General features: G+C 69.0%; 38 protein-coding genes and 8 pseudogenes (1 of these 46 cut by a window edge). 30 read left to right on the forward strand and 16 right to left on the reverse strand.

Annotation, left to right across the window (positions count from 1 at the left end; genetic code table 11):
- A protein-coding gene (locus tag AB0C02_RS18660; protein ID WP_357549520.1) for a BMP family ABC transporter substrate-binding protein crosses the window boundary here: on the reverse strand, window positions 1-817 show its 5' portion. Its footprint begins 221 nt before the window's first position; 817 of the gene's 1,038 nt are visible here — the first part of the coding sequence; the start codon lies at window positions 815-817; its stop codon lies off the left edge, out of view.
- A 53-nt stretch (window positions 818-870) separates the two neighbouring features.
- Complete coding sequence (locus AB0C02_RS18665; protein ID WP_357549521.1) at window positions 871-1,851, reverse strand: LacI family DNA-binding transcriptional regulator; 981 nt, start codon at window positions 1,849-1,851, stop codon at window positions 871-873.
- A 379-nt stretch (window positions 1,852-2,230) separates the two neighbouring features.
- Here AB0C02_RS18665 and AB0C02_RS18670 point away from each other — a divergent pair, with 379 nt between their 5' ends.
- On the forward strand, window positions 2,231-3,484 hold the full coding sequence (locus AB0C02_RS18670) for an alpha-L-fucosidase (protein ID WP_357549522.1): 1,254 nt from the start codon (window positions 2,231-2,233) through the stop codon (window positions 3,482-3,484).
- Window positions 3,485-3,508: 24 nt separating this feature from the next.
- Here the strand turns inward: AB0C02_RS18670 and AB0C02_RS18675 are convergent, their stop codons facing one another.
- Complete coding sequence (locus tag AB0C02_RS18675) at window positions 3,509-4,687, reverse strand: YncE family protein (protein ID WP_357549523.1); 1,179 nt, start codon at window positions 4,685-4,687, stop codon at window positions 3,509-3,511.
- A gap of 290 nt (window positions 4,688-4,977) precedes the next feature.
- On the opposite strand from AB0C02_RS18675, the pseudogene AB0C02_RS18680 reads away from it, so the two are divergent.
- The 5 genes and pseudogenes from AB0C02_RS18680 (at window position 4,978) to AB0C02_RS18700 (ending at window position 7,637) form a co-directional block, all read left to right on the forward strand.
- Window positions 4,978-5,136 (forward strand): annotated as a pseudogene (locus AB0C02_RS18680) (DUF397 domain-containing protein).
- Window positions 5,137-5,489: 353 nt separating this feature from the next.
- A complete protein-coding gene (locus AB0C02_RS18685) occupies window positions 5,490-5,855 on the forward strand; it encodes a hypothetical protein (protein WP_357549526.1) in 366 nt (121 codons plus the stop codon).
- 364 nt (window positions 5,856-6,219) lie between these two features.
- Window positions 6,220-6,759 (forward strand): hypothetical protein, encoded by a 540-nt coding sequence (locus tag AB0C02_RS18690; protein ID WP_357549528.1) that lies wholly within the window; start codon window positions 6,220-6,222, stop codon window positions 6,757-6,759.
- A 237-nt stretch (window positions 6,760-6,996) separates the two neighbouring features.
- A pseudogene (locus AB0C02_RS18695) lies at window positions 6,997-7,149 on the forward strand (DUF397 domain-containing protein); the annotation flags it as partial.
- A 149-nt stretch (window positions 7,150-7,298) separates the two neighbouring features.
- Window positions 7,299-7,637: a hypothetical protein gene (locus AB0C02_RS18700; RefSeq protein WP_357549529.1), complete on the forward strand. Its 339-nt coding sequence runs from the start codon at window positions 7,299-7,301 to the stop codon at window positions 7,635-7,637.
- Window positions 7,638-7,734: 97 nt separating this feature from the next.
- Here the strand turns inward: AB0C02_RS18700 and AB0C02_RS18705 are convergent, their stop codons facing one another.
- Complete coding sequence (locus tag AB0C02_RS18705) at window positions 7,735-8,133, reverse strand: DUF4190 domain-containing protein (protein WP_357549530.1); 399 nt, start codon at window positions 8,131-8,133, stop codon at window positions 7,735-7,737.
- Between the two features lie 558 nt (window positions 8,134-8,691).
- On the opposite strand from AB0C02_RS18705, the gene AB0C02_RS18710 reads away from it, so the two are divergent.
- Entirely contained in the window at window positions 8,692-11,514 is a 2,823-nt protein-coding gene (locus AB0C02_RS18710) for a M14 family zinc carboxypeptidase (RefSeq protein ID WP_357549532.1), read from the forward strand.
- Between the two features lie 61 nt (window positions 11,515-11,575).
- Here AB0C02_RS18710 and AB0C02_RS18715 read toward each other — a convergent pair whose 3' ends face one another.
- On the reverse strand, window positions 11,576-12,760 hold the full coding sequence (locus tag AB0C02_RS18715; RefSeq protein ID WP_357549533.1) for a D-alanyl-D-alanine carboxypeptidase: 1,185 nt from the start codon (window positions 12,758-12,760) through the stop codon (window positions 11,576-11,578).
- Window positions 12,761-12,864: 104 nt separating this feature from the next.
- On the opposite strand from AB0C02_RS18715, the gene AB0C02_RS18720 reads away from it, so the two are divergent.
- Complete coding sequence (locus AB0C02_RS18720; protein WP_357549537.1) at window positions 12,865-13,287, forward strand: acyl-CoA thioesterase; 423 nt, start codon at window positions 12,865-12,867, stop codon at window positions 13,285-13,287.
- A 7-nt stretch (window positions 13,288-13,294) separates the two neighbouring features.
- Complete coding sequence (locus AB0C02_RS18725; RefSeq protein ID WP_357549538.1) at window positions 13,295-15,499, forward strand: ATP-dependent RecD-like DNA helicase; 2,205 nt, start codon at window positions 13,295-13,297, stop codon at window positions 15,497-15,499.
- 6 nt (window positions 15,500-15,505) lie between these two features.
- Here the strand turns inward: AB0C02_RS18725 and AB0C02_RS18730 are convergent, their stop codons facing one another.
- The gene (locus AB0C02_RS18730) at window positions 15,506-16,375 is read right to left on the reverse strand and encodes a S1 family peptidase (protein WP_357549540.1); all 870 of its coding nucleotides are present in this window, start codon (window positions 16,373-16,375) and stop codon (window positions 15,506-15,508) included.
- Window positions 16,376-16,568: 193 nt separating this feature from the next.
- Between AB0C02_RS18730 and AB0C02_RS18735 the strand changes: the two genes are divergently transcribed.
- The 13 genes and pseudogenes from AB0C02_RS18735 to AB0C02_RS18795 all read left to right on the forward strand — a co-directional run.
- Entirely contained in the window at window positions 16,569-18,032 is a 1,464-nt protein-coding gene (locus tag AB0C02_RS18735; RefSeq protein WP_357549541.1) for a hypothetical protein, read from the forward strand.
- Window positions 18,029-18,604: a hydrogenase maturation protease gene (locus tag AB0C02_RS18740; RefSeq protein ID WP_357549542.1), complete on the forward strand. Its 576-nt coding sequence runs from the start codon at window positions 18,029-18,031 to the stop codon at window positions 18,602-18,604. The genes AB0C02_RS18735 and AB0C02_RS18740 overlap by 4 nt, the downstream gene beginning before the upstream one ends.
- Window positions 18,597-18,953, forward strand: a complete 357-nt coding sequence (locus AB0C02_RS18745; RefSeq protein WP_357549543.1) for a hydrogenase/urease maturation nickel metallochaperone HypA — start codon at window positions 18,597-18,599, stop codon at window positions 18,951-18,953. Before AB0C02_RS18740 ends, AB0C02_RS18745 begins: the two co-directional genes overlap by 8 nt.
- Window positions 18,953-19,492, forward strand: coding sequence for a hemerythrin domain-containing protein (locus tag AB0C02_RS18750; protein ID WP_357549544.1), 540 nt, complete (start codon window positions 18,953-18,955; stop codon window positions 19,490-19,492). The genes AB0C02_RS18745 and AB0C02_RS18750 overlap by 1 nt, the downstream gene beginning before the upstream one ends.
- Window positions 19,489-20,610: a hydrogenase expression protein HypE gene (locus tag AB0C02_RS18755; protein WP_357549546.1), complete on the forward strand. Its 1,122-nt coding sequence runs from the start codon at window positions 19,489-19,491 to the stop codon at window positions 20,608-20,610. The genes AB0C02_RS18750 and AB0C02_RS18755 overlap by 4 nt, the downstream gene beginning before the upstream one ends.
- Window positions 20,607-22,406 carry a nickel-dependent hydrogenase large subunit gene (locus AB0C02_RS18760; RefSeq protein WP_357549547.1) on the forward strand — a complete coding sequence of 600 codons (1,800 nt, stop codon included), beginning with the start codon at window positions 20,607-20,609 and terminating at the stop codon, window positions 22,404-22,406. Before AB0C02_RS18755 ends, AB0C02_RS18760 begins: the two co-directional genes overlap by 4 nt.
- Entirely contained in the window at window positions 22,399-23,013 is a 615-nt protein-coding gene (locus tag AB0C02_RS18765) for a hypothetical protein (RefSeq protein ID WP_357549549.1), read from the forward strand. The genes AB0C02_RS18760 and AB0C02_RS18765 overlap by 8 nt, the downstream gene beginning before the upstream one ends.
- Window positions 23,010-23,621, forward strand: coding sequence for a DUF5947 family protein (locus tag AB0C02_RS18770; RefSeq protein WP_357549551.1), 612 nt, complete (start codon window positions 23,010-23,012; stop codon window positions 23,619-23,621). Before AB0C02_RS18765 ends, AB0C02_RS18770 begins: the two co-directional genes overlap by 4 nt.
- A 14-nt stretch (window positions 23,622-23,635) precedes the next feature.
- Complete coding sequence (locus AB0C02_RS18775; protein ID WP_357549553.1) at window positions 23,636-23,839, forward strand: hypothetical protein; 204 nt, start codon at window positions 23,636-23,638, stop codon at window positions 23,837-23,839.
- Between the two features lie 159 nt (window positions 23,840-23,998).
- Window positions 23,999-24,271 (forward strand): HypC/HybG/HupF family hydrogenase formation chaperone, encoded by a 273-nt coding sequence (locus AB0C02_RS18780; protein WP_357549555.1) that lies wholly within the window; start codon window positions 23,999-24,001, stop codon window positions 24,269-24,271.
- Window positions 24,272-24,283: 12 nt separating this feature from the next.
- On the forward strand, window positions 24,284-25,411 hold the full coding sequence (gene hypD / locus AB0C02_RS18785) for a hydrogenase formation protein HypD (protein ID WP_357549556.1): 1,128 nt from the start codon (window positions 24,284-24,286) through the stop codon (window positions 25,409-25,411).
- Window positions 25,408-26,559: a hydrogenase expression/formation protein HypE gene (gene hypE / locus AB0C02_RS18790; protein ID WP_357549557.1), complete on the forward strand. Its 1,152-nt coding sequence runs from the start codon at window positions 25,408-25,410 to the stop codon at window positions 26,557-26,559. The genes hypD and hypE overlap by 4 nt, the downstream gene beginning before the upstream one ends.
- A gap of 128 nt (window positions 26,560-26,687) precedes the next feature.
- Window positions 26,688-26,969 (forward strand): annotated as a pseudogene (locus AB0C02_RS18795) (IS630 family transposase); the annotation flags it as partial.
- A gap of 254 nt (window positions 26,970-27,223) precedes the next feature.
- Here AB0C02_RS18795 and AB0C02_RS18800 read toward each other — a convergent pair.
- Window positions 27,224-27,337 (reverse strand): annotated as a pseudogene (locus AB0C02_RS18800) (IS5/IS1182 family transposase); the annotation flags it as partial.
- Window positions 27,338-27,345: 8 nt separating this feature from the next.
- Window positions 27,346-27,513, reverse strand: a complete 168-nt coding sequence (locus AB0C02_RS18805; RefSeq protein WP_357549558.1) for a hypothetical protein — start codon at window positions 27,511-27,513, stop codon at window positions 27,346-27,348.
- Between the two features lie 876 nt (window positions 27,514-28,389).
- Between AB0C02_RS18805 and AB0C02_RS18810 the strand changes: the two genes are divergently transcribed.
- Window positions 28,390-28,914: a hypothetical protein gene (locus AB0C02_RS18810; RefSeq protein ID WP_357549559.1), complete on the forward strand. Its 525-nt coding sequence runs from the start codon at window positions 28,390-28,392 to the stop codon at window positions 28,912-28,914.
- Between the two features lie 58 nt (window positions 28,915-28,972).
- Here the strand turns inward: AB0C02_RS18810 and AB0C02_RS18815 are convergent, their stop codons facing one another.
- Window positions 28,973-29,524 (reverse strand): Hsp70 family protein, encoded by a 552-nt coding sequence (locus tag AB0C02_RS18815; protein WP_357549561.1) that lies wholly within the window; start codon window positions 29,522-29,524, stop codon window positions 28,973-28,975.
- A gap of 1,083 nt (window positions 29,525-30,607) precedes the next feature.
- On the opposite strand from AB0C02_RS18815, the gene AB0C02_RS18820 reads away from it, so the two are divergent.
- Window positions 30,608-30,817, forward strand: a complete 210-nt coding sequence (locus AB0C02_RS18820) for a helix-turn-helix domain-containing protein (RefSeq protein WP_357549562.1) — start codon at window positions 30,608-30,610, stop codon at window positions 30,815-30,817.
- Window positions 30,818-30,820: 3 nt separating this feature from the next.
- Window positions 30,821-32,030, forward strand: a pseudogene (locus AB0C02_RS18825) (tyrosine-type recombinase/integrase).
- Window positions 32,031-32,567: 537 nt separating this feature from the next.
- Here AB0C02_RS18825 and AB0C02_RS18830 read toward each other — a convergent pair.
- Window positions 32,568-33,317 (reverse strand): hypothetical protein, encoded by a 750-nt coding sequence (locus tag AB0C02_RS18830; protein WP_357549564.1) that lies wholly within the window; start codon window positions 33,315-33,317, stop codon window positions 32,568-32,570.
- A gap of 702 nt (window positions 33,318-34,019) precedes the next feature.
- On the opposite strand from AB0C02_RS18830, the gene AB0C02_RS18835 reads away from it, so the two are divergent.
- The gene (locus AB0C02_RS18835; RefSeq protein WP_357549565.1) at window positions 34,020-34,148 is read left to right on the forward strand and encodes a hypothetical protein; all 129 of its coding nucleotides are present in this window, start codon (window positions 34,020-34,022) and stop codon (window positions 34,146-34,148) included.
- Between the two features lie 75 nt (window positions 34,149-34,223).
- On the forward strand, window positions 34,224-34,643 hold the full coding sequence (locus AB0C02_RS18840) for a DUF4190 domain-containing protein (protein WP_357549567.1): 420 nt from the start codon (window positions 34,224-34,226) through the stop codon (window positions 34,641-34,643).
- Window positions 34,644-35,691: 1,048 nt separating this feature from the next.
- Here the strand turns inward: AB0C02_RS18840 and AB0C02_RS18845 are convergent.
- Together AB0C02_RS18845 and AB0C02_RS18850 are read right to left on the reverse strand one after the other, a co-directional pair.
- Complete coding sequence (locus AB0C02_RS18845; protein ID WP_357549568.1) at window positions 35,692-35,829, reverse strand: YceI family protein; 138 nt, start codon at window positions 35,827-35,829, stop codon at window positions 35,692-35,694.
- 82 nt (window positions 35,830-35,911) lie between these two features.
- Window positions 35,912-35,962: pseudogene (locus AB0C02_RS18850) on the reverse strand (hypothetical protein); the annotation flags it as partial.
- Between the two features lie 377 nt (window positions 35,963-36,339).
- Between AB0C02_RS18850 and AB0C02_RS18855 the strand changes: the two are divergent.
- The gene (locus AB0C02_RS18855) at window positions 36,340-39,576 is read left to right on the forward strand and encodes a S8 family serine peptidase (RefSeq protein WP_357549570.1); all 3,237 of its coding nucleotides are present in this window, start codon (window positions 36,340-36,342) and stop codon (window positions 39,574-39,576) included.
- Window positions 39,577-39,731: 155 nt separating this feature from the next.
- Here AB0C02_RS18855 and AB0C02_RS18860 read toward each other — a convergent pair.
- Window positions 39,732-41,131: pseudogene (locus AB0C02_RS18860) on the reverse strand (IS3 family transposase).
- A gap of 346 nt (window positions 41,132-41,477) precedes the next feature.
- Here AB0C02_RS18860 and AB0C02_RS18865 point away from each other — a divergent pair.
- Window positions 41,478-42,770, forward strand: a complete 1,293-nt coding sequence (locus AB0C02_RS18865) for an IS110 family transposase (protein ID WP_357549571.1) — start codon at window positions 41,478-41,480, stop codon at window positions 42,768-42,770.
- A 34-nt stretch (window positions 42,771-42,804) separates the two neighbouring features.
- On the opposite strand, the pseudogene AB0C02_RS18870 reads toward AB0C02_RS18865, so the two are convergent.
- The 3 genes and pseudogenes from AB0C02_RS18870 to AB0C02_RS18880 all read right to left on the reverse strand — a co-directional run.
- Window positions 42,805-43,197: pseudogene (locus AB0C02_RS18870) on the reverse strand (galactokinase); the annotation flags it as partial.
- Between the two features lie 780 nt (window positions 43,198-43,977).
- Entirely contained in the window at window positions 43,978-45,231 is a 1,254-nt protein-coding gene (locus AB0C02_RS18875) for an IS701 family transposase (RefSeq protein ID WP_357549572.1), read from the reverse strand.
- Window positions 45,232-45,579: 348 nt separating this feature from the next.
- Complete coding sequence (locus tag AB0C02_RS18880) at window positions 45,580-46,557, reverse strand: hypothetical protein (RefSeq protein WP_357549573.1); 978 nt, start codon at window positions 46,555-46,557, stop codon at window positions 45,580-45,582.
- A 459-nt stretch (window positions 46,558-47,016) separates the two neighbouring features.
- Here AB0C02_RS18880 and AB0C02_RS18885 point away from each other — a divergent pair.
- On the forward strand, window positions 47,017-47,207 hold a 191-nt coding region (locus AB0C02_RS18885; protein ID WP_357549574.1), incomplete at its 3' end, for a hypothetical protein.

The raw sequence follows: 47,207 nt of genomic DNA on the forward strand, positions 1-47,207 counted from the left end.
AGGCGAGCACGTTCTTGGGGTGCAGGCCGTTCTGGTCGGAGTCCACGCCGATCGCGTAGTGGTTGGTGTCGGCGGCGGCCTTCAGGATGCCGAGACCGGCGGGGCCGGACACGTTGTAGACGACGTCCGCGCCGGAGTTGAACAGCGTGGTGGTCAGGTCGTACGCCTTCTGCGCGTCGTTGAAGTTGCCGACGAACGAGATGTTGACGGCGATGCCGGGGTCCACCGAGGCCACGCCCTGCTTGAAGCCGACGATGAACTCCTGGATGCCGGGCAGGTCCTGGCCCGCGACGATGCCCACCTTCTTGTTGCCCTTGGACAGCGGGAACGTCTTCGGGTCCAGCGAGGCGTTGGCGGCCAGGACGCCGGCCAGGTAGGAGCCCTCGTTCTGGGCGTACCGGACGGACAGGACGTTCGGCGCCTGGAGCTCGTCGTCGAAGAAGACGTACTTCTGGTCGGGGTGCTGGGGGGCGACCGCGGCGAGGTTGTCGTGCATGCCGGGGCCGGTGAAGATCAGGTCGTACTGGCCGGAGTTGGAGACGGCCTCGAGGTTCTGCCGCCACAGCTGCGGGTCGCTCGGCGACGCCTGCAGCAGCTTCGTGCCGGCACCCTCAGCCTTGGCCCGGTCGAAGCCGGCCTTGGCGGAGTCGTTGAAGCCCTTGTCGCCGAGGTTGTCGGACATCACGTAGACGACGTTGGTGCCGTCGCCCTTGCTGGCGGCCGTGTCGCCGGACGAGCAGGCCGAGATCGTGAGGGCGGTCGCGGCCACGGCCGCCAGAGCCACCAGCGAGCGCCGGCGGACATGGAGGTTCTTCATCTTGACGCCTTTCCTTCAGGAGCGGTGGTGCGGGGTGGTGCGAACGGTGTGGATCACGCGGATTCCCGGACGACGAGTTCGGCCTGGAGGGTCAGGACGACGTCCGAGCTGTCGCCGAGTCCGGCGGCGGCGAGCGCCAGGCGGGCCGCCTGGCCGCCCAGTTCGGCGGAGGGCTGCCGGAGGGTGGTCAGGCTCGGGTTCACGTGCTGCGCGACGTCGAGGTCGTCGAAGCCCAGCACGGCCACGTCGTCGGGCACCCTCAGCCCGGCGTCGCGCGCCGCGGCCAGCAGGCCGACGGCACAGAGGTCGTTGGCGGCGAGCACGGCGGTCGGCGGCTCGGCCCCGGCGAAGAGCCGCGCGGCGGCGTGCCGGCCGCCGGCGATGGTGAAGTCACCCTCCACCACCTGGGCGGGCAGCCCGACCTCGTCCATGACCGTCTGGTAACCGGCGACCCGCTCGCGGGCGGAGGACGCCGACATCGGGCCGCTGACGCACGCGACGCGGCGGTGCCCTCGGGTGAGCAGGTGCCGGGTGCCGGCCGCCGCGGCCTGCGCGTGGTCCACCCGGACGCAGCGCAGGTCGGTCTCCGGCAGGGACCGGTCGATGAGCACCACGGCGGTGTGCCGCGCGATCGACAGCACCTGCTCCGCCACGGTGTCGGTGCTCGGGGTGAACAGGATGCACGGCGTGTCGAGATCGCTCATGGCCTGGAGGTACGCGACCTCGGTCTCGACGTCGCCGCCGGTGCTGCAGACCACGATGTGCAGGCCCGAGGCGCGGGCGATCTCCTCCGCCCCGCGGGCGACCCGGGCGAAGAACGGGTTGCTGATGTCCGGCACCACGAGCGGCACGAGGGGGGACGCGCCGCCGCTCAGTGCCTGGGCGATCCGGCTCGGCCGGTAGTCGAGGCTGGCGGCTGCCTCCAGCACCCGAGTGCGGGTCTCGCCCCGGAACGCCTTCGGATCGCGAAGGATGCGCGACACCGTGGAGCGGTGCACACCCGCCGCTCTCGCGACGTCGCCGATGGTAACCATCTTTCCCTGCACCTCCTTGTGCACCAGGATACGCAACCGGTTGCGCAACCGGTTGCGTCGAACCATACGTCCTACGACTTCGTGACTGTCAAGACACGAAATGAAAACGGCTCGGGAAACTGCGGCCGAAAGGTGAGGTCTGCGCAGCATGCCAGGATTGATCCAGTTCGTCCTGCTTGAGCCGATGGAGAGGCGACACGGCGTCGCCTCGGACATCCCGGACAACGATGACGCTTATCGGCGATATGCCTCTCGGGCATTAAAATGACTCAGAGTCATATCACTCTCTGGTGATGTGCCTCAGCGTGCTGGGTTCCATGACCTGGCGTCGGTCGCCGGGTATTGACAACCTTGAACGACAGTCTTGAAGATCGAACCCATGACGCTGCAGCCCTGGTTCCCGGACGCCAAGCTCGGCATCTTCGTGCACTGGGGCATCTACGCGGTCAACGGGATCACCGAGTCGTGGTCGATGTTCAACGGCGAGATCTCACCGGAGGACTACCTGCGGCAGCTCGACGGCTTCACCGCGGCGCGGTTCGACCCGGACGCGTGGGCAGAGCTGTTCCACCGGGCGGGTGCCCGCTACGCCGTACTCACCACCAAGCACCACGACGGCGTGGCACTGTGGGACACCGACGCCGGCGACCTGTCCGTCGTGCGACGCGCGCCCGCCGGGCGCGACCTGGTCGACGGGTACGTCGCGGCGATGCGCCGCCGGGGCCTGAAGGCCGGGCTCTACTTCTCCCATGCGGACTGGTCCCATCCGGACTACGCCACCGTCCGGGGCCCGATCGCCGACGAGAACAACCCAATGGCGTACGCCCCGGTGGGCGGCGAGGACCCGGCACGCTGGGAGCGATTCCTGGCGTTTCACCGAGCGCAGATCGACGAACTGCTCGACCGGTTCGCACCCGACCTGCTGTGGTTCGACGGGCAGTGGGAACGCGACGAGAGCCAGTGGCGATTCGCCGCGCTCGGCGAGCAGATCCGGGCCCGCTCGCCGCACACCGTCATCAACGGACGGCTGACCGGCTTCGGCGACTACGCCACCCCCGAGCAGGGTCTCCCGATCACCGCGCCCGACGGCCCCTGGGAGCTGTGCCTCACGGTCAACGACTCGTGGGGCTACCGGCCGCAGGACCACAACCACAAGTCGGTGCGGCAGCTCGTCCGGACCTTCGCCGAGGTGATCGGCGCGGGCGGCAACCTGCTGCTCGACGTCGGGCCGAAGCCGGACGGCACCATCACGCCCGAGCAGGCCGACCGGCTGCTCGGCCTGGGCGCCTGGATCGGCCGTAACCGGGACGCCGTCTACGGCACCCGGGCCGGGTTGCCGCCCGGGCACCACTATGGCCCGTCGACGCTCTCGGCCGACCGCAGGGTGGTGTACCTGGTCTGCTTCGACGCGCCGCGCGAGTTCGTGGCGGTGCGGGGTCTGCGCAACCCCGTACGCCGGGTGTCCGTGCTGGGCGCCGGCGCGGAGCTGGCGCATCGGGTGGTCGGCGGCTTCGCCGAGGTGCCCGGTGTGCTCTACATAGACGCGCCCGCAGATCTCGACGAGCACGCCACCGTGCTCGCCGTGGAGCTGGACGGTGAGCTCGACCTCTACCGGGGCGCCGGGCACAACTGAGGCCCAGGCCACGGCCCTCGATCGTCAACGGATGTTGGCGGTGTGGCCGAGGGAGTAGCGGCCCGGCTGGGGCCAGACGGTCAGGCCGTGTGGGCCGTTGCCGACCGGGATCCGGGCGAGCAGCTTGCCGTCGCTGGTGCGCAGGGCGTAGACCTCATTGTGATAGCGGCCGGAGAGCCACAGCGTGGTGCCGTCGGCGGAGAGGCCACCCATGTCAGGGCTACCGCCGCCGGGGATCTTCCAGGTGGTGGCGGGTTTCAGGGTGGCCAGGTCGAGCACGCTGATGCTGCCGGCGTCCCGGTTGGTGACGTAGGCGAGCTTGCCGTCGCGGCTGAAGTAGATGCCGTGCGCGCCCTTGCCGGTGGGGACGAACCCCGTCTGCCGGGTCGCCTGCGCGTCGAAGACGTATACGCCGTGGGCATGCATGTCGGCGACCAGGAAGTGCTGCCCGTCCGGGGTGAGGCGGGTGTCCTGCGGCATCCCGTCGGCCGTCTCGGTCAGGGCGAACTCGCGCAGCTTGCGGAGGCTGGCCGTGTCGAGCACGAGCATCCGGTTGGCGAACTCGCAGCTGAACATCATGATCTTGCCGTCGGCGGAGTAGTCCATGTGGTTCACGCCCTTGCAGTCGGGAAACCGCTCCGAGCGCAGCCGCTGCCAGTTGGCCAGGTCGTAGAAGTCCAGCCGCTGGTAGGCCTCGGCGACCACGATGGCCTGTCGGCCGTCCGGCGTGAAGTAGAGGTTGTAGACATCCTCCAACTTCCGGAACGCGCCCGGCTTGCCGGTACGCGGATCAATCGGGACCAGCCCACCGTCGGGGACCTGGTCGGAGGCGACGTACAGCGTCCGCAGGTCGTACGACGGCACGACGTGCTGCGGCTCGGGGCCGCCCGGGAACGTGTCGACGACCCGGTAGGTGTTCGGATCGATCACCGACACATTGTTGCTGTTGGTGTTCGGCACGTAGACCAGCGCCTTGTCGCCCCGGACCGGCTCGGCCAGCATGTTCGGCCCCGCGCCCGCGTACGCGTTGCCGGAGCTCGGGTAGGCGGGCATGCCGGCGACCAGCGGCCCGAACGGCGTCGCCGCCGCCTTCTTCGACGGGGTCGCCCGGGGCCGCTGCCGGTCGGTGTCGGCGGCGGTGCAGGCCGTGCCGAGAAGCAGCAGCGTCACCGCCAGAAGCCCGCTCCGCCGCCAGGTCACCACGCTCGGCATCCTAATTGCCGCGATATTGCCGATAGTCCGGTTCCCCGCGAGGCCGGGCGAGGATCCACCCGGCCGGGGGACTCCCCGCGTGCACGGACCCGACCTCGCCCACGGAGATGTCCTCAAACCAATTTGTTTCAGGTGACACGCCAATCGCCGCGCGCCCGGCTGAGCCCTGAACAGCGACCACCGGTTCCGCCACACATCCACATTCGCGGAATCGATCTTGCCTGCCGGCTGTCGACACAACGCGGGCAACTGATCAACAAGAACATCGGGAGAGGTTCACCATGGCTCAGCTGACCGGCGCGTAGTGGCGCAAGAGCACCCGCAGCAGCGACAACAACGGCAACTGCGTCGAGGTCGCCGACAACCTGCCCGGCCTCATCGCCGTACGCGACAGCAAGGACCCGGCCGGGCCCACCCTCACCTTCTCCCCCGCCGCCTAGGCCAGCTTCGTCCGGGCCACCAAGTCCGCACACTGACTCGTACACCCAGACGGGAACGCACCCGGCGAACCATGCCGGACGCGCTCCCGCCACACGACCATGTCGAGAGACCGCGCTCGCCCGAGGGCTGGGCCCCTCGGCATCACCCCGCCTCTCGGGCGACACCTTGTCGAAACGGGCACCCGCCAGCGTCCACATGGCGGCGGATAAGGCGCCGCGCAAGCGCGGCGCACCGGGCGGGCTGCGGTGCGCTGCTGGCGGCCTCCGGCCGGCATCACGCCCCGCAGCCCGCCGCACCAGACGACGGCTGTTCAAACGCCCGAAGCCGGCAGCTGCGTGCTGCCGCTACCGTGATGCCCGTGACGACCTACGAGGCGGGCGCAATGGCCGTGGACATCCTGCTCGCCAGCGCCGCTATCGCCCTAGTCGGGTGCGCTGCCTGGTTGGTCATCCACAACCGGCGCGCGTCAACGGTTCGGCTGTTCGGACGGACCCTGCATCACCCCCGGCTGTGGGCCGCAGGGGCAGCTTGCGCGGGCTTCTACGTTCTCCTGGGGCTAGGAGACCTCACGGAGGTCACACCCAACACGTGGCGCACTCCGAGCCGGCGGATCGGAGCCGTGCTGTTTCTGGCCGCGTGGGCCCTAATGGCCACCCACTGGGTCCTTGAGTATCGCGCCAAGCGTCGGAATGGTCGTGAGCAGCAAGTTGGGCCGTGACGAGCGCCAGCGGGACCAACCGCCGTCGATGTCAGGGCACTCGGCTGCCGCACCGCTCCGCGGCTTGCCACCGGGTACACGAACGCCCAGGCGCGCGGAGAACCTGCGGCACGGCAAGCCGCCCCTGGCCGGAGAGGCCGAGGGCGGTAAGCCGCACGCCGCCGGACAGCCGCGCACACCGCGCCGCCGGGCCAGCCACGCGCCAGTAACCCGTGTCCCAGACGGTCAGGAGCGGTCATGAGCGACACGACCACACCCGCGCTGACCAGGCGATCCGGCAGATCGTGCCAGCCGAGAACGATCTTCCAAACAGATGGTGCGTGCCCAGCGCTGTCGCAACCCGGCTATGGCATGGTCCTCACTCGTGAAACGTGATTTCTCGGGCCGAGACGGCGACCTCGTTCCGATCAAGGGTTGGCCAACCGCTCTGAAGTTCGACGGGCAGGTCACCTACCTGTGGTGGGGCCAGGACATCAACAACGAGGATCGTGCTGCGGCTCGGGCGGGACGCTTGTACACCTTCGCCTCCGAAGCTGACTGCTGGGCAAGCGCAGATGCGAAAGGTTGGGCTGCCGACGGTGATCCAGCCGACCACGAGCTTGTAGTCGCGACCGACCTGGAGCTGGCTCAAGAGTGGCTACGAGGTCAGCGACTGACGCTCAACCCGGAATCCGGGCTGAACCTCTGGAACTGGGCCACCGACGCCGCCTACAGCACCGGCCGGCCATGGAGCGACCGCGGCGGCCTGCGTGACGGCTGCTATGACAATCTCGTCGCCGCTAACGTCCCATGGGCCTTCGGGACAGAGTCGCACCACCCCCGGTGGACACCCCGTCAGCTGCGGGCACTGCGGGAAGTCCTGAGCCAGGCGGTTCACCTGCTGCGTGCCGCGACGCGCGGCTGATCTTTCATCGCCTACCACACGGATTCGGCTCCGTGGTGGCGGCTGACCACGCCAGGATGCCCGGTCCCCACCACCGCCACGGCGACGCCCCTGGTACCGCCATCTGCAAGTTCAGACGACCGAGCAGAGCGCTGATCACGCTCGACCACGTGCCCAACAGGAACAGCAAGCACAGGAAAGGTCCTAGGCCATCGGGCACAACAAGATTGTTCGGCCCCTCCAGTCACGCGCAAGGCAAGCGGCGACAACGGCGGCGCGTGCATCGAGGTCTCTGACAACCTGTCCGGCCTCGTCGCCGTATGCGACAGCAAGGACCGGGCCGGGCCCACCCTCCCCTTCTCCCCCACCGCCTGGACCACCTTCGTCCGGGCCGCCAAGCCCGCACACTGACTTGTACGCCAGACGGGAGCGCCCCGGTCCGACCTGCTGGACGCGCTCCCGCCACCCAACCGCGTCAAGAGGCCGCGCTCGCCGAGATCACCTTCGTAGCCGACGACGCATGGATGGCAACCAACTTGCGGTGCCGGGATGATCGGCGGGTGGTTGAGAAGGAGTTCAGCACGCGCGGGGGCGTCGCCTACGTTGACCCTGTTGTGCGGTCGTGGGGACAGGGTTTCAAAAGCTACAGGAGCGCCACGTGGCCCTTCGCTCGGCTCCGCGTGGGAACGAGTCACGTCAGGGTCTCGTCTCTGTTCGGAGAGTTTCGCGTCACCCGCACGAACGTCGTATCAATCTCCCGGTTCGGCCGTATCCCCCTTCTGGCAGACGGCGTCCTGTTTGTAGGAGATGACCACGACGAGGCCGTGATCTTCTGGACGGCCCGCGCCGGCAAAGTGTTGGACGAGCTGCAACGCCGAGGCTGGCCAGTAGCAGGCTGATTGTCAGCTCATCGACGTGCGATGGTTCTTTCGGAACGAAGGAGTCAAGCTCTGCCTGCGAAACGGTGGCCGCCGGAGCTTGACATCCCTGGGCCACCTACCAGCAGGGGTCGGGCGGGCCGCAGCCGGCTGGCGAAAAGCCCACGACCGTCAGATACACGAAGGAGAAGGCCATCGCCGCAAATACGGCTGCGCCAGCCACGCACCCGGCAACCGCCTGACCGCGACCACGTTGCCCAGTCCTCTTGATCTCCTTCAGTCCCACTGCGCCTACGGCAACAGCGCAGACGCCGAGCAGCAGCACAGGGATTAGAAGTCTGATGTCCAGGTCTATCAGCTCGGCATAGCCCGCGCTGATGTACAGCAGCGGAACCAGGCCCATGCAGCAGGCCATGGTCGCCAGAGGGTTGTACCTTCGCTGGCTCTCGGAGAGCTGACCGGTCATGGCACGTCCCACCTTCTCGTCGCCGCTCGGATGCTCCGGCTGCGGCGTCACGAGACCCGCCGCCCAGGATCATGAGTGGAGACACCAGGATGGATCATGCGGGCGGGCAAGGGAAGGCGGCTGAGACTACGGCCTGAGCCGGGTACGTCGCGGAGCCGCCAGCGCAGGGGCATCGACGCCAGCCCGGCGCGGCTGCCAACCATGCGGGCTGCCGGCCCGCCGGTACAGCAGCGAGACGCCGAGAGGCGCTTCGGCAGGTCGGGCAGGGTTTGCGCAGGTGGATGGTCGGCCACCGCCGAGCCCGGGGCGTGATGGCGAGCTGGCCGGCGCGGCAGCGGTCGGCATGTTCGTGCAGCGCACCACGGGGCACGACGGTACTGACCCGAGCTGGGGCGGACGTACGCTCGCTGCCCTTGGCGACCTGCCCGCCCTGCTGCCCGAGCCGGCCAGCCTAAGTTCTGCTTCAACGTCTGACGGTCGGGCTGGGCTCGGGGCAAATACCCGTTGACGTGCGGATATGTCCAATGCGAATGAATCTTGACCATGGGAAAGCGTTGATCATAGGCTGCGATCTCTGCGTCGATTTACCTAACGGAAGCAGGTACCGACATGCCCCTGTCGAAGCATCCACCCGGAACAATCCTCACGCGACGGCTGGCCGGCGCCGCCGCGGTCCTTCTGCTGTCCGGGACGGCGCCCCTCGCGGTCGGCGCCCCCGCCGGCGCCGCCACCCCGGCTCCCACCTGCAGCAACGACCCGTCCGCCCGACTGTCCACGGTGCCCAGCCCGGAGTCGGTGCTCGGCTTCCCGCTCGGCCTTGGCCAGCAGCGGGTTGTCACCAACGACGAGGTCCGGACGTACCTGGGCGCGGTCGACCGCGCCTCCGACCGGGTGATCACCGGTGTCATGGCGACCAGCGGGCTCGGCCAGCCGCTGCCGTATGCCGTCGTCTCCAGCGAGCGGCACGTCAAGCAGGGCACGCTGCGGCAGATCGCCGACGACATCCGTGACCTGCGGGACCCGCGGCAGACCAAGCCGAACAAGGCCGCCCGGACGGCGGCCGACCAGCCGGCCATCGTCTGGGTGACGGCCAACGTGCACGGTGGCGAGAAGAGCGGCACCGACGCGGCCCTCAAGACCCTGTACGAGTTGGCCGCCGGCCTGTCGTGCGCGGTGCAGCAGCGCAACGACAACCTGGTCACGGTCATCGTGCCGACCCAGAACCCGGACGGGCGCGACGCCAGCCGCCGGCAGAACGAGTACGGCTTCGACATGAACCGGGACTGGTTCGCCCGTACTCAGCAGGAGACCGACGGCAAGATCGAGCTCATGCGGCAGTACCCGCCGCAGGTCTTCATCGACGCGCACGAGATGGGTGGCCGGCAGTACTTCTTCCCGCCGAACGCCGACCCGATCCACCATGAGATCGCCAGTGAGGTCGTCGACTGGATCAACCAGATCGGCGAGGCCAACAAGGCGGGATTCGGCTACAACGGTGCCTGTGGTGGCGCCGTCACGACCGAGTGCTACTTCAACTACTCGACGTACGACCTGTTCTTCATGGGTTACGGCGACACGGTGCCGGCCGCCGGCTTCGGTGCCGCCGGCATGACCTTCGAGAAGGGCAGTTCCTCGTCGGTAGCTGACCGGGTGCAGCAGCAGTTCCACACACAGTGGTCGACGCTGGGCTGGGCCGCCGCGCACAAGCACGAGGTGTTGACCGGCTACTACAAGATCTGGACGGACGCGCTCGCCCAGGGGCGCGCCGGCACCCTGGAGCCGAACGAGGTGGTCCAGCCGACCAACTCCGTGCAGTTCCCGGTCCCGGACGTCAAGATCCGGTCCTACTTCCTGCTGCCCGATCGGCAGCTCGCCGACGTACGCCAGCTGGTCGAGCGGCTGCGCCGGATGGACGTCGAGGTGTACGAGGTGACCAAGCCGACCAAGGTGCCCACGGCCCGGGTCTTCGGCGGCCGTACCGCCACCAACGTCACCGTGCCCGAGGGCGCGTACTGGATCCCGATGGACCAGCCGCAGAAGCACTGGATCCAGGCGATCCTCGGCGAGGACCCGTACGTCCCGTTCCCCTACTTCTACGACGTGTCGTCCTGGAGCAACCCGATGCTCATGGGCGTGGAGACGATCTACACCGGCGACGACGTCCGGCCCCACTCCAAGCTGGTTCGGGAGATCGACGGCGGCAAGACCTCGGCGGCCGGAGCGAAGGGCTCGTACGCGTACCCGCTGGACTCCGCGGCGGCGTCCGAACTCACCTTCCGGCTGCTCGGCCAGGGCGTGCCGCTGGTCCGTGACCTCGACACCGGCGTGGTCGGGTTCCCCGCGAAGAGCCTGACCAAGGAGACCGAGCAGCTTGCCCGGTCGCTCGGGGTGACGTTGAACCCGCGCGGTGCGGCGGCCAGCGGCACGCCGGTGGACCTGCCGGATGTCGGGCTGTTCGAGGGCACCGGCATCAGCACCACCTCCGGTTCCCACGGCGAGGCCCGGTACGTGCTCGGCAAGCGGTGGGGGCTGGACCTCAGGCCGGTGACCACCGCCGACATCAACAACAACACGGCGGCGTTCACCGGGCGTACGGTGCTGCTGGTGCCGGACGGCAGCAACGCGACCGGCGGCCTCACCGCGGCGGGCCAGGCCAACCTGCGCAACTGGATCGGCCAGGGCCACACCTACATCGGCCTGCGCAACGAGGGCACCCGGATGGCCCGCGCCGCCGGGCTCACCTCCACCGCCGAGAAGCAGAAGCCGACCGGCTACCAGGTGATCGGCTCGCACCTGCGGGTCGACGTCGACCAGGACAGCCCGGTCGCGCTGGGCCGCCCGGCGGAGGACTTCGAGTTCAACAACGGCGACCCGATCCTCAGCCCGAGCACCACCGGCACCAACGTGCTCAGCTACCCGTCCGGTGGCACCTTCTGGGCCAACGGCTACACGGTCAAGGGCGACGCACTCAAGGGGACGGCGGCGCTGGTGGACGAGCCGACCGGCGCCGGCCGGGCCGTGCTGTTCGCGTTCAACCCGCTGTTCCGGGCGTACAACGAGAACGGGCTGCACCTGGTGGCCAACGCGCTGCTCTACCCGACCGCTAGCGCCCCGGCGGCGCGTACCTTCGCGCCGCTGCGTGCGGACGGTGTCGATCCGGCCCGCGCCGCCGCGGCCGCCGCCCCGGCTCCGGAGAACCTGGGCGGTGAGTGGCGGCCGATCACCATCGAGGTGGCGGCCGGCGACCTGGCCCGCACCGAGCAGGTGGTGGACGACTTCACCGACGCCGCGCGGGCGTCCGTGGCCGACTCCTCCGCCTACCTGGTGATCCCGAACCCGGAGGGTCTGCAGGTCGACGAGCACCCGTTCCTGGCTGACCTGGTCCGCGCCCTGCAGGACGCGGGGATTCCGCTGCGGTCCGTGGTCGCCTGATCGCCGGCCCCGGGTCCGGCCTGTCCCATGGGCCGGACCCGGGGCCCGTCGACCACCCGCGCTACCGCCCTCCGGCCCGCCGTCGCGCGCCGACGCGTCGCCAGAGGAGCGCCGCCAACACGACCGCGACGGCGGCGGCGCCGAGGCCGATCGGCACCGACAGGCGCCCTCCGGCCCGAGCGGGTCGCTCGCCCGACACCGCGGCGACCTGGTGGTCGTCCTTCTTCTCATCCGAGGTGACGAGACGACCGACGGACGTGCCGGGCGCGAGGCTGAAGCCCCAGTTGAGCAGGGCCGATGCCTCGCCGAGGCTGCCCAACGGCGCGGTCTCCGCGCCGAGCAGGGTCACTGCGAGCCGTCGCCCGTCGCGTTCGGCGACTCCGACGTACGTCTGCCGGGCCAGGTCCGTGAAGCCGGTCTTGCCGCCGAGCGTCCCCGGATAGGTGTCCAGCAGCGTGACGTCGTGGGTAAGTGCGAGCGGCGGTGTTCCCGGCTCGCCGGGTATCTGCGCCACCCGGGTCGAGATGTAGCGGCGGAAGTCCTCGCGGGCGAAGGCCGCCCGCGCGATCAGCGCGAGGTCGTACGCGCTGGTGTACTGGCCGAGGCCATCCAGGCCGGAGGGTGTCACCGCGTGGGTCTGGTTGGCGCGCAGCCGGTGCGCCTCGTCGTTCATCGCCTGCACGCCGCCCGGCCGGCCGGCGCTGCCGCCGCCGACCCGGGCCAGCACGTTGGCCGCGTCGTTGCCCGACTTCAGTAGCAACCCCAGCCACAGGCTCTCGATCGTGTAGTGGCCGCCCTCGACCAGCCCCATGAGCGAGCTAGCCGGGTCGAGATCACGCAGATCATCCCGGCTCACCTCGACGACCTGGGCCGGATCGAGGCGGGGCATCAGGGCCGCCGCCAGCAGCAGTTTCTGTACGCTGGCCGGCGTCCGATGCTCGTGCGGGCCGCATCCGCCCAGCACTACCCCACTGTCGAGGTCGGCCACCAGCCAGGCGGTGGCGGTCACCGCCGGTGCCATCGGCACGCCGGCGGGAATGGCCAGCCCGGCGGTTGCCAGCGCCTCGCCGCCGACCGCCGCCTCGGCGGTGTCGACCGGTGGCGGGGACGGCGCGGCGGGCGGGGGCGCCGGCGGCTGCACAGCGGGACAGGAGACGAACGGCGCGGCTGCTGCCGGTGCCGGTGGCACGACCACCGCGGCGGGAACGGTGAGCACCGCACCGAGCATCACACGTAAGATGGTCACGTTTACGTACGGTAATCGCCGACCGGGCGGACGCGGTCCAATTGGGGAAAGCGCCGACCGCCGCGGTAGCAGACGGCCGACGTGCGCCGCCTATGCTCGGGCGCATGGGAGATCCTTTCCGGGTACGCATCACCGTCCGCGGCTACGAGCTCGACACGCAGGGCCACCTCAACCAGGCCGTCTATCTGCAGTACGCCGAGCACGCCCGCTGGGAGTGCCTGCGGGCCGCCGGCATCTCCCAGGACCGGCTCATCGCCAGCGGCGTGGGGCCGGTCGCGCTGGAGGCCACCGTCCGCTACCTGCGTGAGCTGCGCGGCGGCGACGAGGTGGACGTCTCCTGCGAGTTCCGCTGGGGCGAGGGCAAGACCTTCCACATCGACCAGGACTACACCCGGCCGGACGGCAACCAGGTCGCCACGCTGACCGGGGTGGCCGGGTTGCTCGACCTGTCCGCCCGGCGGATGGTGCCGAATCCGCGGGAGCGGTTCCGGGAGCTGGCCACCGACCCGCGGCCGCTCAACCTCTGACCGGCCGGTGATTGCCTCTGCTCGTCCGCCGCTGGCCGTACTCGACGCGGTGTTGGAGCGGCTGACCTACGTCAACGAGGAGACCGGCTACACGGTCGCCCGCGTCGCCACCGAGCGCGGTAGCGACCTGTTGACGGTGGTCGGCGCGCTGCTGGGCGCGCAGCCCGGGGAGAGCCTGCGCCTGCACGGGCGGTGGTCGTCGCACCCGAAGTACGGGCGGCAGTTCGAGGTCGACTCCTACACCACCGTGCTGCCGGCCACGATCCAGGGCATCCAGCGTTACCTCGGCTCGGGCCTGGTCAAGGGCATCGGCCCGGTGTTCGCCGAGCGGATCGTGGCCCACTTCGGGCTGGACACGCTGCGGGTGATCGAGGAGGAGCCGGCCCGGCTGGTCGAGGTGCCCGGCCTGGGGCCGAAACGCACCGCGAAGATCAGCGCCGCGTGGGAGGAGCAGAAGGCCATCAAGGAGGTGATGGTCTTCCTGCAGGGCGTCGGCGTGTCGACCTCCCTCGCGGTACGGATCTACAAGCAGTACGGCGACGCGTCGATCGAGGTCGTGACGAAGGAGCCGTACCGGCTGGCCGCGGACGTCTGGGGCATCGGCTTCAAGACCGCCGACACCATCGCCCAGGCCGTCGGCATCCCCCACGACAGCCCCCAGCGGGTCATGGCCGGCCTGCGCTACACCCTCTCCGAGGCCACCGACGACGGCCACTGCTACCTTCCCGCAGCCGAACTGGTCACCGACGCCACGAAGATCCTCGACGTACCGGGCGACCTCGTCACCCGCTGCCTCGACGACCTGGTCGCCGACGAGGGGGTCGTCCGCGAGACGCTGCCCGGCGGGGAGGGCGGGCCGGTGCCGGCGGTATATCTGGTGCCGTTCCACCGCGCCGAGCAGTCCCTCGCCGGGTCGCTGTTGCGCCTGCTGCACGACCGGGCCGATCGGCTGCCCCACTTCGCCGACGTCGACTGGGGCCGGGCCCTGGCCTGGCTGCGGGCGCGCACCGGCGCGGACCTGGCCCCGGAGCAGGAACAGGCGGTCCGCCTCGCCCTGACCTCGAAGGTGGCGGTGCTGACCGGCGGGCCGGGCTGCGGCAAGAGTTTCACCGTCCGCTCGATCGTCGAACTCGCCATCGCGAAGAAGGCCAAGGTCACCCTCGTCGCGCCGACCGGCCGCGCCGCGAAACGGCTCTCCGAGCTGGCCGGGCAGCCGGCCGCCACGGTGCACCGGCTGTTGCAGCTACGCCCCGGTGGGGAAGCGTCCTACGACCGCGACAATCCCCTCGACGTCGACCTGCTCGTCGTCGACGAGGCCTCCATGCTCGACCTGATCCTGGCGAACAAGCTCGTCAAGGCCGTCCCGCCCGGGGCGCACCTGCTGCTGGTCGGCGACGTCGACCAGCTTCCCTCCGTCGGCGCGGGTGAGGTCCTGCGCGACCTGCTCGCCGCGCCGGCTATCCCGCGGGTGCGGCTGACGCAGATCTTCCGGCAGGCCGCCGAGTCGGGAGTGATCACCAACGCCCACCGCATCAACGCCGGTCGCCCACCCGTGCTGCACGGCCTGCCCGACTTCTTCCTGTTCTCCTGCGACGACACCGAGGCCGCCGCCGCGCTGACCGTCGACGTCGCCTGCGCCCGCGTACCGGCGAAGTTCAAGCTCGACCCACGCCGGGATGTGCAGGTGCTCGCCCCGATGCACCGCGGCCCGGCCGGCGCCGCCGCGCTCAACACCCTGCTGCAGCAGCGCCTCACCCCGCACCGGGAGGGCCAGCCCGAGCGGCGGATGGGTGGGCGGGTGTTCCGCGTCGGCGACAAGGTCACCCAGATCCGCAACAACTACGACAAGGGACGGGCCGGCGTCTTCAACGGCACGCTCGGCATCGTCACCGCCCTCTCCCCCGAGGAGCAGACCCTTACCGTGCGCACCGACGAGGACGAGAGCATCGACTACGACTTCGACGAACTCGATGAGCTGTCCCACGCGTACGCCATGACCATCCACCGCTCCCAGGGCTCCGAATACCCGGCGGTCGTCATCCCCCTGACGACCAGCGCGTGGATGATGCTGCAGCGCAACCTGCTCTACACCGCCGTCACCCGCGCCCGGCAGCTCGTGGTCCTCGTCGGCTCCCGTCGGGCGCTTTCCGCAGCCGTACGCACCGTCGGCGCCGGGCGCCGCCACACCGCCCTCGACCACCGCCTCACCTGAGGCAAGCTATGGGATGGTCAGGCCGTACTTGGCGAGGATCTGCGTGATCGGCTGGTAGTAGGTGCTGCCGCCAACGGTGCAGTTGCCGGTGCCGCCCGAGAGGATGCCGAGGACGGTGCCGGTCGAGGCCACGTAGAGCGGACCGCCGCTGTCGCCGGGCTCCGCGCAGATATTGGTGCGGACCAGCCCGTACACCGGCCCCTCGATGTAGTTGACGGTCTGGTTCAGCGCGGTGACCGTGCCGCACCGCACGCCCGTGGCGGCGCCGCTACGGCAGACCGCCTGGCCGACGGAGGCGTTGCCGGCGCCGGTGACGGTGAGCAGGCCCGGGTCGCCTGCGGCGGAGACGGTGAGCCGACCGGGATAGGTGTAGATCGCGCTGGGATGGGCGATCGTGCCGGTGTAGCGCCACACGCCGTAGTCGTTGCCGGGGTAGCTGCCGGCGACCGAGGTGCCGAGCACGGTGGTGTGCGCGCTGTCGGCGAACCAGACGGCGCTGTTGCAGTGCCCGGCGGTGACGAAGTAGGAGGTGCTGCCGCTGCGGACGTTGGCCCCGAGCGAGCAGCGGCCGCCGCTGCCGTAGATGGCCTCGCCCCCGGCAATCAGGGTACGCAGCCGGCCGGGTTCACGCCGCAGCTCGGCACCGGCCCGCGCCGCGGTGTCCCGCAGCGCCGCCAGTTCGGCGCCGCCGACCGTGTCGTCGACGGTGATGGTCATCCGGCCGCTGGCGGGGTCGAAACCCCACGCGGTGCCGGGCGTACGCACCTCGGCGAGCGCCACGGACGCCCGCTCCGAGTCGGGTTGCGCGTGGGCGGCGGCTGGGGTGCCGGTGAGCACTGCGGCCAGGACGAGAGCGACGAGCGGGAGCCGACGCATTTCGAACCTCCCATAAATCCATGGCGACCAATATCTCCTCAGCATCCACCGTTGTCACCCGCCACTCAAGCCCCGGCGGGGCCCTCACCCGGTCCGGTGAGTGCTGTCGTCGTCTAGGAACGGCGCGCACTTACCGCCGTCCGCCGCGCCGGGCTAAACCGGGGTGACGGCTCGCCGCGAGGGAGGTGACGGCATGGATCCGCGCTGTTCGAGCGCCGGTTTCGGCAGCGCCGAGGCGGTCGCGGAGGCGATCCTCTACGAGGGCTACCTGCTCTATCCCTACCGCCGGTCGTCGGGCAAGAACCGGGTGCGCTGGCAGTTCGGTGTCCTCGTGCCTTCCGCCTGGGCGGCGGCGCAAGGCCTGGTCGACAGCGGCGTGGCCGGTTCGGCCGAGTCGCCGTGGCAGCAGACCGAGTGCCTGGTGGAGGCCCCGGACAGCGCGGTCGTCCGGATTCGGCTGCGCTTCCTGCAGCTGCAACGCAAGACGGTCGAGGAGCGGACGGCCGGCGGCTACCGGCCGGTCGACCGGATCGACGTCGGCGACCGCACGGAGCTCAGCTTCGACGAGGCCGTACCCCGGGAGTTCGACGTCGAGGCGCGGGTGAGCGACCTGCTGCGCGGGCGTCGCCTCGACCTCCAGATCCCCGGCGGCGAGGACGTCGAACCGGTGGTCGGCGCCCGGGGTGAGCGGGTGGGCCGGGTGGTGCGCCGGCGGTGGCCGCTGTCCGCGTCGGTCAGCGTCTCCGCCGAGGAGTGCCGGACGCCCTTCCGGTTGCGGCGCCTCACGGTACGCGTGGAGAACACCGATCGGACCACCCCCGCGGACAGCCGGCGGGCGGAGGCGCTGCGCTGCTGTCTGCTCGCGACGCACACCCTGATCGGCGTCGACCAGGGGCGGTTCCTGTCGCTGCTCGAGCCGCCGGAGTGGGCGGCGGACGCGGCCCGGGAGTGCCGAAACGTGCACACGTTTCCGGTGCTCGGCGGCGAGCCGGGCACGTCCGGCGTGCTCCTGTCGTCGCCCGTCATCCTCTACGACCATCCGCAGATCGCCCCGGAGAGCCCGGGCGACCTGCACGACGCGGCCGAGATCGACGAAATCCTGTCGCTGCGCACGCTCACCCTCTCCGACGCCGAGAAGCGCGAGGTCCGGGCCACCGATCCCCGCGCCGCGGCGATCCTCGACCGCGTCGAGGCGATGCCGCCCGAGGTCCTCGAACGGCTGCACGGGGCCATCCGGTCCCTGGAGCCGGTACGCCCGCCCGCCGAGGCCGCCGAGCAGACGCCCTGGTGGGAGCCCGGGGCCGAACCGGCGGTCGCACCGGAGGCGGAAACCGTCCTCGTCGCGGGCACCCTGCTGTCGCGCGGCAGCCGGGTCCGGTTACGGCCGCGCCGGCGGGGCACCGACGCGCACGACATGTTCCTGGCCGGCCGCACCGCCCGGGTGGAGCAGGTGCTGCTGGACGTGGACGGCACGCGGTTCCTGGCCGTGACGGTGGACGACGACCCGGGCGCGGACCTGCACCAGTGGTACGGCCGGCTGCGTCATTTCCGCCCGGAGGAGGTCGAGCCGCTCCCCGGCCCGGTTGATGCGCCGCCCGGTGCGGTCGGGGTGCTGTCCAGTGTCGAGGCGCAGCCCGGAGAGGTCGAGGCGCGATGAGTGGCGACGGCGGCCGGGTGCTGATCGCCGGCATCGGCAACATTTTCCTCGGCGATGACGCCTTCGGCGTGGAGGTCGTCCGGCGCCTGCGGGACGCCGCCCTCCCGGCCGGGGTGGAGGTGTCCGATTACGGCATCCGGGGCATGCATCTGGCCTACGATCTGCTGGACGGCCGCCACGACGTGCTGGTCATGGTCGACGCGTTGCCGATGGACGAGCCGCCGGGGACGTTGGCCGTCCTGCAAGTGGATCTCGACGACCCCGGCTGGACCCTGCGGCCGGCCGACGTACTGGCGGCGCCGGCCGCCGACGGGCACGGCATGGATCCCGAGTCGGTGCTGCGTCTGCTATGCAGCCTGGGCGGCAGCGTCGGACGCGTACTCGTGGTGGGCTGCCAACCCGCCGTCCTCGACGAGCGGATGGAGCTGTCGGCGCTGGTCTCCGGCGCGGTCGACGAGGCGGTCCGGACGGTGCTCCGGATCGCGCGGGAGGAATCCGCGCGGCTCGCCACGGCGGGACAACGGCAGGAGATTCGTTCGGCAGCCGAGAAAGGGGTGACCGCCGATGCATGAGACAGGCTTGTCGGAGGCGATCGTGGCGGCGGCGGTACGCAGGGCCGCCGGGCGCCGGCTCACCGGCCTGCGGGTACGGATCGGCGGCCACCCGGTCGACCCGGACGTCGTCACGCAGGGCATCCAGGTGGCCGCGGCCGGCACGGTGGCCGCGGACGCCGCCGTGGAGCTGGTGCTGGAACCGATGACGGTGCGCTGCCACGACTGCGACCGCAGTGGGCCGATCACCGACCACCTCGCGATGGTGGCCTGCCCGCAGTGCGGGGGTGTGAACGTCGACGTCACCGGCGACGACGACGTCGTGCTGGAGTCCGTCACGGTGGCCGGCATCGAGGTAGGAGCGGTCTGATGGACGCCACCGAGCTGCTGCGGCACGACCACCGCGTGGTGGAACAGCTGTTCCGGGACTATCGGGCGGCGGAATCGGATGCGCAGCGCCGCGGGGTTGTGGAGATCCTCGTCCGCGAGTTGTCGAAGCACGCCGCGCTCGAGGAGGTTCTCTTCTACCCCTTCGCCGCGCAGGTGCTCGCCGACGGGCACGTCGACCAGCACCTCGCCGGACATCGGCCGATCAAGGAGCTGCTCCTCGAACTGGACCACTGCCAGGCCGGCGATCCCGCGCAGGATCAGCTGATGGAGCGGCTGGCGTCCGCCGTCGAGCGGCATGTGCGCGACGACGAGGACGACCTGATGCCGCTGCTGTGCTCCCAGGCCGACGAGCAGGCGCTCCGCGAGCTGGGGCAGGAGATCGACCAGGGCAAGCAGAAAGCCCCGACGCGCCCGCACCCGCACGCGCCGGACAAACCGCCGGTGCTGACCCTCGCGGCGCCGGTGGTGGCCATCTACGACCGGCTGCGGGATCGGATGCAACGGAGGCCACAAACATGACGCAGGGCACGCACGGCACCGCGGTGATCCCGCAGGAGAACGGGTTCGACGAGATCACCATTTTGTGGATCTCCGAGGGCATGAGTTGTGATGGCGACTCCGTGTCGATGACGGCCTCCGACCAGCCGGCGATCGAGGACATCGTGCTCGGGCTCATTCCCGGCCTGCCGAAGGTCAACCTGCACAACAAGGTGCTGTCGCCGGCCGCCGGTGGCGAGGAGTTCCTGGCGCCGTACCGGAAGGCGGCCCGTGGTGAGATGCGCGAGCCGTTCATCCTGGTCATCGAGGGGTCGATCCCGAACGAGAACATCAACGGCGACGGGTACTGGACATCGTTCGGCAACGACGAGCAAACCGGTGAACCGCTGACCGTGAACTGGTGGATCGACCAGCTGGCGTCGAAGGCGTGGGCGGTCGTCGCGGCCGGCACGTGTGCGACGTACGGCGGTATCCACGCCATGGCGGGCAACCCGACGGGGTGCATGGGCCTGGCCGACTATCTCGGCTGGGACTTCCGGTCGCAGGGCGGTCTGCCGATCGTCAACGTGCCCGGCTGCCCGATCCAGCCGGAGAACTTCATGGAGACCCTGACCTGGGTGCTCTACCACGCCGCCGGCTCGGCGCCGCCCCCGCCGCTTGACAACATGCTGCGGCCGCAGTGGCTGTTCGGCAAGACGGTGCACGAGGGCTGCGACCGGGCCGCCTACTACGAGCAGGCCGACTTCGCCAAGGACTACAACTCCCCCAAGTGCCAGGTGAAGATCGGCTGCTGGGGGCCGGTCATCAACTGCAACGTGCCGAAGCGCGGCTGGATGGGCGGCGTGGGCGGCTGCCCCAACGTCGGCGGCATCTGCATCGGCTGCACCATGCCGGGTTTCCCCGACAAGTTCATGCCGTTCATGGACATGCCGCCCGGCGGCAGTCTGTCCACCCTGCTCATCAAGCCGTACGGCGCGGTGATCCGCCGCCTGCGCGGTATCACCAACGCCACCGCCAACCGGGAACCGAAGTGGCACCACAACGGTCCGGAGCTCACCAGCGGCTACAACCCACGGTGGCGTCCCTACGCTCCGGCAGATCCCCGTCGACAGGCGGCAATGGAGAGGAACCAACCGTGACCGCGACGAAACCGAAGCCGGCCGCCGCCAAGAAACCCGGCGAACTGGTGGAGATGGCGTGGGATCCGATCACCCGGATCATCGGCAACCTCGGCGTTTACACCAAGATTGACTTCGCCAACCGGGTGGTCGCCGAGTGTCACACCACGTCGTCGCTGTTCCGCGGCTACTCGGTGTTCATGAAGGGCAAGGACCCGCGCGACGCCGGCTTCATCACCAGTCGGATCTGCGGCATCTGCGGCGACAACCACACGACCTGCTCGGTGTACGCGCAGAACATGGCCTACGGCATCAAGACGCCGCCCCTCGCGGAGTGGATCATCAACCTCGGCGAGGCCGCCGAGTACATGTTCGACCACACGCTTTTCCAGGACAATCTCGTCTTCGTCGACTTCTGCGAGGCGATGGTCAAGCAGACCAACCCGAGCGTGCTCGCCCGCGCGGAGGCCACCGCGGCACCGGGTCGGGACATCCACGGCTACCGGACGATCGCCGACATCATGCGGGCGTACAACCCGTTCGAGGGCGAGGTCTACAAGGAGGCGCTGAAGGTCAGCCGGACCACCCGGGAGATGTTCTGCCTCATGGAGGGCCGACACGTCCACCCGTCGACGGTCTATCCCGGCGGCGTCGGCACCATGCCGCAGCCGACGCTGTTCACCGACTACCTGAGCCGGCTGATCAGCATCCTCGACTTCGTCAAGAAGGCCGTCGCCATGAACGACGACATCTTCGACTTCTGGTACGAGGCGCTTCCCGGCTACGAGGAGGTCGGCCGCCGCCGGGTGCTGCTCGGCTGCTGGGGCTCGTTCCAGAACCCCGACGTCGTCGACTACCGCTACGAGAACATGACGAACTGGGGGCGGGCGATGCACGTCACGCCCGGCATCGTCGTCGACGGCAAGCTGCTCACCACCGACCTGGTCGACATCAACCTCGGCATCCGGATCCTGCTCGGCAGCTCCTACTACAAGGACTGGGCCGGCCAGGAGGAACCGTTCGTCAAGTACGACCCGCTCGGCAACCCCGTCGACATCCGCCATCCCTGGAACCAGACCACCCTCCCGGATCCCGGCAAGCGCGACTTCGACGACAAGTACAGCTGGGTGATGAGCCCCCGCTGGTTCGACAAGAGCAGCGGGCAGCATCTCGCGCTGGACACCGGCGGCGGCTGCTTCGCCCGGCTCTACACCACGGCACTGGCGAAGATGGTCGACACCCCGTACGTCAAGTCGACCGGGCGCAGCGTGCTGATCTCGCTGCCGAAGAGCCGGACCCTGCCCGAGACGACGTTGGAGTGGAAGATCCCGAAGTGGTCGAACGCGCTGGAACGGGACCGATCACGGGCCTACTTCATCGCGTACGCGGCGGCGATGGCGCTGTACTTCCTGGAGCAGGCGATGGAGCGGATGCGCGCCGGCGACATGCGGGTCTTCACCGAGTTCGAGGTGCCGGACGAGGCCATCGGCTGCGGCTTCCACGAGGCCGTCCGCGGCGTCCTGTCGCACCACATCGTGATCCGGGACCGCAAGATCGCCAACTACCACCCGTACCCGCCGACGCCGTGGAACGGCAGCCCCCGCGACAGCTACGGCACCCCCGGGCCGTACGAGGACGCCATCCAGAACACGCCCATCTTCGAGGAGAACGGCCCGGACAACTTCAAGGGCGTGGACATCATGCGGGCCGTGCGCAGCTTCGATCCCTGCCTGCCGTGCGGCGTGCACATGTACGTCGGCGGCGGTCGCACCCTCCAGAAGATCCACTCGCCGATGTTCGGCGCGTCGCATGGGTGAGCAGCCGGACGTCCAGCGGCTCGACGACCCGGCCGTCGAGCCGCGGCTGGCCCGCCTGGACGCCGTGCTCGGCCAACTTGAGCAGACGCCCGGCCGCACCGCCGAGCTGGCGCTGGAGGCCGTCGAGCTGCTGACCGAGGTGTACGGCGAGGCGCTGGCCCGGGTCACCGATCTCGCCGCCGACAGCCCTCGCGCGCTCGAACCGCTCACCGGCGACGAGCTGCTGCGGCACCTGCTGCTGTTGCACCGCATCCACCCGGACCCGGTGCACCGACGCGTGGCCCGCGCGGTGGACGATCTGCGGCCGCAGCTGCGCGCGCGGGGCGCCGACCTCGCCCTGGTCGACGTCCGGGATGCGGTGGCGACGATCAGCCTGTCGGCGAGTTCCTGCGGCGCCGCGGGCCTGCGTGACCTCGTACGGGAACAGGTGTTGACGTTCGCCCCGGAACTGTCCGCAGTCGACGTGGTGGCGCCCGCGCCGGCTCCGGCCCTGATCCCGGTCGCCACGCTGTGGCAGCGACCGGACGGACCCCCGGCCGACCCGGCGACGACGGGCGACCGGGTGCCGCAGGTCGCGAGCCCGGTGACGTCGGGGGGCCCGGCGTGACGGCCGGCGCGCTGCAACGGGCGATCCGCCGCGCGGGAGCGCGCGCGGCCTCGGTCGAGCGCTGCGGGATGTGCGCCGGACCGGTCCGCCCGGAGCACCGGCACGTGTGGGACGAGCAGGACACCGAGCTGGTCTGCGCCTGCCAACCGTGCTCCCTGCTGTTCGAGCGCGAGGCGGCCGGCGGCGACCGGTACCAGCTCGTGCCCACCCGTGGCACCCAGCTGGCGGGCCTGTCCGCCGACGAGCTCGGCGTGCCGGTCGGCCTGGCCTTCTTCGTGAAGCAGCGGAACGGGAGGGTGCTCGGGCACTACCCGAGCCCGCTCGGCACGACCGAGTCGGAGGTCGATGCCGACGCCTGGCGGATCGTCGAGACGCGATCACCCGCGCTGGCCGAACTGCGGCCACGGGTCGAGGCGTTGCTGGTGTGGACGGGCACGCCGCGCGGCGGCGGCCAGCAGTGGCTGGTACCGGTCGACGACTGCTTCCGGCTCGTGGCGCTCATCCGGCAGCACTGGACGGGCATGTCAGGCGGCGGCACGGTGTGGCGGGAGATCGCCCGGTTCTTCGACGACCTCGGCCGACGGCACGGTTCGGCCGGCAACGACTGACAAAGGAGGCGGGAATGGGCGAGATCCGAGTGGGCAAGCCCGATGTCGAACTCGACGCGCCGGCGCACACCAAAGGTGTGGAAGAGGGCAACTCGCGGCGCAGGAAGCAGGCAGGCCATCACGATGACGGGACGGTGGACGCCCACCGGTCGACCGGCATCCGACCCGACAAGCACGGCCCGATCCTGCCGATCATGCCGAACCTGCCGCCGGGCTGAGCGGGTCCGGTGCGCCGACCGAAGAGGAGTTAAGCCATGCGGAAGCTGTTCGTGCTGCTGGCCGGCGTGGCCGTCGTCGGGTTGTTCTGGAAGGAACTGCCCGCGCTGCGGCGCTACATCAAGATCGAAAAGATGTGAGCGGAGAGGGCGAACCAGCCGATGTGTCTAGGAATCCCGGGCGAGATCGTCGAGATCAAGGCCGGTCGCGACGACCTCGCCATCGTGGACGTCGTGGGCGTCCGGCGGGCAATCAACATCGGCCTGCTCGGTCAGGACCAGGTGGGCATCGGCGACTGGGTGCTGGTCCACGTCGGGTTCGCCATGTCGAAGATCGACGAAGCCGAGGCCGCCGCCACGTTGACGCTGTTGAACGGCCTCGGCCAGGCGTACACCGACGAGCTGCAGGCGCTCGCCGAATCCGACATCACCTAGGGAAACGACCAGATGCGTTTCGTTGACGAGTACCGCGACGCGGACCGGGCCCAGGCACTGGCCACCCAGATCGCCGCGTTGTGCGAGCCGGGCCGACAGTACAAGTTCATGGAGGTCTGCGGCGGCCACACGCACACCATCTACAAGCACGGACTTGAGGACTACCTACCGGAGAACGTCTCCCTCGTGCACGGGCCGGGCTGCCCGGTGTGCGTCATCCCGATGGGCCGGGTGGACGACGCCATCGCGATCGCCCACGAGCCCGGGGTCATCATGGCGGCGTTCGGGGACATGATGCGGGTCCCCGGCGGCAACGGCTCCTTCTTCGACGCCAAGGCCGCCGGCGCGGACATCCGGATGGTCTACTCGCCGTTGGACGCCTTGAAGATCGCCCGGACCAACCCGGACCGCCGGGTCGTGTTCATGGCGATCGGGTTCGAGACGACCTCGCCGTCGACGGCGATGACCGTGCTGCGGGCCGCCGCCGAAGGGATCGACAACTTCTCGGTCTTCTGCAACCACGTCACGATCCTGCCGGCGATCAAGGCGATCCTCGACTCACCGGACCTACGCCTCGACGGCTTCCTCGGGCCGGGGCACGTCTCCACGGTCATCGGGTGCCGGCCGTACGAGTTCATCGCCCGCGACTACGGCAAGCCGCTGGTGTGCGCCGGGTTCGAGCCGCTGGACCTCCTGCAGTCGGTCTTCATGCTGCTCAAGCAGCTCGCCGAGGGCCGCTGCGAGGTGGAGAACCAGTACACCCGGGTGGTCCCCTGGGACGGCAACCTGCGGGCGCTGGAGGCCATCGGGCAGGTCATGGAGCTGCGCCCCTACTTCGAGTGGCGCGGACTCGGCTTCATCTCCCACTCCGCGCTGCGGATGCGCGACGAGTACGCGGCCTTCGACGCCGAGCGGCTCTTCGACGTGCCCGGGGTGCGGGTGGCGGACCCGAAGGCCTGCCAGTGCGGCGAGGTGCTCAAGGGGGTGCTCAAGCCCTGGGAGTGCAAGGTGTTCGGCACCGCGTGCACACCGGAGACGCCCATCGGCACGTGCATGGTCTCCTCCGAGGGCGCCTGCGCGGCCTACTACAACTTCGGCCGGTTCACCCGGCAGCGGCTGACCGAGGCGGTGCGAGTATGACGACCGAACGCACGGCCGACTGGGCCGAACGCGCCGTGGCCGAGGCCGAGGCCCTGACCGAGCAGGCACCGGACCGGCTCTCGCCGGAGCAGCAGGTGCTGGAACGGATCGAACGGGCCCGCCGACGCAGGCCCAAGGTCAGGGAGAGCCGGATCACCCTCGCACACGGCGCGGGCGGAAAGGCGACCCGTACGCTGGTCGAAGGGATCTTCGTCGAGGCGTTCCGCAACCCGACCCTGGAGACGCTCGACGACGCGGCCGTACTGTGCCCGGGCGTCGACCGGCTGGCCTTCACCACCGACTCGTACGTGGTGTCGCCGCTGTTCTTCCCGGGCGGGGACATCGGCGACCTCGCCGTCAACGGCACGGTCAACGACCTCGCGGTCAGCGGCGCCCGTCCGTTGTACCTGGCGGCCGGGTTCATCCTCGAGGAAGGCTTTCCGGTCACCGACCTGCGGCGAATCACCGACTCAATGGCGGCGGCGGCCCGGCACGCCGGTGTCCAGGTGGTCACCGGCGACACGAAGGTGGTGCAGCGGGGCAAGGCCGACGGCTGCTACATCACCACCGCCGGGGTCGGCCTGCTGGAGCGGCCGGTGAGGTTGGGCACCGGACAGGTCAAGCCCGGCGACGCGGTCATCGTCTCCGGCCCGATCGGCGACCACGGGGTGACCATCCTGCTCGCCCGCGGCGAACTGGACATCGAGGCCGGCCTCGTCTCGGACACCGCGCCCCTGCACGAGCTTGTGGCCGCCCTGCTGGACGCGGCACCCGGCGTGCGGCTGCTGCGCGACGCCACCCGGGGCGGAGTCGCGACGATCCTCAACGAGGTGGCGCAGGCGGCGGAGCTGGCCGTCGTCGTCGACGAGGCGGCGGTGCCGGTGCGTCCCGCCGTCACCGGGGCTTGTGAACTGCTCGGCATCGACCCGCTCTACGTCGCCTGCGAGGGACGCCTCGTCGCGGTGGTCGACGGCGCGCAGGCCCAGGCGGCCGTGGCGGCGCTGCGCAACCACCCGCTCGGCGAGGACGCGAGCGTGATCGGTCATGTCGCCGCCGATCCGCCCGGCCTCGTGCTGCTCAGAACCGCGTTCGGCGGCACCCGCGTCGTCGACATGCTCGTCGGCGATCCGCTCCCCCGCATCTGCTGACGTCCACCCGCCGCTCGCAGCTTGCGGGCTCGGTACGAGGCTGGTGGGATCGATGCGCTGGCTGACCTGCCTCGGTCGGGGCGGCCTCCGGTCATCGACGAGGCGGCCGTGGTGGTGGCCACGCCACCGATCCGCAGTTGGAGTCGAAGATCCGCGACGTGGTGGGGCTCTACCTGGACCCGCCCCGGAACGCCGTGGTGGTCTGCGTCGATGAGAAGTCCCAGATCCAGGCGTTGGACCGGGCCGCGCCACTGCTTCCCATGCGCTTCGACCAGGCCGAACGCCGTACGCACGACCACAGACGCCATGGCACCACCACCCTGTTCGCCGCCCTCGATGTCGCCACCGGGCGGATCACCGCGGATGCCCGCCACCCCCGACACCGCAACAGCGAATTCCTGGCCTTCCTCAGTGAGCGTCCGGGAACTTCGGTTACCAGTTGCCGGTGCGGGCGAGTCGGCGTGACATTGTCATGATCATGGCGATGTAGATCATGGCTTCGTGGTGGTCGGGTTTGGTTTCGTAGTCGCGTACGCAGCGGCGATGCTTGCTGATCCGGGCGAACGTTCTCGCTACCACCCACCGGCGGGGCAGGACGACGAAGCGTGGCTCGGGTGCGCTTGACGATCTGGACAGTCGCGTGCAGGACGTTGCGGGCCCAGACCAGGAGCCGTCCGGCGTATCCGGCGTCGGCCCAGACCAGGGTGACGGTGGTGAAGCGTTCGCGGAGCCGGGTCAGTAGTCGGTGGGCGGCGTCGCGGTCCTGCAGTCCGGCCATCGTGACGCTCACGGCCAGCAGCAGGCCGCCGGTGTCCACGGCGAGGTGCCTTTCGTTCCGTTGATCTTCTTGCCCGCGTCGTAGCCGCGGCTGGTAGGGGGCACGGTGTCCGCGCCGCGCACCGACTGGGAGTCGATGATCTCCGCGGTCGGTTGCGGGTCGCGGCCCTCGCACACGCGGACCAGGTCCGTCTACCAGAGAAATGGTGACACCCTCGGCCTCAAGATCGGGGCCGATCGTCGGCTGAAGTGCTCCCACGGATGTAAGGTGAAGTGGCGATTCAAAAGATGCGCCCCTGAGTCTGCTGAACAAGGTCGACGGTGTCGGAACCATCGAGTCGACTGTCGCGAAGGGGAAGAGTTCGAAGGCAACGGCGACATGGAGCTACGGCCTCACCGCCAGCGGCTCGTCCGGCATCAACCTCTATCCCACCACACCGCCGGTGCGCTGCGACCGCCAACTCAAGGGCTATCCCAACAGCGTTGGCTGTGTCGTTCCCGGCGTCACTCCGGTGCTGACCTACTCGCGTAGCGGTTCCTACCCCGAACTCGCACGTCACATCGGTGACGCGCAGAACTCCGGTCTGGATGGCAAGTACCCCAAAGGCACGCCTCTAACCCGTCTCACGAGCAACACCTCGATTGAGGACAACCGCCGACTGGCCTGTCCGGCAAGCCCGACGCGACCCACCAATAAGTCGTGCGACGAATATCCCTTCGCCAGCTCCTACCAGCGAGCGTCAACCGGCGGCGGCGGTCCACGGACGTTCACCTGGTGCTCGGTACCTGGTTCGTCGTCGACCGGACCCCACGGGTACAGCCGATGCATGATCAACGCGTCACAGAACGGCAAGGGAGGTCGCGTCCTGCAAACTTTCTACTCACAGAACAGGATCCTCAAGACCGACAAGTTCCGGGTCAGAATCTCCTAGCCACCCGCGTGGAGTCCAGCCGGCCTGGCTGGGCTCCACGCCGCCTGCGGCAGGATCAGAGGCCATGAAGAGACACAACGACGGCGGACGGCTGTTCGTCACGTATCACACCTTCGGGATCGTGGACGGAGATGACTGGCCCCTGGACGATCCCGGCCAGGGCAACGGACTGGTCCATCCGTGCGGGCACGGGGCGTCGGTCTACACGGGCATTCACACCGGGCCTGTTGATGTGCGAGCGGTCAGCCGTGAGCAGGCGCCCGACAGGATCGACGACTCCCGGCCGTGGCAGGAAATTGCCGAGGTCAGCTTCACCGCCCCGACCGGACACCTGCGGATCAGGTCATTCGAGGACGTCGTGCCGCTGCCTGCCCTCGGCGCTGCCGGTCCCGGCACATACCGCGTTCGTGTCTACGCCGAAGGCCGCGACACCGACATCGACGGGACCGTCCGCACTCCGGTCGAGCACTATCGGATCGAGGTATGGCCTGCACCTCCTGCGGATGAAGTGATCCACCGCCGGACGGATAGGTACGGAGAGTCGGTGCGAAGCATCGCCACCCCCGCCACCGACGTACGGCGGGGCGGCACTCAGCGCGAACCTGACGGCGAGACCTTCGAAGAGTGGGTGGAACTCGATGACTGAGCAGGGCTCCAGCAAGGACTCTGTTGGCTAAGTCGCTGTAGCGGGCGGGTGTTCGATCTTAGCGGACTCTGTTGGCTGCTAATCCCGGCACGGCGATAGCGGCCGCCCGTCGTACCGGCGGCACCGGCATCTCGACCGGCGGGCCGGCCACTGTGGCGTCGACGGCGCCCGCGTCCGCGGCACCCCACACCGCAGCGCTGTCAGGGTCGGGGACCACGGTCGGCGTGACACCGACGGTCTCGGTGAGGACCTTCTGCGGGAGCGGCATCCGGGAGACACCGCCGACGCAGTAGATGCCGGCGAGGTCGCCGACGGCGATCTCTGCGGCTGCAATCGCCTCCATCGTCAACTTGGCGACACGGTGTAGGGCTGGGTGGGCGGCTTGTTCCAGCAAGCCGGTGTTGAGCACCACCGCGGACCCTTGCGGCAGCGGCAGAGTCACCGCGGCCCGCTCTGCCAGGGCGCGCTTCGCGGCGCCGGCGCAGTGAAGACCTCCATCGAATGGTCCGGGAGGCGCCCAAGCATGTGAATAGGCTGCTGTAGCCGGTAATGCACAACTGGCACCCGCAGCACCGACACGCCGAACCACCCAAAAATACGGGCTGTGCATCACTGGCCCTGCAGATCTTCCGCAAGCGAGCACAGCAATATGTTCGCGCGACCAGCAACAAAGGAATGGAATGGCAGATCTGCAGGTAGATTAGCTGCAATAACAGATCGAGCACGGTCTTAGGAAGCCGTTGCTCTATCCCCACGATTGATTCGGTGATCATCAGCCCCAGCGCCCGCTGGACCGGACCGGACGCCCCGGGAACCCCCGGACCGGCCGGGACGTAGGGGATGCCCGTCGGGCGGGCAAGCACCGAGCAGCGATACGCCTACAAGGGACGAACAAGCAAAGAGCCTGACCTGCGTTTCCGCAGGTCAGGCTCTTTGATCTTGCGCGGCCGAAGGGGATCGAACCCATAGACCCACGACACACTGCGCACCACGCGGGAGGTCGTCCGCGATACCCGCCGATCAGCGGGCTTCGCCGTCCACCAACACCGCTGGGTTGCGCAGCGCACCCTGTTCCGGCTCACCGCATGCCGCTGGCTGGCCCGCGACTACGAACGCCACCCCGTCGCATCAGGCAGCCCACCCGAGGCCCCCGCTAGCACGAACCCGGCCAGCACATCGGTCTCGAACTACACCAACTCGGCCACCGACGCCGGCCTGCGGCGCTCCCGCAGATCCGCACCGCCGCCAGCGCCAACCCAGGCACTCCACCTTCACTGACACAAGCCGAAAGGCCAACCACCGTGCCAACGCTTCAAAATTCCCAAAGTTACATCGAATCCACCCAGACGACCCCGGCAAGTGGTCCGCCTAGCCAGAGACACTCCAGCCCCTCCGCCAAGCCAACGAACCCACGGAATGTCACGCCGCAGGCCGACGACGGACTTGACGGCCTCGGGACCCAACGCGTCGATCAACGTTCACAACCGGCGCAAACCACCGCCCGTCGCGGCGGTAGCGCCATCGGACCCCGATCCCAATCAGACCAGGAACCTGAAAGGACACCCGATCCGTGCCCGCCCTATCCCCTGCCCGTCCCCGCGCCCGCACCGCCAGACGCCATCGGCCACGGGCGGCCTGCCGGCCGTGCCACGTCGCGCCCCCAGCCCGATACGCCCCACCCGGTAGGTCGGCAATGAACGGCCCGACCGGCCCCGAATGGCGGCCAGACCCCCTCCTGACCATCGGCGACCTCGCCGCCTGGCTGGGCAAACCCAAGAACACCCTCTACGCCTGGCACAGCAGAGGCAAGGGACCCCGCGCCATCCGCGTCGGCAACACCCTGCGCTACCGGCGCAGCGAGGTCGAACGCTGGCTCGACGCCCACACCGACGCCGAAAGGTAAGCCATGGCCCGACCCGAACTGCCAATCGGCACCTGGGGCAAGATCCGCACCGAGAAACTCGGCCCCAACCGGTTCCGCGCACGAGCCCGCTTCCGCGACTACGACGGCAAAACCCGCGACATCGAGGCCACCGGCACCACCGGCCCGGCCGCCGAACGAGCCTTGAAGATCAAACTCCGCGACCGCACCACCCCCAACGACGACGAAATCACCCGCGAGACCCGCGTCAGCAAACTCGCCGAACTGTGGGTCGAAGAGATCACCCCCGAAGAGCGGATCGCGCCACAGACCATCCACCGGTACCAGACCAGCCTGCGCACGGCGATCCTGCCCGCCCTGGGCGACCTCCGGATCCGGGAGGCCAGCGTCGGCCGCCTCGACCGGTTCCTCCGCGACATCGCCAAGGACCACCCCTCGACGGCCAAGGCTGCCAAAGTCGTCCTCGGTCAAATGTTCGCGCTGGCCGTACGTCACGGCGCGATCCCGACCAACCCCGTCCGCGACACCAGCCGGCTACGCAAACCCCGCCGCAAAGTCGTCGCCCTCAACGACGAACACCTCCAAGCCGTCCGTACGACGATCCGCGAATGGCAGCAACCAGTCCCGGCAAGCCCGGACCACGACACACCGGCGACCTGGCCGACATCGTCGACCTCATGCTCGCCACCGGCGCCCGCATCGGTGAAATCCTCGCCCTACGCTGGGAAGACCTAGACCTCGCCGCCGAACGACCAACCCTGACAATCTGCGGCACGCTCGCATTCGTCACAGGCAAAGGCTTCTTCCGACAACCCTGGACCAAAGCGACGCCGGCTACCGAATGGTCGTGCTGCCCCGATTCGCGGTCAGCATGCTCCTGGCCCGCAAACTCGTCGCCCCCGACAACCCCCACGACGCGATCTTCGCCTCCCGACGCGGCACCTGGCTCTCCCCCAACAACGTGCGCCGTCAATGGCGCCAAGCCCGCGCCGACACCGACCTCGCCTGGGTCACCCCCCACACCTTCCGCAAAACCGTCGCCACCCTCATCAAGGAAGAGGCCGACACCAAGAGCGCCGCGGCGCAGCTCGGACACTCCAGCGAAGAGGTCACCGACACCTACTACATCGCCAAGCCCATCCAAGCCCCGGACGTCTCCGACATCCTCGAACGACTCGGTACCAACCCCAACGGGCAGCACCCACCCGCAGCACCCAACGATGCACACCGATGACGAACCTGATTGCCGCACCCGGTAAATGGGGGGTTTTCGGGGGGAGGTTCAAAACTCCATAGAAGAAAGTCAAAGCCCTGACCAGCATTTCCGCTGGTCAGGGCTTTTTCCTCTGTCGGGACGGCCGGATTTGAACCGACGACCCCTTGACCCCCAGGACGCTTCGCTAAGCGTTCCCGCACGTCAACCACGCTATGCCCAAGATCAAGTCCCGTAGTAGACGGCATACCGGCCACCATCGCGCATGACGTGTGGTCCCCACCTGGTCCCCCGGCCGGCCCCAGGCGTCTCTTGTGGCCTCGGCTGTCCTCGGCCAACGGCATGCCGGGTTGCTCCCTCGACCGCTGGCGGCGTAGCGGTGACGACCGCACCGTCAGTTTGGAAGAGCGCGCTCAACCGGGCGGCCCGGAAAGCCTGCTTGAGGGAGGTAGTCCGGTGACCGCTCGTGCCCGCTGGTGCCCACCAGGAAGGACGGTTACTGGCCCGTGGATGGCCCGACCCGCCGCCCACCGCCCGGTCTGCCGGCGTCTGTGAGATTCAAGGCCGTCGGCGAGTGGGCGCAGGCGATATTAGGCCACAGTCCCGGTCGCCTCGCTCTTGCACTGGCTCTGACCCGCTGACGACCCCACCAACGTTGTCGTCCAGAGCCCCGGACACCACGACGGCGCCAGGGCCGCGATCACCCCTCCGCCTGGCGCGGACGGCAAACACCAGGACCAGAACGGTGGCCGTCGCGGCACCTCCCCAGACGGTCAGCATGACCGAATCCGCCACAGGGCTCTCCGCTGGCGGTGGCAGCACCACCATGTTGAGAGCCGCACCGACGGGAGCGACGAGTGCCGCGAGAGCCCCGATCGGCCCAGGACGCCGGATGGTGGCCCCCACCGCCCCGAGAGGCAATCCCAACACCACGCTTGCAACCAACCAGAATGGCATCTGCCCCCATTCGAAGCCTTGCTGAAACGGGAACAGCATGGGCACCGCGCCGTATACGATCGTGGCGTCGATGAGCGCGACGCATCCCGCCAGCGCCCCGGCGAGCGCCCCCACCACCGGTCGGAGACCCCTGCTCACCAGCCAACCCACGGCCACAGCCATCGTGGCCCACGCCCAACCCGAGTCGAGGATCAGGCTGGCGAACTCCGCCGTCTGCGACCAGGCGCCCCGGTCCGCACGGGCTCTGCCACCCTCGCCGAGCAGCAGCGGCACACTGTTGACGACAGCCGCGGCGGTGCCCAACGTCGCACCGACGGCCAGAGTGGCCGCCATCCCCCGAATCAATCGCATCCGATCACTCTAGGGATGCCGTCAAAGGCCATGCCGCTGGTCCGCGCCCACGTAAACGGCTCCTGTGCCTAAAGGCCAAGGCCGTGAAGTTGAGGCGTTTGGGCTGGTGTCAAGGGCTGTCTGAGCATAGCGGAGGGTGATGGTAACGAGGTAGCGGGACTCCGGTAGAACGGCTTGTCGACCAAGACCAGCCATCTACGAGGGAGTCCCGCTGTCGGAGCTTTCTGTCATTACTCGCGTGATCATGGTGGCGAAGGGCGTGTTCGCGCCTGGCCATCGCGCTGGCCGCCACGTCCAGGAGCTGACCGCCGTTGACCGCTCGCGGGCACGGGTCGACGTCAGCTTGGGAATTGTCGATCTCCGGCAGGCCACCGGCTCGGCGGCCTGGTCTCGACAGACTCTCGTGGCCTCGGCTGGCCCCTGTTGTCCTCGCCTAATGGCACGCTAATGGCACGCCGGGCTGCTCCCCTCGATGGCCGGCTGTGGGCGGTGACGACACCGTCAGTTTGGAACAGCGTGCTCAAGCGGCCGTGATGCCCGAAACACCTGCGGGCGGCGGCCGGGCCGGTTGCGTCTCGTGCCCGCTCGTGCCCGCTGCGCGCCACGGCTACTGGCCCACGTATGGCCCGGCGGCCTTCGCGTGGTCTTCGCTCTACAAGTGGCTGTAGCGACAACGGCGGCCGATCCCTATAGTTCGCGATCATGGACCAGTCTGTCGCAGCCGTTCTCCTCTACGTCCTGAGCCTGTTCGTCCTCTACTGGGTGATTCGCCTGGCTGTCCGGCATGCGATCCGCGACGGCGACAAGCGCCGGTCACGTGGTGAATCGTGACCGTCGGGCAGCCGGCCTAAGTCTCGGCCGTCCTTCCCTTGCCCGCCCGCATGATCCATCCTGGTGCCTCCATTCATGATCCTCGGACGGGCGGGCCTCGTGGCGCCGAAGCCGGAGCATCCGAGCGGCGAACAGAAGGTAGGGCGTGCCATGACCGGTCAGCTCTCCGAGGCTCAGCGGAGGTACAACCCTCTGGCGATCGTGGCCTGCTGCATGGGCCTGGTTCCGCTGCTGTACATCAGCGCGGGCTATACCGAGCTGATAGACCTGGACATCAGACTTCTAATCCCTGTGCTGCTGCTCGGCGTCTGCGCGATTGCCGTAGGCGCAGTGGGACTGAAGCAGATCAAGACGACTGGCCAACGTGGTCGCGGCATGGCGATTGCCGCGTGCGTGGCAGGCACAGCCATATTTGCGGCCCAGGCCTTCTCCTTCGTGTATCTGATGGTGATGGGCTGGTCGTCTTACACCTGCTTCCCGCCCGACCCCTGCTGATGAGTCGTGAACGTCCGGGGCCTTGACTTCAGCGAACGTCGATGTTGTTGATCGGCAAAGCTAGCGGATCTCCTCGTCGGGCAGTTGGAGACCGTCCAGCCTCCCTGGACGGGGACAAGGTGGAGCGCCCTACCGGACGAACGACCTTGGCACCCTGGCCCCTGGTCTGCTCGGCTCTGCCTGGGACTCATGGTGGAGATGGCGACCCGCGCAACCACCGACTACCGCACCGTCCGGACGGGCTTCCCCCATCTCTGTCGTAGATCCCTGCCCGGAGGGCAAACAGCTCTTGTCGTCTCGCAGCGTGGCCGGCCGGCCCGGCCGATGCCGGCCGGAGGTCGCCAGCAGGCCGGGGCCGGGCCTGCGCGGCCCGCTTTGCGGGCCGCCTTGATGCAGAGAGCGAACGATTCGGCAGGCATCCCGGCTGGAGGCTTGAGACTTGACCAACGGTCAAGGAGCGCTACCGGATGGCGCACTGACCCGAGTGGCCCCCAGGAAGCCAGAAAGGCCGGCCCGATGTTTCGGACCAGCCTCCTGACCTGCTATTTCATGCTGTCGGGACGGCCGGATTTGAACCGACGACCCCTTGACCCCCAGTTTTACAACGATTCTGTCACGCCATGCCGGAACAGCTCGATACATCCATATAACCGGACAGAACGGCATCGTGCATTAGCCTTAATGCCATCCCATGTCGGCCGCTCCCCCGCCGGCGAGCCTTCGCCGTTACCGGGTCCGTTACGGCGAATGGTCAAGGACCCGCCCTGCCGCCCCTTCCAGGCTGCATTGTTGAGGAAAAACACAGCCCGCAAGGCGTCCTAGGATAGGACTGCGAAGGCGTCCGAGCACCGCACCTTCGGTAGATGGAGCGCCGCGTCGACCAGGGCGTGACCGGCCCCCGGTGGCATAGACCAGATGAGCCACCAGCTGATATTTATCGATCTTTCCGGCGGTGCCCGAGTGCTGGCGCTGCACCCCCACGGCGTGACGGCCCTCCTTTACGCCGCAGTGCCCCTTTGTTGAACTGGTCAGCTCACATCGAATCAGTTCAGCATCCGAGGTCGACTTCGATCTCCACCTCGACGTCGTCGCGGACCTTGAGCGCGCCGAGAAAAGCCGAGTACGGCTTGATCCCGTACGCCGACTGAGCGACCACCGCGGTGGCGCGGTACCGGTCGGGTGTCACCTCGCGTACCTCGACGTCGACGAGGGGCCGCGACCCCGTGCAGTGTGAGCGTTCCGCTGATGGTGACGGAGTCGCCACCGGCGACGACGCGGGCGGACTCGAAGGTGGCAGCCGGGTGGCGGTCGACGTCCAGCGCAACCGCACCACCGGCGGCTTCATCATCATCGACGAGGCGACCAACCGCACCGTCGGCACCGGGATGATCGTCGAGGCCGGCTGACCGTCTGGGCGCTGCCGATAGCACCGCCCCGTGGATGCTGCCGGCTGCCAGGCGGTGCTCCGAGGCCAGGTAGCGGTGGCGCCCGCGACCCGGCCGGGCGTTGACCGCTGCCTTGATCGCTAATGCCCGGCGGGCGACCTGAGCCGGAAAGATTGCCGGCTGGCTGCTCACCAGCGCCCGCTCGCAACGGCATTCGAGGGTTCTCGTCGTTCCTGGCAACGCATCGGGCCGTCCGACCGTCACTACAAGTGTTAGTCCATGGTGGATTGTCAAAAGGAACGGGGAGGCGCATGCGATCCAGCAGAAGCACAAGAGCGTTGCTGGCCGGGGGAGTTGTCGTCGCGCTGCTGACGGGCGCGCCCGGCATCGCCGGCGCCAGGCCGGTGGCCGCATCGCAGGCGGTCATGCCGACGGCCGCCACCGGCGAGTCCAGGACGGTGACGCTGATCACCGGTGACCGGGTGACCGTGGCCGGCGACGGCCGCCTCGGCATCGCGCCGCGCAAGGGCATCACGTTCCAGAGTTACCGGACCGGAAAGCACCAGTACGTGATCCCGTCCGACGCGATGCCGTTGCTGCGGGCGGACCGGCTTGACCAACGGCTGTTCGACCTGACCGAGTTGCTCGCGGCGCAGGACGCGCGTCCGTCGTCGCTGCCGCTGATCGTGTCCGGTGCTGCCGCCGCGCCCGGCCTGGCCGTGCAGCGGCGGCTGCCCGCGGTGCGGGGTTTCGCGGCCGAGACGCCGATTGAGTCACTGGCGTCGCGTTGGCAGGCGACTCGCAGCAAGCTGGGCGCGGGCAAGATTTGGCTCGACGCGGTACGTGAGCCGGCGTTGGATCAGAGTGTCCCGCTGATCGGTGCGCCCGCTGCCTGGTCGGCTGGTTTCGACGGCACGGGGGTGCGGGTCGCGGTGCTCGACACGGGCGTCGATGCCACGCACCCTGATCTGGTCGGGAAGGTTTCGGCGCGGCAGAACTTCACCGAGGGCGTGGAGGACGACCGCGACCTGGTCGGGCATGGCACGCATGTCGCGTCGACCATCGCGGGCAGCGGCGCCGGTTCCGGTGGGAAGTACAAGGGTGTCGCACCGGGTGCGTCCCTGCTGGACGGGAAGGTCTGCGTCCAGCGCGGCTGCGCGGAGTCGTGGATCATGGCCGGCATGCAGTGGGCCGCCGAGTCCGGGGCGAGTGTGGTGAACCTGAGCCTCGGCGGGTCGAACGGTCTCAAGGTCGACCCGCTTGCGGAGGCTGTCAACAGCCTGACGGCGCAGCACGGCACGCTTTTCGTAATCGCGGCGGGCAATAACGGGGACGACGGGACTGTTAACTCCCCGGCGACCGCTGAGGCGGCGCTGGCGGTGGCGGCGTTCACGAAGTCCGATGAGCTTGCCGATTTCTCCAGTCGGGGTCCGAGTGCCGATGGTTGGGCGGTGAAGCCTGAGATCGCCGCGCCCGGGGTCGACATCGTCGCGGCGCGCAGCAAGGACGGCTTCCTCGGCGAGCCGGGTCAGCTCTACATGCCGCTGAACGGCACGTCGATGGCGACTCCGCACGTCGCGGGCGCGGCCGCGCTGCTGAGCCAGGCCCACCCGCAGTGGGCCGCGGCGCAGCTCAAGTCGACGCTGATGGCCTCGGCCAAGCCGTCGCACGGTGTCGGTGTGTTCGCGCAGGGTGCGGGCCGGGTGGACGTGGCCCGAGCGATCACCCAGCAGGTGACGACGACGCCGACGTCGGTGACGTTCGGGTTGCAGGAGTGGCCGCACGACAACGACGAGGTGCGCAGCAGCACGGTCACCTACCACAACAGCGGCAGCGCCCCGGTGACCTTGCGGCTCGGGCTGACCACCGACGCGCCGGCCGGGATCTTCTCGCTGAGCACCGACACGGTGACCGTGCCGGCGGGTGGGCAGGCGTCGGTGACGTTGAGTGCCGACACCCGTCAGGGTGGTGACGTTACCGGCGGCCTCGGCGGCCAGGTCACGGCGACGGCGTCGGGCGTTTCGGTGCAGACGCCCTTCGGCGTGGTACGCGAGGAGCTGAAGTACCCGGTGAAGGTCACCGCGACCGAACGCGGCGGCGCTCCGGCCGACGACGCGATGACGGTGCTGCTGCGCAAGGATCTGAGCTGGAGTGACGTGGTCTTCGGCGCGAGCAACGACCTGCGCCTCTCCCCGGGTGAGTACTTCGCGTTCAGCTGGGTCGACGAGGAGAACGGGGGCCGTCTCGGCACCTCGCAGCTGGTGTATCCGGAGCTGACCATCAACGGGCCGACGACGGTGTCGATGGACGGCCGCGGCGCGAAGGGCTTCGACGTCACGGTGCCCGACCCGAACGCGGTGCCAATGCTGGCGGCGTTCAGCACGACCTACACCGTGGGCGCGGATACCAGTCTCCACATTGGAGTCCAGAAAGACGACTTCGGCTCGATCTTCAGCAGGCTGATCGGGCCCAAGCCGGCGAAGGGCCTGAGCTCGCAGTTCAGCGGCATGCTGGTCAAGGTCGACGAGCAGGGCATCTCCCCGGACGTCTACAACGTGGGCTGGCACAGCAAGAACGGCCTGCTCAGCGGGCTGGTCAAGCACCTGCGGCCGACGGACCTCGCCACGGTGCGGGCCTCGCATGCGGTGGTGGTGCCGGGCAGCACCGGCGTGAAGCTGTTCTCCTTCGCGCCAACGGGCGGCGACAGCGGCTGGTCCTTCGCCTTGGAGACTCCGCTTCCGTCCACCCACACCGAGTTCTACGCGGGTGACGCGCCATGGCAGAACGAGTTGATCGTGGAGCTGCCGCCCGACGACGACTGGTGGGAGACGCTGACCGACCACGGCGGCCTGCCCACCACCTACCGCGCCGGGCGCACCTACCAGGAGCAGTGGAACAAGGGTGTGTTCGGGCCGAGCGTGGCACCGTTCTATCCCGGCAGGGTGCCGGCGCTGCGCGAGGGCGATGCCATGTGCATCTGCCCCGGGCTGCTCGGCGACGGCCAGGGCCGGGCCGGCTTCGGGCAGATCACCTCCGGGCACGGGGCGCTCTACCGCAACGGCAAGCTGATCGCCGAGTACAACCAGGGTTTTCCGGGCATGTACGTCGAGGACGTGGACCCGGCCGGGGCGGCGTTCCGCTTCGACGGCAGCCTGGAACGCGACGCACGCCTGACCACCAAGCTGTCGGTGAGCTGGACGTTCCGCTCGGCGCACACCGACAAGCCCACCGCGCTGCCGCTGACCGCGGTCAGCTTCGCACCGCCACTGGACGACCACAACGTCGGCAAGGCCGGCAGCGTGGCCGTCTACCCGGTGACGATCACCCAGACCGAGGGCTCGGGGAAGGTGGTCAAGCTGACCGTGCAGGTGTCCTACGACGACGGGAAAACCTGGAAGAACGTGCCGGTGCTGCACCTCGGCGGGTCGTGGCAGGTGCAGGTGACCCACCCGAAGGCGGCCGGCTTCGTATCGCTCAAGGCCTCGGGCACGGACACGAAGGGCAACACCTTCGACCAGACCGTCATCCGGGCGTACGAGCTGCGCTGATCATCGGATGAGGGGCCCTGGCGACCGAGGTCGCCAGGGCCCCAGCTCCACGGGGAGTACGGCCCGCACCCGTGTCGACCGTCCGGGCAGGCCGATCAGCCGAGGCGGGTGACGCCGCCGGCCGGAACGTGTCAAGGGATTGAGGCCAACGGGAGTTAAGCGGCTTGTCGTTGCGGCTCGGGCTTGTTGATCCAGACCTGTTCGGGCAGGTCGAGGATCTTGGGCAGGGGCCGGGTGGTGCCGAACCGTTCCGGGTGCGCTGTCCGGGCTGCGGCGAGGGTGTCCTCGCGGTTGGCGCGGACGGTGTGGTGACGGCCGTGGTGGACGTCGGCGGGGGTGTGCAGGCCGATCCCGGAGTGCCGGTGAGCGTGGTTGTACCAGGTCACGAAGCTGTTCATGAAAGCTCGTGCGTCCGCGAGGGACGCGAACCGGTCCGGGAAGACTGGCGCGTACTTCAACGTCTTGAACCAGGCCTCGCTGTACGGGTTGTCGTTGGACACCTTCGGCCGGGAGTGCGAGCGGGCCACGTCGAGGTCTTCAAGCAGGTCAGCCACCGATTTCGACGTCATCGACGTGCCCCGGTCGGCGTGCACGACGTGCGGGACGCCGTGGACACCGAACACCTCGCGCATCATCGACTCCGCGAGGGGGCCGGACTCGCGGGCGTGCACACGGACCCCGACGATGTACCGGGAGTAGATGTCGATCATCACGTAGGCGTCGTAGTAGACGCCCTTCACCGGTCCGGCCAGCTTCGTTATGTCCCAGGTGTAGACCTGCCGCGGCGCGTCAGCGACCAGCTCGGGACGCCGGCGGGCCGGGTGCCGGGCCAGCCGGCGACGCTCGCGAACCTGCGCGTGCTCGCGCAGAACCCGATACATGGTGGCGATCGAACCGACGTACACGCCCTGGTCTAGCAACGCCGCGTAGATCTGGGCCGGGGCCGCGTCGACGAACTCCGAACTGTTCAACAGCCGCAGGACCTGCCCACGTTCGGCCGGGGTGAGCGCGTTCGCCGGCGCTCGCCGCACCGGCGCCGCCGGTGTCGGCCGCCGCCGGTCGCGTTCGGCGCTGGACCGGGCGATCCCGGTCAGCCGCTTCGCGTCCCGCGTCGTGATCCTCGCGCTGGTCAGCGCATGATAGGCGGCCATCAGCGCCTGCCTAGCCCGAACACGTCCGGACCGTCCGGCTCGCTCCTGGAGATGTCCTCCAAGAGCTCGCGCGCTTTTCCCATGATCGTCAACGCCGTCTCGGTCCGTGCCAGCTTCGCCTGCGCCAACTCCAGCTCACGGCGCAACCGGGCGATCTCGGCCTGCTCCGCCGACGGCCTCCCGACCGTCTCCCCAGCCGGCTTGCCCTGCAACAGACCCGCGTCGCGGGCCCGGCGCCACTCCGACATCAACGACGAGTACAAGCCCTCACGCCGCAGGAACGCACCGCCCTCACCAGCCGCGACGGCCTGCTCATACGCGGCCAGCAGCTCCAGCTTCTGCCCCGGCGTGAACGACCGGCGTGCCCGCGGCCCGCCTGAACGCGGACCCTTCTTGCCACTCATGACCCCATCCTGGGCCGTCGCGACGTCAACAGCAGTATTCAAAGCCTCTCGATCCTGAACTCGCCCTGTCCGGCGGATTTGCTATGAGCCGCTGGCCTCAACTCACCCTGACAGTTCAGGGGTCTCGTCGAGACGCCGCGCATGCGGGAAAATCGGGCTGTGGTCGCCCGCCGACGTCGCGTGTCTCTGGCGCAGGTGAGGCCGTCTGACAGTTTGACGCCGGGGGCCGTTTCGAGGGGCTGCGCATTGTTGCCACGAGCACGAGGGTCCGACTCTCCCGTTCCCTGTGGCCCCCGTGGGCGATCACGTCCGTCCCAACGTCGCTCTGAGCGTGAGGGAGGTCGTGGTGGAAGAAGACGGCGGGCAGGGACTCTATGTCGAGCGGATCGCCGCGCTGGACTTGGGTAAGGCGGTGCTGGAGGCGTGCGTGCGGCTACCGCACCCGAGTAAGCCAGGGCGGCGGGTGCAGGAGGTGCGCACCTATCCGACCAGGACCGCTCAGCTGCTGGAACTGGCGGACTGGCTGCGTTGTAACCAGGTCACCACGGTGGTGATGGAGTCGACCAGCGACTACTGGAAGGGGGTGTACTTCCTGCTGGAGGCTGAGGGCTTCGACTGCCAGGTCGCCAACGCCCGGGAGGTCAAGAACGTCCCAGGCCGCGCCAAGACCGACAAGGCCGACGCGGTGTGGTTGGCCAAGGTCGCCGAGCGGGGCATGTTCCGGCCCTCGTTGGTGCATCCGGAACCGATCCGCCGGCTGCGAGACTTCACTCGCTACCGCCGTAGCCTGGTGCGCGACCGGTCACGGGAGAAGCAGCGGGTGGAGAAGCTGCTGGAAGACGCCCAGATCAAGCTCAGCTCCGTGATCAGCGACATCTTCGGGGTCTCCGGGCGGGCGATGCTGAATGCCCTGGCTGCGGGACAACGCGATCCGAAGGCACTCGCTGATCTGGCTCGCGCCAGCATGCGCGGCAAGATCGCCGTCCTACGCGAGGCGCTGACCGGGTTCTTCACCGACCACCACGCCGTTCTGCTGGCGATGATGTTGGACAACATCGACCGGCTCACCGCCCAGATCACCGCATTGGAGAAACAGATCGAGGAGTTGGTCGCCCCTTTCTGCCGTCAGGTGGAGCAACTGGCTGAGGTCCCCGGCGTCGGTCGGATCGGCGCAGCCGAACTGATCGCCGAGATCGGGGTCGACATGACCCGGTTCTCCACCGCTGCCCATCTGGTGTCCTGGGCGAAGTTCGCCCCCGCCGTCCATGAGTCCGCCGGCACCAAGAAACAGAAGAGACGTCCCAAGGGCAACCCCTGGCTGGCCGCCACCCTCGGCAACGCCGCCGGAGCGCTCACCCGAAGCCACACGTTCCTGGGCGCCCGCTACAGGCGGATCGCCCGACGCCGAGGCAAAGGCAAAGCGATGGTCGCGGTCGGCAACTCCATGCTGACCATCGCCTGGCACCTGCTGTCCGACCCCACCGCCACCTTCCACGACCTCGGCGCGGACTACTACGAAACCCGGATCAATCCCGAACGCCGAGCCCGCAACCTCGCCGCCGCCCTGCAAGCCGTCACCGGGCAGAAGATCGTCATCCACAACAGCAAGGCCATCATCATCGAGACCGCAGCAGCCTGACCCACACCAAGACGACGAGCCCGGCTCCGCTGCGCTACACCGGGCCGCTGCCGCCTGCCCACTCACTGACCGATTTTCGGGTCAGACAGGGGGCCGGGACGACGGTGACCGCGCCGGGGGCGGCGTAGCCGCGCTCGGCGTACGCGCCGGCCACGGCGGCCGAGACGGTGTCGGCGGTGGACGCCTCGATCAGGGCGAGCACGCAGCCGCCGAAGCCGCCGCCGGTCATCCGGGCGCCGTACGCCCCGGCGGCCAGGGCCGCCTCGACCGCGATGTCGACCTCCGGCACGGTGATCTCGAAGTCGTCCCGCATCGAGGCGTGCGAGGCGGTCAGCAGCGGGCCGACGTCACCTACCCGGCCGGCACGCAGCAGCGCGACCGTGTCGAGCACCCGCTGGTCCTCGGTGACCGCGTGCCGGACCCGGCGGGTCATCCGACGACCTGGGCGATCTGCACATGAGTCCTCTCCTGCGACACCATCTCGTCCAACGCCTCACGGCGCAGCCGGGACAGCTCGTCGATAAGGTCGCTGGCCTTGCGCGCTCTCTCACCGCCAAAACGTGGAGCGTCCCGACGTAGCGACACCTAGCAACATCCGCAGCACTTAACGCGAAATCAAGGAAGCAATATGCCGATCCATCCGCGATCAGCGCGAAGCCGCAGGCCAGAGCGGGTGACGGTGGAGGGCTCGACGACCAATCCGCGACGCGGTTACTGCCATCAAAGATCATCCGTTACCGGATGTTACCGCCGTTACCTGGGAAGATCTCCATCTCCCCAGGTCAACCGGTCGGGACGGCCGGATTTGAACCGACGACCCCTTGACCCCCAGGACGATTCGCTAAGCGTTCCTGCACGTCACGCACGCTATTCCCACGATCAAGCCGTGCAGTACAGGGAATGCCGGCCACCATCGCGCATACCGTGTGGTCCCCATCTGGTCCCCAGGCGCCGACACGCTCGGCGACCACAGCACGCCGTTTAGGTGGTTCGGCTCTGGGAGCAGGCAGAGGACCGACAACCGCGGCCCCTGCCGGTCGAGTGCCGCGGGTTGGCGCGGGGCGGGTTGGACGTGGCACCCCACGGCGAACCGCCCGGCGGTATGCGGAGCAGCTGATACCGCCGCGCGGCCACTTACCTAGGCGTACGAGTTCTCAGACGGAGAGTCCGATTGAGGCTGTCTCAGCCCACCCTTAGTACTCCAACGTCACTTGATCTTCCGGCTTGCGTAGTGACCGAGTCTGCGCTGGTAGTGGAATTGTCGGGCTCGGGCTTGGGATGTTCGTCGCCAGATCGACCAATGGACGGTGTGCGCTGGTGGTAGCGGTGTGGCGAGGACGAAGGCGTTGAGGAGTCGGCGGATCTCGGCGACGGTCAACGCGATGATCTCCGGGCCGGCATCGGGCTGCTGAGCGGCGAGGATGGTCAGGACGGCCAGGGCGAGCATGGCCAGGGTGATGAAGCGGTGCCAGCCGGTCCAGCCGCGGACCTGGTAGTGGTCCAGGCCGACCTGGCCTTTGCCGGTCTGGAACAACTCCTCGATGCTCCACCGGGAGCCGGCCACGGTCACGAGGGTGTGCAGCGGCACCGGGCGAGGCGCCCAGCACAGGTAGAAGGCCAGCTCGCCGGTGGTCCGGTTGCGGCGGATGAGCAGCCACCTGTGCTCCCCCGATCTGGTGGCGGTGGTGATCCAGGCCCACAGGTAGTCGCGGGGTCCTTTCGCTCCCGGCCCGCAACTGTGCAGCCGCCACTCGCTGGTGGGGATCCGTTCGGCGATCTCGTCGACCCGCACGAGGGTGCGGCCGTCGTTGACGTGCACGCGTCGGTCACAGCCGACGGCCAGGACGTAGCCGACCCCGTGCTGTTCGAGGTCATCGCGTAGGCCGGGGTCGGCGCCGTAGACCTCGTCGCCGGTCACCCACCCGAACGGGACGGCGGCGTTCAACGCGGCGGCGATCATCTGCCGGGCCAGGGCCGGTTTCGTGGCGAACCCGACCTGGTCGGGGACGCCGGCGGCGGCGAGCCGGTCGGGCCGCTGGCACCAGGTCGTCTCGGGTAGGTAGAGCCTGCGGTCGATCAGCGCCCGCCCGGCGGGTGACACGTAGGCCAGGAACACCCCGACCTGGCTGTTCTCGATGCGACCGGCGGTGCCGGTGTACTGCCGCTGGACCCCGACCGAGCGCACCCCTTTCTTGAGGAACCCGGTCTCGTCAATGACCAGGACACCGTCGGGGTGGCCGAGCTGCTCGATCAGCCAGGCCTGGATGTCGTCTCGGACGGAGTCGGCGTCCCACACCGCCGTTCGCAGTAGCCGCTGCATCGCCTGCGGATCGGCGTGACCCGCCCGTTCCGCCAGGGACCAGCAGGTCTTGCGTTCCACGCCCGACAGCAGTCCTTCCACGAACTGCGCCGCCGTCGCACGCGGCTCCGCGCGAACGAACCGGGCAGCGACACGCGTCACCGCCTCGTCCAGGATGACCCGCCACCGGTCAAGGTCTAGGCTGTGGCCCGCAGCCACCGCACGATCTTCGGTTGTCCTCACAAACCATCGATGATCACCGCGGTGGCCGCCCTCATGCCCACGCCACGCCCAACGACGAAGCCCAGTGACGTTGGAGTATTAAGCCGGCCAGATGGGGCAGCAACACATTAACGAGGTCGTCGGCACACCCGCCGCATCGCGCACATTGGATCTACGTGTCGCCAGGGGCCACCTTCGATCAATGAATTTGGGCCAGATCCAAGGTTCGACCGGCGTTGACACTACGCGCCACGTATAGCCAGATTGTTCACGTCACGACCAACGCTCTCACCGAGCGGTCACTGCGCCGTCTGCGCGCGCCTTCGAGCGGCCCTCTCGCAATTCGAGGTACCAGCCGAACGTGGCGGCCAGACCGAGAAGAGCACCACACGCGAACGCCACAGTCGCGGCGGCCTTCAGACCGGCGTCGATTTCGTCAGTGATGCCGAACATGCCGGAGACAACGCCGCCGCTGATGATCGCGAACAGCCAGAATAGCGAACCGATGAGCGCGGGTGCGTGTAGAGGAAGGATCGCACCGCGCGGGATCGGCCACAGGGCCGCCGCTACGCCCCACAACGGTCCGAGTACGACGGCGGCGGTCAGGATGGGATCGGTCAGCGGGCGCAACGCTCCGCCGAACGGGGCCAGGACGAAGAAGCAGGCGTCGAGGAAGACCAACATGGTCATCCCGACGATCCAGCCGATAGCAGCGAAGACTCCCGCCCGCCTGAACTCCGTGTCCTGCTCGCCAGACCGCGGGCGCCGAACGGGCTTCGTGGCCGAGGCAGGCGCGGCTGTTACGAGCGCGGGTGCCGCGGTCGGCGTGCCGGTGGCGTTCTTCGTGCGCGGGCGCGACTCGCTAAGCATGACCACGTGCCACACGACGGCGGCGAAGACCGAGGTGGCGAGCCAGGTGATCGTGATACCGGGATGGTCGGGCGCAACCGGCTCGCCGGTCCATCCCCATACCAGGGAAGAGGCAAGCCCGATGAGCGTCGCGACCACCGAGGCGGCGACCAGCGCGCGTACGCCCTCGGCGCGGCTGCGGGCCGGATCACGCACGTACAGCGTCACCGACGTGAACACCGCCACGACGAACCAGATCGCATACCCCAACGGTGCGCTGGTCTCCAGAGTGCGGTGCAGCAGCCCGGTAAAGTCCGCAATCACGGTCAGCACGACACCGATGATGTCGAAGACCACAAAAACGACCAGGGCGATCGCGCCCTCACGAACCCACGCCCATAGACGCTCGCTGGCCATTATCCGCTCCTGGTGTCAGGCTCGCATCTGGCAACCTCAAGGCATGCCAGGTGTTCGAACATACTGGTACCGCTGACGGGCAGAAAGCGTTGGCGCGTCTCGGTTTCCGAACGGCGCAGAAGTGGACAGCCGCACGGAGGATGCCGGCTCGGTCACGTCCCGTCGTCGACTACCCGCCCGCCTGCGTACACGCTGCCCGGCCGCGGCCACCGCATCGTGATCACCCGCGGAGCACTTGACCTGGCGCGGCTTCCCGACTGGCGATTCCAGCTGCTGGACCTAAACGCGCGTGGGCCAGCAGCGGGCCCTGTTGCGCTAGTCTTGGCAGGCTAAGCAGTTTGATTACTGATCCACAGTGGTCATAGAATTTCCGTTGTCGGGCGTTTTGTTGGGGATGCGGTCGGCGGAGAGCCGGGCTTGTCTGCTATTCGAGTCCGGGTGGTGTCAGGACGGTGGCGGGTGAGCCGGAAGTTGGCGTTGGCTGACGGCGAGGCGGTGCGGACCGCGTGTGCTCGTGTGCTGCTGCGAACGGGGCTGGATGAGGCGTCCGGGGAGGTCGTGTCCCGGGCGGTGCTGGCCGAGCGTGTCGGTTGGTGTGCTGATCTGGTTGCGGGCATGGTGGGTGCCCTGATCGAGGAGCACTGGAACGC

The sequence above is a fragment of the Micromonospora sp. NPDC048999 genome (assembly GCF_040649295.1).
Classification (GTDB): Bacteria; Actinomycetota; Actinomycetes; order Mycobacteriales; family Micromonosporaceae; genus Micromonospora.

Coding starts and splice junctions, on each gene's coding strand:
- AB0C02_RS18835 (WP_357549565.1), top strand. CDS start 34,020: ATGGACCAGTCTGTCGCAGCCGTTCTCCTCTACGTCCTGAGCCTGTTC.
- AB0C02_RS18820 (WP_357549562.1), top strand. CDS start 30,608: ATGAACGGCCCGACCGGCCCCGAATGGCGGCCAGACCCCCTCCTGACC.
- AB0C02_RS18750 (WP_357549544.1), top strand. CDS start 18,953: ATGGACGCCACCGAGCTGCTGCGGCACGACCACCGCGTGGTGGAACAG.
- AB0C02_RS18880 (WP_357549573.1), bottom strand. CDS start 46,557: ATGGCCAGCGAGCGTCTATGGGCGTGGGTTCGTGAGGGCGCGATCGCC.
- AB0C02_RS18665 (WP_357549521.1), bottom strand. CDS start 1,851: ATGGTTACCATCGGCGACGTCGCGAGAGCGGCGGGTGTGCACCGCTCC.
- AB0C02_RS18755 (WP_357549546.1), top strand. CDS start 19,489: ATGACGCAGGGCACGCACGGCACCGCGGTGATCCCGCAGGAGAACGGG.
- AB0C02_RS18815 (WP_357549561.1), bottom strand. CDS start 29,524: ATGCACAGCCCGTATTTTTGGGTGGTTCGGCGTGTCGGTGCTGCGGGT.
- AB0C02_RS18735 (WP_357549541.1), top strand. CDS start 16,569: ATGGATCCGCGCTGTTCGAGCGCCGGTTTCGGCAGCGCCGAGGCGGTC.
- hypD (WP_357549556.1), top strand. CDS start 24,284: ATGCGTTTCGTTGACGAGTACCGCGACGCGGACCGGGCCCAGGCACTG.
- hypE (WP_357549557.1), top strand. CDS start 25,408: ATGACGACCGAACGCACGGCCGACTGGGCCGAACGCGCCGTGGCCGAG.
- AB0C02_RS18780 (WP_357549555.1), top strand. CDS start 23,999: ATGTGTCTAGGAATCCCGGGCGAGATCGTCGAGATCAAGGCCGGTCGC.
- AB0C02_RS18830 (WP_357549564.1), bottom strand. CDS start 33,317: ATGCGATTGATTCGGGGGATGGCGGCCACTCTGGCCGTCGGTGCGACG.
- AB0C02_RS18685 (WP_357549526.1), top strand. CDS start 5,490: ATGCCCGTGACGACCTACGAGGCGGGCGCAATGGCCGTGGACATCCTG.
- AB0C02_RS18740 (WP_357549542.1), top strand. CDS start 18,029: ATGAGTGGCGACGGCGGCCGGGTGCTGATCGCCGGCATCGGCAACATT.
- AB0C02_RS18670 (WP_357549522.1), top strand. CDS start 2,231: ATGACGCTGCAGCCCTGGTTCCCGGACGCCAAGCTCGGCATCTTCGTG.
- AB0C02_RS18765 (WP_357549549.1), top strand. CDS start 22,399: ATGGGTGAGCAGCCGGACGTCCAGCGGCTCGACGACCCGGCCGTCGAG.
- AB0C02_RS18840 (WP_357549567.1), top strand. CDS start 34,224: ATGATCCTCGGACGGGCGGGCCTCGTGGCGCCGAAGCCGGAGCATCCG.
- AB0C02_RS18775 (WP_357549553.1), top strand. CDS start 23,636: ATGGGCGAGATCCGAGTGGGCAAGCCCGATGTCGAACTCGACGCGCCG.
- AB0C02_RS18730 (WP_357549540.1), bottom strand. CDS start 16,375: ATGCGTCGGCTCCCGCTCGTCGCTCTCGTCCTGGCCGCAGTGCTCACC.
- AB0C02_RS18855 (WP_357549570.1), top strand. CDS start 36,340: ATGCGATCCAGCAGAAGCACAAGAGCGTTGCTGGCCGGGGGAGTTGTC.
- AB0C02_RS18710 (WP_357549532.1), top strand. CDS start 8,692: ATGCCCCTGTCGAAGCATCCACCCGGAACAATCCTCACGCGACGGCTG.
- AB0C02_RS18745 (WP_357549543.1), top strand. CDS start 18,597: ATGCATGAGACAGGCTTGTCGGAGGCGATCGTGGCGGCGGCGGTACGC.
- AB0C02_RS18720 (WP_357549537.1), top strand. CDS start 12,865: ATGGGAGATCCTTTCCGGGTACGCATCACCGTCCGCGGCTACGAGCTC.